The 56,864-nt window shown below is 70.5% G+C and carries 51 protein-coding genes (1 of these 51 running past the window's edge); 25 read left to right on the top strand and 26 right to left on the bottom strand.

Annotation, left to right across the window (positions count from 1 at the left end; genetic code table 11):
* Positions 1 to 639 carry the 3' portion of a TetR/AcrR family transcriptional regulator C-terminal domain-containing protein gene (locus ADL12_RS19440; RefSeq protein WP_062703936.1) on the top strand. Its footprint begins 12 nt before the window's first position, so only the last 639 of its 651 coding nucleotides appear in the window; the start codon falls outside the window, past its left edge; the stop codon is at positions 637 to 639.
* Positions 640 to 716: 77 nt separating this feature from the next.
* On the opposite strand, the gene ADL12_RS19435 is transcribed toward ADL12_RS19440, so the two are convergent.
* Together ADL12_RS19435 and ADL12_RS19430 are read right to left on the bottom strand one after the other, a co-directional pair.
* Positions 717 to 1,631, bottom strand: coding sequence for a class I SAM-dependent methyltransferase (locus ADL12_RS19435; RefSeq protein WP_062703935.1), 915 nt, complete (start codon positions 1,629 to 1,631; stop codon positions 717 to 719).
* 354 nt (positions 1,632 to 1,985) lie between these two features.
* A complete protein-coding gene (locus tag ADL12_RS19430) occupies positions 1,986 to 3,107 on the bottom strand; it encodes an acyltransferase family protein (protein WP_062703934.1) in 1,122 nt (373 codons plus the stop codon).
* A 263-nt stretch (positions 3,108 to 3,370) separates the two neighbouring features.
* Between ADL12_RS19430 and ADL12_RS19425 the strand changes: the two genes are divergently transcribed.
* From ADL12_RS19425 to ADL12_RS19415, 3 genes are all read left to right on the top strand, one after another.
* Positions 3,371 to 4,834: a tetratricopeptide repeat protein gene (locus tag ADL12_RS19425; protein WP_062703933.1), complete on the top strand. Its 1,464-nt coding sequence runs from the start codon at positions 3,371 to 3,373 to the stop codon at positions 4,832 to 4,834.
* On the top strand, positions 4,831 to 7,167 hold the full coding sequence (locus tag ADL12_RS19420; protein WP_062703932.1) for a glycosyltransferase: 2,337 nt from the start codon (positions 4,831 to 4,833) through the stop codon (positions 7,165 to 7,167). Before ADL12_RS19425 ends, ADL12_RS19420 begins: the two co-directional genes overlap by 4 nt.
* 196 nt (positions 7,168 to 7,363) lie before the next feature.
* Positions 7,364 to 8,482 carry a S1 family peptidase gene (locus ADL12_RS19415; protein WP_107119961.1) on the top strand — a complete coding sequence of 373 codons (1,119 nt, stop codon included), beginning with the start codon at positions 7,364 to 7,366 and terminating at the stop codon, positions 8,480 to 8,482.
* A gap of 59 nt (positions 8,483 to 8,541) precedes the next feature.
* Here the strand turns inward: ADL12_RS19415 and ADL12_RS19410 are convergent, their stop codons facing one another.
* From ADL12_RS19410 to ADL12_RS19400, 3 genes are all read right to left on the bottom strand, one after another.
* Complete coding sequence (locus ADL12_RS19410) at positions 8,542 to 9,525, bottom strand: O-methyltransferase (RefSeq protein ID WP_062703930.1); 984 nt, start codon at positions 9,523 to 9,525, stop codon at positions 8,542 to 8,544.
* Positions 9,526 to 9,662: 137 nt separating this feature from the next.
* Positions 9,663 to 10,994, bottom strand: coding sequence for a polysialyltransferase family glycosyltransferase (locus ADL12_RS19405; RefSeq protein ID WP_062703929.1), 1,332 nt, complete (start codon positions 10,992 to 10,994; stop codon positions 9,663 to 9,665).
* Positions 10,994 to 11,980 (bottom strand): glycosyltransferase family 2 protein, encoded by a 987-nt coding sequence (locus ADL12_RS19400; RefSeq protein WP_062703969.1) that lies wholly within the window; start codon positions 11,978 to 11,980, stop codon positions 10,994 to 10,996. Before ADL12_RS19400 ends, ADL12_RS19405 begins: the two co-directional genes overlap by 1 nt.
* A gap of 198 nt (positions 11,981 to 12,178) precedes the next feature.
* Here ADL12_RS19400 and ADL12_RS19395 point away from each other — a divergent pair, with 198 nt between their 5' ends.
* The 4 genes from ADL12_RS19395 (at position 12,179) to ADL12_RS19380 (ending at position 16,994) form a co-directional block, all read left to right on the top strand.
* A complete protein-coding gene (locus tag ADL12_RS19395) occupies positions 12,179 to 13,525 on the top strand; it encodes a DUF6716 putative glycosyltransferase (RefSeq protein WP_079052129.1) in 1,347 nt (448 codons plus the stop codon).
* A 32-nt stretch (positions 13,526 to 13,557) separates the two neighbouring features.
* The gene (locus ADL12_RS19390) at positions 13,558 to 14,817 is read left to right on the top strand and encodes an N-acylneuraminate cytidylyltransferase (RefSeq protein WP_062703927.1); all 1,260 of its coding nucleotides are present in this window, start codon (positions 13,558 to 13,560) and stop codon (positions 14,815 to 14,817) included.
* Positions 14,818 to 14,830: 13 nt separating this feature from the next.
* Positions 14,831 to 15,769 carry an N-acetylneuraminate synthase family protein gene (locus ADL12_RS19385; RefSeq protein WP_062703926.1) on the top strand — a complete coding sequence of 313 codons (939 nt, stop codon included), beginning with the start codon at positions 14,831 to 14,833 and terminating at the stop codon, positions 15,767 to 15,769.
* A 154-nt stretch (positions 15,770 to 15,923) separates the two neighbouring features.
* Entirely contained in the window at positions 15,924 to 16,994 is a 1,071-nt protein-coding gene (locus ADL12_RS19380; RefSeq protein WP_062703925.1) for a hypothetical protein, read from the top strand.
* A gap of 13 nt (positions 16,995 to 17,007) precedes the next feature.
* Here ADL12_RS19380 and ADL12_RS19375 read toward each other — a convergent pair whose 3' ends face one another.
* Positions 17,008 to 17,682, bottom strand: coding sequence for a class I SAM-dependent DNA methyltransferase (locus tag ADL12_RS19375; protein WP_062703924.1), 675 nt, complete (start codon positions 17,680 to 17,682; stop codon positions 17,008 to 17,010).
* A 242-nt stretch (positions 17,683 to 17,924) separates the two neighbouring features.
* On the opposite strand from ADL12_RS19375, the gene ADL12_RS19370 reads away from it, so the two are divergent.
* From ADL12_RS19370 to ADL12_RS19335, 8 genes are all read left to right on the top strand, one after another.
* The gene (locus ADL12_RS19370) at positions 17,925 to 19,151 is read left to right on the top strand and encodes a M20 family metallopeptidase (protein WP_062703923.1); all 1,227 of its coding nucleotides are present in this window, start codon (positions 17,925 to 17,927) and stop codon (positions 19,149 to 19,151) included.
* A 425-nt stretch (positions 19,152 to 19,576) separates the two neighbouring features.
* A complete protein-coding gene (locus ADL12_RS19365) occupies positions 19,577 to 20,632 on the top strand; it encodes a BMP family lipoprotein (RefSeq protein WP_062703922.1) in 1,056 nt (351 codons plus the stop codon).
* Between the two features lie 326 nt (positions 20,633 to 20,958).
* Positions 20,959 to 22,011 (top strand): BMP family lipoprotein, encoded by a 1,053-nt coding sequence (locus ADL12_RS19360; RefSeq protein ID WP_062703921.1) that lies wholly within the window; start codon positions 20,959 to 20,961, stop codon positions 22,009 to 22,011.
* 209 nt (positions 22,012 to 22,220) lie between these two features.
* Entirely contained in the window at positions 22,221 to 23,807 is a 1,587-nt protein-coding gene (locus tag ADL12_RS19355) for an ABC transporter ATP-binding protein (protein ID WP_062703920.1), read from the top strand.
* On the top strand, positions 23,807 to 24,931 hold the full coding sequence (locus ADL12_RS19350; RefSeq protein ID WP_062703919.1) for an ABC transporter permease: 1,125 nt from the start codon (positions 23,807 to 23,809) through the stop codon (positions 24,929 to 24,931). The genes ADL12_RS19355 and ADL12_RS19350 overlap by 1 nt, the downstream gene beginning before the upstream one ends.
* Positions 24,928 to 26,205, top strand: coding sequence for an ABC transporter permease (locus ADL12_RS19345; protein ID WP_062703918.1), 1,278 nt, complete (start codon positions 24,928 to 24,930; stop codon positions 26,203 to 26,205). The genes ADL12_RS19350 and ADL12_RS19345 overlap by 4 nt, the downstream gene beginning before the upstream one ends.
* Entirely contained in the window at positions 26,202 to 26,609 is a 408-nt protein-coding gene (locus ADL12_RS19340; protein WP_062703917.1) for a cytidine deaminase, read from the top strand. The genes ADL12_RS19345 and ADL12_RS19340 overlap by 4 nt, the downstream gene beginning before the upstream one ends.
* An 85-nt stretch (positions 26,610 to 26,694) precedes the next feature.
* Entirely contained in the window at positions 26,695 to 27,978 is a 1,284-nt protein-coding gene (locus tag ADL12_RS19335) for a thymidine phosphorylase (protein WP_062703916.1), read from the top strand.
* A gap of 385 nt (positions 27,979 to 28,363) precedes the next feature.
* Here ADL12_RS19335 and ADL12_RS19330 read toward each other — a convergent pair whose 3' ends face one another.
* Positions 28,364 to 29,284 carry an AEC family transporter gene (locus tag ADL12_RS19330; protein ID WP_062703915.1) on the bottom strand — a complete coding sequence of 307 codons (921 nt, stop codon included), beginning with the start codon at positions 29,282 to 29,284 and terminating at the stop codon, positions 28,364 to 28,366.
* Positions 29,285 to 29,454: 170 nt separating this feature from the next.
* Here ADL12_RS19330 and ADL12_RS50550 point away from each other — a divergent pair, with 170 nt between their 5' ends.
* Positions 29,455 to 29,841 (top strand): STAS domain-containing protein, encoded by a 387-nt coding sequence (locus tag ADL12_RS50550; RefSeq protein WP_159053205.1) that lies wholly within the window; start codon positions 29,455 to 29,457, stop codon positions 29,839 to 29,841.
* Here the strand turns inward: ADL12_RS50550 and ADL12_RS19325 are convergent.
* The 3 genes from ADL12_RS19325 to ADL12_RS19315 all read right to left on the bottom strand — a co-directional run bounded on the left by ADL12_RS19325 (position 29,725) and on the right by ADL12_RS19315 (position 33,453).
* Positions 29,725 to 30,744 carry a sigma-70 family RNA polymerase sigma factor gene (locus ADL12_RS19325; protein ID WP_062703914.1) on the bottom strand — a complete coding sequence of 340 codons (1,020 nt, stop codon included), beginning with the start codon at positions 30,742 to 30,744 and terminating at the stop codon, positions 29,725 to 29,727. The two genes, ADL12_RS50550 and ADL12_RS19325, sit on opposite strands and share 117 nt — an antisense overlap.
* A 122-nt stretch (positions 30,745 to 30,866) precedes the next feature.
* On the bottom strand, positions 30,867 to 32,078 hold the full coding sequence (gene dnaN, locus ADL12_RS19320) for a DNA polymerase III subunit beta (protein ID WP_062703913.1): 1,212 nt from the start codon (positions 32,076 to 32,078) through the stop codon (positions 30,867 to 30,869).
* A 100-nt stretch (positions 32,079 to 32,178) separates the two neighbouring features.
* Positions 32,179 to 33,453 carry an MFS transporter gene (locus ADL12_RS19315; protein ID WP_062703912.1) on the bottom strand — a complete coding sequence of 425 codons (1,275 nt, stop codon included), beginning with the start codon at positions 33,451 to 33,453 and terminating at the stop codon, positions 32,179 to 32,181.
* Between the two features lie 63 nt (positions 33,454 to 33,516).
* Here ADL12_RS19315 and ADL12_RS19310 point away from each other — a divergent pair, with 63 nt between their 5' ends.
* Complete coding sequence (locus tag ADL12_RS19310) at positions 33,517 to 34,467, top strand: LysR family transcriptional regulator (protein WP_062703911.1); 951 nt, start codon at positions 33,517 to 33,519, stop codon at positions 34,465 to 34,467.
* 94 nt (positions 34,468 to 34,561) lie between these two features.
* Here the strand turns inward: ADL12_RS19310 and ADL12_RS19305 are convergent, their stop codons facing one another.
* Positions 34,562 to 35,317, bottom strand: a complete 756-nt coding sequence (locus ADL12_RS19305; protein ID WP_062703910.1) for an alpha/beta hydrolase — start codon at positions 35,315 to 35,317, stop codon at positions 34,562 to 34,564.
* Positions 35,318 to 35,453: 136 nt separating this feature from the next.
* Between ADL12_RS19305 and ADL12_RS19300 the strand changes: the two genes are divergently transcribed.
* Positions 35,454 to 36,617 carry an adenosine deaminase gene (locus ADL12_RS19300; RefSeq protein WP_062703909.1) on the top strand — a complete coding sequence of 388 codons (1,164 nt, stop codon included), beginning with the start codon at positions 35,454 to 35,456 and terminating at the stop codon, positions 36,615 to 36,617.
* Positions 36,618 to 36,754: 137 nt separating this feature from the next.
* The gene (locus tag ADL12_RS19295) at positions 36,755 to 37,162 is read left to right on the top strand and encodes a hypothetical protein (protein ID WP_062703908.1); all 408 of its coding nucleotides are present in this window, start codon (positions 36,755 to 36,757) and stop codon (positions 37,160 to 37,162) included.
* Positions 37,163 to 37,262: 100 nt separating this feature from the next.
* On the opposite strand, the gene ADL12_RS19290 is transcribed toward ADL12_RS19295, so the two are convergent.
* From ADL12_RS19290 to afsQ1, 5 genes are all read right to left on the bottom strand, one after another.
* The gene (locus tag ADL12_RS19290) at positions 37,263 to 37,472 is read right to left on the bottom strand and encodes a PspC domain-containing protein (RefSeq protein ID WP_062703907.1); all 210 of its coding nucleotides are present in this window, start codon (positions 37,470 to 37,472) and stop codon (positions 37,263 to 37,265) included.
* 108 nt (positions 37,473 to 37,580) lie between these two features.
* On the bottom strand, positions 37,581 to 38,132 hold the full coding sequence (locus ADL12_RS19285; protein WP_062703906.1) for a VanZ family protein: 552 nt from the start codon (positions 38,130 to 38,132) through the stop codon (positions 37,581 to 37,583).
* 555 nt (positions 38,133 to 38,687) lie between these two features.
* The gene (locus ADL12_RS19280) at positions 38,688 to 39,290 is read right to left on the bottom strand and encodes a hypothetical protein (RefSeq protein WP_062703968.1); all 603 of its coding nucleotides are present in this window, start codon (positions 39,288 to 39,290) and stop codon (positions 38,688 to 38,690) included.
* A gap of 20 nt (positions 39,291 to 39,310) precedes the next feature.
* Positions 39,311 to 40,894, bottom strand: coding sequence for a sensor histidine kinase (locus ADL12_RS19275; RefSeq protein ID WP_062703905.1), 1,584 nt, complete (start codon positions 40,892 to 40,894; stop codon positions 39,311 to 39,313).
* A complete protein-coding gene (afsQ1, locus tag ADL12_RS19270; protein ID WP_031477770.1) occupies positions 40,891 to 41,568 on the bottom strand; it encodes a two-component system response regulator AfsQ1 in 678 nt (225 codons plus the stop codon). The genes ADL12_RS19275 and afsQ1 overlap by 4 nt, the downstream gene beginning before the upstream one ends.
* 251 nt (positions 41,569 to 41,819) lie before the next feature.
* Between afsQ1 and ADL12_RS19265 the strand changes: the two genes are divergently transcribed.
* Positions 41,820 to 42,590, top strand: coding sequence for a SigE family RNA polymerase sigma factor (locus ADL12_RS19265; protein WP_062703904.1), 771 nt, complete (start codon positions 41,820 to 41,822; stop codon positions 42,588 to 42,590).
* 180 nt (positions 42,591 to 42,770) lie between these two features.
* On the opposite strand, the gene ADL12_RS19260 is transcribed toward ADL12_RS19265, so the two are convergent.
* The 5 genes from ADL12_RS19260 to deoC all read right to left on the bottom strand — a co-directional run bounded on the left by ADL12_RS19260 (position 42,771) and on the right by deoC (position 47,323).
* Entirely contained in the window at positions 42,771 to 43,127 is a 357-nt protein-coding gene (locus ADL12_RS19260) for a DUF6281 family protein (protein WP_062703903.1), read from the bottom strand.
* Positions 43,128 to 43,187: 60 nt separating this feature from the next.
* Positions 43,188 to 43,823, bottom strand: coding sequence for a uridine kinase family protein (locus ADL12_RS19255; RefSeq protein WP_079052128.1), 636 nt, complete (start codon positions 43,821 to 43,823; stop codon positions 43,188 to 43,190).
* Positions 43,824 to 44,026: 203 nt separating this feature from the next.
* Positions 44,027 to 44,926: an aldehyde dehydrogenase family protein gene (locus ADL12_RS19250; protein WP_062703901.1), complete on the bottom strand. Its 900-nt coding sequence runs from the start codon at positions 44,924 to 44,926 to the stop codon at positions 44,027 to 44,029.
* Positions 44,919 to 46,355, bottom strand: a complete 1,437-nt coding sequence (locus ADL12_RS19245; protein WP_062703900.1) for an aldehyde dehydrogenase family protein — start codon at positions 46,353 to 46,355, stop codon at positions 44,919 to 44,921. The genes ADL12_RS19250 and ADL12_RS19245 overlap by 8 nt, the downstream gene beginning before the upstream one ends.
* 5 nt (positions 46,356 to 46,360) lie before the next feature.
* Positions 46,361 to 47,323 (bottom strand): deoxyribose-phosphate aldolase, encoded by a 963-nt coding sequence (gene deoC / locus ADL12_RS19240; protein WP_062703899.1) that lies wholly within the window; start codon positions 47,321 to 47,323, stop codon positions 46,361 to 46,363.
* Positions 47,324 to 47,436: 113 nt separating this feature from the next.
* On the opposite strand from deoC, the gene ADL12_RS19235 reads away from it, so the two are divergent.
* Both ADL12_RS19235 and ADL12_RS57720 read left to right on the top strand, forming a co-directional pair.
* On the top strand, positions 47,437 to 48,138 hold the full coding sequence (locus tag ADL12_RS19235) for a PH domain-containing protein (RefSeq protein ID WP_062703898.1): 702 nt from the start codon (positions 47,437 to 47,439) through the stop codon (positions 48,136 to 48,138).
* Between the two features lie 168 nt (positions 48,139 to 48,306).
* Positions 48,307 to 48,435, top strand: a complete 129-nt coding sequence (locus ADL12_RS57720; protein WP_279617150.1) for a hypothetical protein — start codon at positions 48,307 to 48,309, stop codon at positions 48,433 to 48,435.
* Positions 48,436 to 48,490: 55 nt separating this feature from the next.
* Here the strand turns inward: ADL12_RS57720 and ADL12_RS19230 are convergent, their stop codons facing one another.
* From ADL12_RS19230 to ADL12_RS19215, 4 genes are all read right to left on the bottom strand, one after another.
* A complete protein-coding gene (locus ADL12_RS19230) occupies positions 48,491 to 49,699 on the bottom strand; it encodes a hypothetical protein (protein ID WP_425265122.1) in 1,209 nt (402 codons plus the stop codon).
* A 196-nt stretch (positions 49,700 to 49,895) separates the two neighbouring features.
* Positions 49,896 to 51,542: a phospho-sugar mutase gene (locus tag ADL12_RS19225; protein ID WP_062703897.1), complete on the bottom strand. Its 1,647-nt coding sequence runs from the start codon at positions 51,540 to 51,542 to the stop codon at positions 49,896 to 49,898.
* 293 nt (positions 51,543 to 51,835) lie between these two features.
* Positions 51,836 to 52,660, bottom strand: coding sequence for a purine-nucleoside phosphorylase (locus tag ADL12_RS19220; protein ID WP_062703896.1), 825 nt, complete (start codon positions 52,658 to 52,660; stop codon positions 51,836 to 51,838).
* Positions 52,661 to 52,801: 141 nt separating this feature from the next.
* Positions 52,802 to 53,239, bottom strand: a complete 438-nt coding sequence (locus tag ADL12_RS19215; RefSeq protein ID WP_062703895.1) for a gamma-glutamylcyclotransferase family protein — start codon at positions 53,237 to 53,239, stop codon at positions 52,802 to 52,804.
* Positions 53,240 to 53,320: 81 nt separating this feature from the next.
* Between ADL12_RS19215 and ADL12_RS19210 the strand changes: the two genes are divergently transcribed.
* Positions 53,321 to 54,784, top strand: coding sequence for an NAD(P)H-quinone dehydrogenase (locus ADL12_RS19210; RefSeq protein WP_279617149.1), 1,464 nt, complete (start codon positions 53,321 to 53,323; stop codon positions 54,782 to 54,784).
* A gap of 166 nt (positions 54,785 to 54,950) precedes the next feature.
* Positions 54,951 to 55,907 carry a DeoR/GlpR family DNA-binding transcription regulator gene (locus ADL12_RS19205; protein WP_079052127.1) on the top strand — a complete coding sequence of 319 codons (957 nt, stop codon included), beginning with the start codon at positions 54,951 to 54,953 and terminating at the stop codon, positions 55,905 to 55,907.
* A gap of 145 nt (positions 55,908 to 56,052) precedes the next feature.
* Here ADL12_RS19205 and ADL12_RS19200 read toward each other — a convergent pair whose 3' ends face one another.
* The gene (locus ADL12_RS19200) at positions 56,053 to 56,601 is read right to left on the bottom strand and encodes a TetR/AcrR family transcriptional regulator (RefSeq protein ID WP_208614570.1); all 549 of its coding nucleotides are present in this window, start codon (positions 56,599 to 56,601) and stop codon (positions 56,053 to 56,055) included.
* Positions 56,602 to 56,864 lie beyond the last annotated feature (263 nt).

The raw sequence follows: 56,864 nt of genomic DNA, 5'->3' as shown, positions 1-56,864 counted from the left end.
CGCCGAGCACCCCTCGACCGCAAACGCGTCGCGGACACCGCCCTGAGGCTCCTGAACGAGGTCGGTCTGGACGGCCTGTCCCTGCGTGCCATCGCCAAGGAGCTGGAGGTCAAGGCGCCGGCCCTGTACTGGCACTTCAAGGACAAGCAGGCGCTGCTCGACGAGATGGCGACGGAGATGTACCGCCGGATGGTCGCCGGGACCTCCCTCGACCCCGGCGACACCTGGCAGGAGCGGTTGCTCAAGTCCAACCGCGGACTGCGTACGGCCCTGCTCGGCCACCGCGACGGAGCGAAGGTCTTCAGCGGCTCACGCTTCACCGGCGTCGAGCACGCCGAGCAGATGGAGGACAACCTGCGCCTGTTCACGACCGCCGGTTTCACCCTCGCCCAGGCGGTCCGCGCGATGACGACGACGTACCTGTACACCCTCGGCTTCGTCACCGAGGAGCAGGGCGTCCAGCCCATGCCGGACGAGCGCCGCGCGGGCTACGACGTCGAGGAACGCGCCGGCCTCATGGCCGACTTCCCCCTGTCGGCCCGGGCCGGCGCGGAGATCTTCGAGGACTACGACCGGCACTTCGAGGAGGGCCTGGCCCTGGTGATCGCGGGGATCGAGGCGCGATACGGGATCGGGTGAGGGCCGCCCGGTGCCCCCCATCGCGGCGGGCGCAGCCCCGGCCCTTCGGGCGGATGACGGGGCTTGTTCACAGGCTCTCAAGCGCGGCTCGTGCGCGCCCTGCGTATGGCGCGGGTGACGACCGGTGGCAGCAGATCGACGGCGAGGCGGCGGGCGTGGGAGCGGGGCCGGGCGGGGCGGGCGGTCCGGGGGCGGGATGCCGGGGGAGTCTGGGGAGCGGATGCCGGCGGCACGTAGTGACGCGAGCGCGGGAAGGGCGGTGGCTGCATGCCCTTGGACCGGGTGCGGACCAGGCGGTGTCCCGCGGCCCACTGCACGCTCAGCCCGCAGTCCGTGTGCTGCCGGAGCATGGTGAGCAGCTCCTCCTGGACGGGCTCGGGGTCGCCCCAGGTGCCGTACAGCTTCTGTGTACTGAGACAGATCGGGCGCAGACCCCGGTTGAGCACGGCCTCCCAGGCGGCGACCGAGACACCTGGCGTGTGCTCGGAGCGGAAGTCGTCGAGGACCACGACGCCCTCGGGCAGCAGGATCTCCCGGGCCGCACCGATGTCGCCGTACACGTGCTCGTACAGGTGCGAGGCGTCGATGTGGACGAAGCGGCAGGTGCCGGGGCCGACCTCCTTGGCGATCACGGAACTGGGCGCCTGGATCACCGTCGGCAGAGTGTCGTGGAAGGAGAGGTAGTTCCGCTCGAAGGCCTGCCGGGTGAGGGAGGCGTACGACTTGGTGGTCTCGGCCTGGTTGGGCCCGTCCGGGGCGTCGCTCTCGAACAGGTCGCACACGGTGAGCTTCTCGCCGCCCCGCAGATGGTGGCCCAGGAGGATCGCGCTCTTGCCCATATAGGCGCCCAGTTCCAGCAGGTCGCCCCCTGTTCCCTGCTGCTCCTGCCGGTCGAGGAACCAGGTGAACAGCACCTGGTCCAGGGGCGGGAACCAGCCCGGGACGTCCGCGAGCTCACCGGGGTGTTTGTCGGTTGCTTGTGCGTTGGCCATGACACGAGCCTGCTCCCCGGACACCGCCCGAACCGACGGCCGGTTGAACATCCCGTGAACAGCTAGAGCCTGTTGGCCCTAGGGCCTGTCTGACAATTCCCGCCTGCCCCGCGGCGTCTGGCACGCACTCCCCCAGAGGGGGGGACCCCCAGCCGCGTTGCCGAACCGCCCACGTGGCTCCTCCCCCACGCGCGAACCGGCTTCGCTCGGCTCGCGCGGGGGCACCCCCATCGAGGGCGACTCCGGCGCCTTGCGATCGCACGCTCCCCCACGCTCGAACAACCTCGCGCGGGGGGACCCCCATGACGCCGCGGCCCGCCCTCCGGGCGGACGACGGGAATTGTCAGACAGGCCCTAGCGAGCCTTCGCCAGCACCGCCCGCAGCCGCGGCGTCAGCGGCTTCTCGACGAACCGGTGCAGCAGCCACGCCAGCAGCAGCATCGACGCGACCGTCAGGGCGAAGGTCGCCGCCGACGCCAGGCCCAGGTCGCGGTGCAGGGCGTGGATCACCACCCAGCCGAGGTGCTCGTGGACCAGATAGAACGGATACGTCAGCGCCCCCGCCACCGTCAGCCAGCGCCAGTCGGCCCAGTTCAGCCAGCCCAGCGCGATCGCGCCGACCGCGACGAAGCCGAAGGCGACGACCAGGACGATGCCGAAGGACGTGCGGTGGGCGAAGGCGTTCGGGTCGGTGGCGTTCCACAGGCTCTGGACCGCGTAGTGCTGCCCGACCAGGAAGCTCACCGCCACGATGGCCCAGGCGTAGGCGTCCCGCCGGTCGCGGTGGACGAGGTAGAGGCCGATGCCGCCGATGAAGAACGGGGCGTACTCGGGCATCAGCACGACGTCCAGCAGCGGCTCCTGCGCGCTCTGCGCCATCGCCGCAGCCAGCGTCCAGACCGCACAGAAGAGGATCACGCGCCGCCGGTTCACCCCGGGCAGCACGACGCACAGCGCGAAGAGCGCGTAGAACCTGATCTCCACCCACAGCGTCCAGCACACTCCCAGCACCCGGTCCACGCCCAGGGGGTACTGGAGCAGCGTCATGTTCACCAGCGCGTCGCTCGGCGACACCGCCTTGTAGGCGACCATCGGCAGGGCGAACACCGCCGTCACCAGGATGACCGCCACCCAGTAGGCGGGCAGCAGCCGGGAGGCGCGGGAGGCGAAGAACGACCGCAGGGGCCGGCCCCAGCCGCTCATGCAGATCACGAACCCGCTGATGACGAAGAAGATGTGGACGCCGAGGGGACCGTAGGCGAAGTACGTGTGCAGCGTCGGGAACTGCTCCTTGGGCGAGCCGCCCCACGCCTGGGTGACGTCACCGCCGCGGCCGCCGTAGTGGTACGCCGCCACCATCAGCGCGGCGATCAGCCGCAGTCCGTCCAGGGCCCGCAACCGGGTCTGACGGGGTGGCCGTGCAGGCTCCGGTCGCCCGGTCGTCTCGGGGGCCGGGCGGACGGTCAAGCTGGTCACGAAAATCCCCTCGACGGGTGGTCCTGCGGTTCTGCTGTTGCTGTGGGTGCGTCATCACATGCCTGTGGGCGCGTCAGCACACTAGTCCGAATCGCAGAGAGGACCTCGTTGACCGTCAAACCATTCGCCGCCCGGTCCCGAGGCGTTCACCTGGACGTCGTTTTCGGTTTCTAGGTTTTCCCAACATCCCCCCACGTCGCGGTAATCGCGGTGAATGAAGCCGCAAATTCGGCATTGCTTTGGCAAAAGAAGACAGGAGTGCCATGACGCGGGTCCAGAACAGACGGGCACGTGCGCGTGGAGGGGAGCTGGACGACTGCGTGCGCGCCTGTGCGGTGCACAGCGGCAAACTCGTCGGCAGCCTCGACCGCCGTCGCACCGAACTCGCCGAACAGCTGCGCAAGCTGCTCGTCGTGTGCAGCACGGACCGGCCCGCCGCCCCCGCACCGGCCGCTGCCGGCGCCGGTGCCCTGCTCAAGCGGGCGGTCAAGGGCGCGGCGACGCCCGCCTCAGGGGTCTCGAACGAGCTGCTCGACGCGCTGCTCGCCGTCGCCAACAAGGCGCTGGAGTGCGGCTACGACGACGAGTTGAACCTCGCCCTCGTCATCAGCGACACCGTGCTGGCCCAGCGCAAGAACTCCCGCGCCGGCTGGCGGCTGCGCGCCCGTCTCCTGGAGACCCTCGGCGACGAGGACGGGGCAGTGGAGGCGTACGAGCGCTACCTCGCCCTCACCGACGACGACGGCTTCGGAGTCCGCCCCCGCATCGCCGGGCTGCGCACGGCGAGCGAGACGGAGCGGGAACTGCTCGCCCTGCTGCGGCGTCAGTGTCCGCGTGCCACGGACTTCGCCCGCGGCCTTGCCGCCGAGGTATGGGCCGAGGGCCTGGCCGCGCACGCGATCGGTGACTGGACTCAGGCCGAGCCGCGGCTCGTGGGAGCGCTCCTTCGGCTGGCCGAGGAGGACGCCCCGGCCGCCGACCGGCAGGAGCTGCTCAGCCAGTACCTCGACCTGCGCACCGCCGTCCCGGGCGTCGAACTCCCCGCGCTCACCGAGGCCCTCGCGCTCTACGCCGAGCAGCGCCGCAACCGGATGCGCGGCCCGGTCGCCGACCCGACCATCGGCGGCGTGCGGTGGATCAGCCTGGGCGAGTTCCGCAACCAGATCGCCGGCAAGTCCATCTGCCTGATCGCCAACTCCGGCCGCGTGGGCAGCAGTGCGATGGGCGCCGAGATCGACGCGTACGACCTCGTCGTGCGCTTCAACTCGTACAAGATCGACCCGAAGCACACAGGCACCCGCACCGACATCCACGCCACCATCCACAAGCACGGGTTCAACTGGGACAAGCAGGTCACCACACGGCTCGTCTTCGGCGGCATCTCCGGCGACTGGAAGTGGTCGCTGCGCAACCGCCTGGTGCCCGGCGCGCAGACCCACCTCGGCGACGAGTCGCTGCGCTGGCCCGTGCGCAACATCGGCAGGCTCGGCACCGACGCCTGGTCGGGGATTCCGACCACCGGCTTCAACATGCTGTGGCTGCTGGACTTCCTGGACGTCAGCCCGACCCTCGACCTGATCGGCTTCGACTTCTACGAGAGCGGCGCCTACCGCGTCCAGGAAGCGATGAAGCTGGCCATCACGTCCGTCCACGAATACACCAGCGAGAAGGAATGGGTCATGCAGCGGGCCCAGCGCGTGACCGACATGAGGATATCCCTGCGATGACCATGACCTCCCTGCCCCGGACCACCGGCCAGGCACCGGTGCCGTCCGCGCACGATCTCACCGGCAAGCGCCGCATGGCCTTCGCGAGCTATGTCGACGAGAACTACCTGCCCGGCTTCCTCACCCTGCTGCGCAGCCTCGCCCTGTCCAACCCGGGCGTGTGTGAGGACTTCGTCGTCCTGTACGACGACCTGCGCCCCGCCTCCATCGCCCGCATCCGCGCCCTGCACCCGCGCATCGTGCTGCGCCGTGTGAACGACGAGCACTACGACTCGTACAAGAAGGGCGACCAGGACAACTACCTCGTCCGCAAGGCGTACTTCATCCTCGACGTCTTCCGGATCCGCGAGTACGACACCATCATCACGCTCGACACCGACATGGTCGTCCTCGGCGACCTGAGCGAGCTGCTGAAGCTGCGCGAGGGCCTCGCGGCCGTGCCCCAGTTCTTCTACGGGCAGCACAAGCTCAACTCGGGCCTGCTGGTCATCCAGCGCGAGTACCTGTCGGACGCGTTCTGCGCCAGGCTCGACGCCTGCGGACGCAGCGGCGACTACGAACTCGACAAGCACGACCAGGGCATTCTCAACGCTGTCCTGGACGGCGACTTCGTCCACCTCGACGCGCGCTACAACTTCGTCAAGCGGCGGCTGTCCGGCGATCTGCCGGTACCCGAGGACACGGCGATCCTGCACTTCACCGGCCGCCACAAGCCGTGGCAGGGCGGCGAGGCCGGATACGGCCAGGCCGAGGAGCGCTGGCGCGAGTTCGAGCTCTCCGACGCCGACTTCCAGGCCGCCTACCTGGCCTCCTCCGGCGGGCTGCACCACGACCTGATCGTCCACTTCGGCACCCCGCACGTGCAGCGCACCGGGGACGTCGAGGCCGCCCGCAAGGTCGCCGCCGCGCACATCGGCGCCGGTGACTACCAGGACGCCGTCGACATCCTGAGCGGCGGCACCGTCAGGATCCCGCTCGACGAGGCCTGGCCGCACGAGGTGCTCGGCCACGCCCTGATGAGCGTCTCCCGCTACGACGAGGCCAGGGCCCAGTTGCTGCTGGCCACCGCCGCCCCCAACCGGGCCGCCACGGCCTATGCCCGCCTCGCCCAGATCGCCTGGGTGCACGGCGACAACGCCGAGGCGCTGCGGCACGCCACGGCCGGCCTCTCCGTCGACCCCACCCACCGCTCAAGCCGCCTGTGGGCGCAGCGCGCGTCCGCCGTGCCCGCCCAGGAGCAGGGCAGCGCCGAGGACCAACTCGCCCACGTCGCCTTCTACATGGACCGGCAGGGCAACGCGGGCGACAAGCTGCTGCCGGAGAGCGTCCGGCTCGCCTTCGGCTCCGACATCAGCTCCCGCCGCTGGCACTCCGTGCATGCCCACCGCCTGTTCGACGAGGCGGCCCTGGAGCGCGTGAACGCCCGCCGTGGCCTGGTCATCGGCGGCGGCGGCCTGTTCATCCCGGACACCATGCCCAACGGCAACAGCGCCTGGCAGTGGAACGTCCCCGACGCAACTCTGAACCGCATCGACGTGCCGATCGCGGTCTACGCCGTCGGCTTCAACGCCTTCGACGGACAGTCCTACCGCGCCGAGCGTTTCCGCTCCAGCCTCCGCCAACTCGTCGAGCGCGCCGCCTTCTTCGGGCTGCGCAACCACGGCTCGATCGAGAAGGTGCGCGCCATGCTCCCGGCCCACCTGCACGACAAGGTCCGCTTCCAGCCGTGCCCCACCACGGTCATGCGGCAGCTGGTGGCGGGCTGGCAGGACCCGGTACAGCGCGACGACACCATCCTGATCAACGCCGCCTACGACCGGGCCGGCCTGCGCTTCGGCCACGACTACGCCTACTTCCTGGCGCAGATGGCCCAGGCGGTCCGGGATCTCGGTGAGCTCGGCGAGGTGCGGTGCGTGGCGCACTCGCTCGACGACGAGAAGATCGCCTTCGACCTGCGTCGCGAGCACGGCATCTCGATGCCTGTCATCCCGATGTACGACTTCGACAACGACGGCATCCGCGACCTGTACGCCCGTACCAAGCTGGTGATCGGCATGCGCGGCCACGCCGGAATGATCCCGTTCGGCGTCGGCACGCCCATCATCAGCCTCATCTCGCACCCGAAGATGGCGTACTTCCTGAACGACATCGAGCGGCCCGAGTGGGGCGTCTCCGTGCACGACCGCCACCTCGCTGCCCGGCTCGTCGAGCGCGCCAGGGACCTGCTCGCCGACCACGGGGCGACCGTCGCCGACGTGCACGGCCGCCAGCAGGAACTCTGGAAGGTCACCGAGGCGAACGCGGCCGACCTGCGGATCATCCTGGGCGGCTAGGGCCGCGACGACTCGGCAGGCCGCAACCGACGGCAACTCTCCCAGAAATGGGTTGAGTTGAAAGGACTGGCGGTCTGCTGAGTCGTCGTCAGCTGTTCATCTCGCGGTAACTGCATGGGTTTTGCTCGCCTCCGTACATTTGTTCGAGCGCGGTGATCAAGCACGCCGTGCTTTCTGCTTTCCGGAGGTGCAACCCATGCGAAGACACCCGAGACTCCGCGCGTCGATGGCGGTGGCGATCTGCGGCCTGTTCGCCGTGCTGGCCTCGCCGACCGCGAACGCGGCTCCGACCCCGACCCCGACCCCGATCACCGATCCCGCCCGGGCGAGAGCGCTGGCCGCCGAGTTCGGTGCCGACCGCACCGGCGGCGTCTACTACGACAAGACAGGACGGCTCGTCGTCGCCGTCACCGACGAGGCCACCGCGCGGGCCGTCCGCGCCGAAGGCGGCGTCGCCGAGGTCGTGAAGCACAGCACGGCCACGCTGACCTCCGTCCGTGCCGGCCTCGACCGGCGGATCGCCGAGGCCGACCCGATCCCCAATACCTCCTGGGGCGTCGACTCGAGCAACAACCAGGTGACCGTCGAAATCTTCGACGGCGTCTCCGCCGCCGACGAGAAGCGGCTCATGAATGTCCTCGCCGGCTATGGCGACGCGGTGCGCGTCGAGAGGCTCCCCGGCACGATCAGGCCGAACGCCTACGAATCCGTCGGCGGCACCGGTATCTACTCGAAGGACGGCGGCTCGAACTGCACGCTCGGGTTCAACGCCCGCAACTCCTCCGGGCAGAAGTACTTCGTCACTGCCGGGCACTGCGCGGACACCGATCGCGACCTGTGGTGGCACCGGCAGGAGGGCGGCATCTACCTCGGCAAGCGGATGTGGTTCGACTACGGCGGCATCGACAAGGACTACGCCGTCATGGAGTACCGCGGCGAAGACCTCGCCGCCTACGGGTCCGTCAAGGCGTTCGGCACGTACTACGAGATCACCGACTCCCGCTACCCCAACGACGGTGATTCCGTCAAGCGTTCCGGTGCCACCAGCAGCGACCTCGTGGGCGAGGTGCTCTCGCCGAGTGAGACCGTCACGTACACCGATGGCACGGTCCTGAAGAACATGATCAAGACCTCGCTCTGCGGCCTCCCAGGGGACAGCGGCGGTCCGGTGTGGTCGGGGACCTATGCGCTCGGCATTCACTCCGGGAGCAACACTCCGGCCGACGCGACGTGCAACAGCACCGTGAGCCAGTACCGGTCCTGGGCGCAGCCGGTGCACTGGGTGCTCGGCAACCACGGGCTGAGCGCGTTCTGAGCTGAGCGCCGGCCACCGCGGGCCGTCCCCCCCGCGGTGGCTGGTGGCCACCGGGCGGGTCAGCCGCGTACGGCCTTCCGCACCAGCCTGGTGAGACGGGAGCCGCCGCCCGTCGCCCGGTCCGCCTCGTACGCCTTCCGCAGCTGCTCGAAGTGGTCGGCCCGGGTACGGCTCAGGTACTCGTCGCCGGTCAGCGGCTTGGCGATCGACCAGGCCCGCCGGTGCTCGCCGGCGTAGTGGGCGACGTAGGCCTTGGCCAGTTCCAGCACGGACTTGAAGGGGATGCCGCCGGTGTGGTCGCGGTCGACGCGCTCCTGGACGGCCGAGATCAGCGCCAGCTTCTCGTCCAGGGAGAAGGCGTCCTCGGAGATCCTCTTCAGCACGTCCTCGGAGATCGGCCGCGTCACCTCGAAGGCGAGCGTGGAGCGGATCGGCGGCCCGGCGATCTCGATGTACGGCAGCAGGGCGCCCGTGCTGTAGTGCAGCCAGGGCAGCCGGGGCCCCGCGAAGTCCTGGTGCAGGACGACCGAGCCGGGCCGCAGCCGAGTCAGGAAGCGCTCGGACACACAGCGGAAGACCCTGGCCGTCTTGGCGATGTCGATGTGCAGGAACTCGATGGGGGTCGTGTCGTCCGGGTCGGAGGTCTGCCAGATGTCTCCGGCGTGGATCTCCAGGAACGGCAGGAACGGCCCCAGCGTGGTGCGGAAGTCGTCCAGGAAGGAGTTCTCGCCGTCGGGCTTGGCACCCGCCGTGAAGAACTTCTCCGTGGCGAACGTCCCCTTGCCGACGCGGAAGAAATCGTACGCGTGCAGCCGTCCCGTCTGTTCGTCGAACACCGGGCTCTCGCGCAGCCCGAGTGCGAGGGCGTACGTCGATCCGCCCCCGCCGGAGCCGAGTTCGACGATGCGGTCCCGGCCCGCGAGGTGATGGCGCCCCACCAGGTACAGGAACCGCAACTCCCAGTCGCTCACCTGGGTGTAGGGCAGGTTGTCCGGCAACCCGACGCTGTCGAGCAGGGGATAGAGCCGACCGAGCTTCGTCATGAGAACCTCACGGGTTCGGTTGGGCGGTGTCCGTGATCCTAGGGGCACCGCCCCCGCCGCGCCGTGAAATCAACGGAGTAGTGCGATAGTTCCCCGCTGTTTCCTCAGTCGTGCGGCCGTGTTCACCCTGTATTGACTCAACGGCGAACGGCCTTCTTCAGCGCCCGTGCCCGCCGCACCACCCGGCGCGCCGTGGCGTTGCGGGGCAGGAAGGACAGCCGCTCCGGGATGCCGCCGGGTAGCCCGAGGGAGGTCAGCCGCTTGCGCTTGAAGTAGCGCTGGGTGCGCGGGCCGAAGTGCTCGGACAGATAGCGTTCCGCGGCCGGGCGCAGGCCGGCGTGCATCTGCGGCTGCATCGTGAAGCCGACGGCGGTGACGAGACCGTTCAGCGTGTCGGCGGGGACGGCGTCGTCCCCCTTCTTGCCCTCCAGGTCCGGCAGCAGCGCGTCGACCAGGACAGCGGGGACCCGGTTGCTGTTCTGGTAGGGCGTCAGACGGTCGAGAAGCGGCGCGGTGCCGACGCGGGCGACCGGGAGGTCGTAGAACGCCGACGCCGTGAACAGCGCGGTCGAGAAGCAGCCGACGACCAGCGCGGGCGGCGCCTTTTCGAACAGCACCTCGGCGAGGACGGGCGTGTCCAGGACGGTGAGGTCCACGCCGAGTCTCTTCGCCTCGGCCTCCAGAGCCCGGCTGAAGCGGGCCGGCGCGGTCGGGTGCGGCTTGAAGACGACCGAGCGGTGCCCGCGCTCGACCGCCCCCCGCATCATCCGCACATGCAGGTCCTCCTCCTCCTCGGCGGAGAGGATGTTCAGCGCGGACAGGTACTGGCCGAGCAGCAGTGCCGCGTCGGCGGGCAGGGCGGGCAGATCCGGCACGGCGTCCGTGAGGCCGCTCATCACCTTCCGGAACGCCGGCGTCGGCACGACCTGCGCGGGCACGTCGAACTCGGTCAGCAGCATCGGGGTCAGCCCCGGCACCAGGTCCAGGTGCAGCAGCCGCCGCACGCGCGTGCCGACCAGCGGATCCAGCTTGTTGCGCGTGGGGCCGTAGCTCATCAGCCCGTCGGCGTAGACGTGGATCGGGGCGCCGGTGAACAGCTGGGCCACGGTGAGGGCGGGGGTGACCTGGATGGACTCCAGGACCAGCTCCACGCGGTCGTCGCCCAGACCCCACAGCAGCCGCAGATAGCGCTCGAAGAGCGGGATGTCGTCGGAGCGCGGCGACCAGGCACCCGGGTGGAAGGGGTGGATGGCCTCGTTCCACGACAGGACGGCGTCGAAGTGGTCGCGCAGCGGCGCGAAGCCCGGCATCTCGTCGACGGCCGGAGTGGTCTCCGGGGTCGCGGAGTTGTTGAAGACCAGCAGCAGGCGGCGATCCGCCTCCGTGAAGCAGTCGGACTCGATGGCGGCGGCCAGGGTGGCGGCGCCGTACAGCGTCGAGGCGCAGAAGATCTGGGTCGTCCGGGACATCAGGCAGCCGCCTTCGCCGTGGTGAGCCTGCGCCGCAGGCGCCGCAGCTTCGAGGAACGGTGCAGGTCCATGGTCTCCAGTACGTCACGGAGCGCGTCCTGCGGCATACGCTTCATCGCCTCCGCGCTCATCGCCCGCAGCTGCTTGGCCACGGCCGGTTCCCACTTGGACTCGTCGGAGAGGTGGTGGGCGATGATCGCGCAGTATGTGCGCACCGCCTTGGGCAGCAGCCGGTCGGCGTCGCGGTCCGTCGCCGTCTCCTCGATGACCTGGTCGAAGGCGCGGATGAAGTCGAGCTGGCGTGCGTCGCCGATCTGAGTGAGGGAGGAAGCGACGCCGCGCCGGTAGAACACGCCGAGCAGGCTCACCACGGCGAACGACTCCGCCTCGCGGTGCAGCTTCCAGATCCACGGCCGGTCCTCGGCCGTGCGCAGTCCGTCCGTGAAGTGGAGCAGACCGCGGTCGAGGAGCCGGCGGTGATACGCGCCGGCCCAGGCGTAGGCGTAGTCCACCGAGGTCGTCCGGTCGGCGGGCAGGATCGCGTCCCGCGGGCTGAGCACCTCGCCGCGCAGCCCGACCGGGGCCCGGTGCACGGAGCGGGCGCGGGCGGTGGCCTGGACGTGGTCGGTGCGGACGAAGTCGCAGCCCAACCGCTCGATGGTGCCCACCAGTTCGGCCAGGTAGCCCGGGGCGAGCCAGTCGTCGCCGTCCAGGAAGGTCAGGTACTCGCCCCGCGCCGCGTCCAGGCCGGTGTTGCGTGCGGTGGCGAGACCGCCGTTCTTCTCGTGGCGGATGTACCGCACCTGGGCGACGTCCGAGAGTTCCTCGGCCGCCCGTTCGAGAATGGCTGGCGTCTCGTCTTTGGAATGGTCGTCTACCAGCACGAACTCGAAGTCGTTCCGAGCGTTTCTGCGCAGGCTGTTGAGGGTGTCCGGGGCGTATTGCCGCACGTTGTAGAACGGCACGATGACGGAAAGCTTTGGCACCTGCAAAAGGCTAGGAGACCGCCCGGCTCGGCAACTTTCCGGTGCGGGTACGGGGGGTGAACTCCATGTGTCGGAACGGTGCATCCCTTGTACTTCCAGGGAATCGGCGGGCCAGTTCGGCTCTCGGTGGGGTGTTGTTAACTTTTCGTTGATTCGCGGTTGGGCAGGAACTAGAAATTGCTTCCTAGCGTCGTCGTCGTGCCAGCAAGTACAACGAAGCCCTCGCGAATTGCCGTCCTTGCGGACTCCGACACCCGCTGGAAATGGGGTGCGCTGACCGCGGAACGCATCGCGCCGGGCCCGACCATGGAAGCCGGACCGCGCGGCGAGGCGCAAGTGAGCCCCGCCCTGGACGGATTCCTGCTGCGCGGCCGTGCCACACCCACGGCCCGTCAGCTGGCAGAGGTCGGTGTGCGCGCCGACTCCCTGAAGGAGGTCACGGCCGTCGAGTTCCTGCGCTCCATGGCGCGGGAGGACTACGACATCGTCGTCCTCGCTCTCGTCGGCGGTGGCGTCCAGGCGATGCTGCACGGCCTCAAGCGGGTCTGGGAAGGCAAGTCACGGCGACCCGTCGTCGTCACCGGCTATGTCGGCGTCGTCTACGAGAAGCTCGCCGACGGCCTGCTGCTGCGGCACGGCGCGGACCTCGTCCTCGCCAACTCCCGCCAGGACGCCGAGCGTTTCCGCGCGGTGTACGACGGGGTCGGCGCCGACTCCTCGGCGGTGACCGAGGTGGCGCTGCCGTTCCTCGGCGGCGAGCCCTACGCCGGCGAGCACGACCCGTACACGGTCGTCTTCGCCGCCCAGCCCTCCGTGCCGGACAGCCGCAAGGACCGTACGTACCTGCTGGACCGCCTGATCCAGCACGCCCGCAAGCACCCCGAACGCGAGGTGCTGCTCAAGCTGCGCTCCAAGCCGGGTGAACACACCACGCACATCGAGGAGTTGCCGTACCAGAAGCTGGTCCAGCGGCTCGATCCGCCGGCCAACTTCCGTCTGGTGTACGGGAACATGGGCGAGGTCCTCGACCGCACCGACCTGCTGGTCACGATCAGCTCCACGGCCGCCCTGGAGTCGCTGCACCGCCGTATCCCCACCGTCGTCCTCACCGACCTCGGCGTGCGCGAGGTGCTCGGCAACCACCACTTCGTCGGCTCCGGCTGCCTCGCCTCCTGGGACCAGCTGGACGACGGACACCGGCCGGCGCCCGACGAGGAGTGGGTGTCCCGGCAGGGCGTCTGCGCCGACGGCTCGTACGCCACCGCCTTCGACGCGGCCCGCGAGCGCATCGCCAAGCTGCTTCAGCGGCCCGGCGGCCTGCCCGCCCTCACGCCGTACTACACGCCGGCCACCGCGCCCGGCTATCTGCCCGGCATCCTCGCCCGCCACCACCTCGGCCCCGACGGCAGCCCGCTGCCCGGCGCCCCCGCCCACGACAAGGAGCCCGGCCCGGTCCGCCAGATAGTGCGCCGGGCGGCGCGCGGCGCCTACCGCCACGGCGTGCAGCGCGTGGCACCGGTCATCCGGCGGATGGGCGAGCTGTGAGCCGCCAGACCCCACGTCAAGGAGCAGAACCCATGTCCAAGTCGGAAGCAGCTCAAGGCACTTCGGTGCCACGGGTGCTCGCCGTGATTCCCGCGCGCGGCGGCTCCAAGGGCGTGCCCGCGAAGAACCTCATGCCCGTCGGCGGCGTGCCGCTGGTGGCGCGTGCGGTGCGCGAGTGCCGGGCCTCGAGACTCGTCACGGACGTCGTCGTCTCCACCGACGACCAGGGCATCGCGGCCGCCGCCCGCCAGGCCGGCGCCGAGGTGGTGCTGCGCCCCGCCGCCATCGCCGGCGACACCGCCACCTCCGAGGCGGCCGTGCTGCACGCCATGGACGCGCACGAGGCGCTGCACGGCTCGCCGGTGGACGTGGTCCTGCTCGTGCAGTGCACCAGCCCCTTCATCGTCCGCGAGGACATCGACGGCGTGGTCAAGGCGATCGTCGCCAACGGCGCCGACACCTCCCTGACCGTCGCGCCCTTTCACGGCTTCGTGTGGCGGCACGGCGACGACGAACCGGCCGCCGCGGAGACCGAGCGCGCCGCTGCCGGCGGCGGCTACGGCGTCAACCACGACAAGTCCTTCCGCCCGCGCCGCCAGGACCGCCCCCAGGACTTCCTGGAGACCGGCGCCGCCTACGCGATGGACGCCGCGGGCTTCCGCGAGCACAAGCACCGCTTCTTCGGCCGCACCGAGCTCGTGCGCACCGACCCCGCCCGGGTCCTGGAGATCGACGATCCCCACGACCTGGCCCGCGCCCGCGTGCTGGCGCCGCTGTTCGACGCGGACCGGCCCGGCGCCCTCCCGACCACGGACGACATCGACGCGGTCGTACTGGACTTCGACGGCACCCAGACCGACGACCGGGTGCTGATCGATGCCGATGGAAAGGAGTTCGTCTCCGTGCACCGCGGAGACGGACTCGGCATCGCCGCCCTGCGCAAGAGCGGGCTGAAGATGCTGATCCTGTCCACGGAGCAGAACCCGGTCGTCGCCGCCCGCGCACGGAAGCTGCAGATTCCCGTGCTGCACGGCATCGACCGGAAAGACCTCGCGCTGAAGCAGTGGTGCGAGGAGCAGGGCATCGCGCCTGAGCGCGTGCTCTACGTCGGCAACGACGTCAACGACCTCCCGTGCTTCGCCCTCGTCGGCTGGCCCGTGGCGGTCGCGAGCGCCCACGACGTCGTGCGCGGCGCCGCACGCGCGGTCACCGCCACCCCCGGTGGCGACGGCGCGATCCGAGAGATCGCCAGCTGGATCCTCGGCCCCTCTCTCGATTCCCTCACCAAGTAAGGACATCTCTGCCATGAGCACCAACTCCCGCCTCCGCTCCTTCGGCTCGCGCGAAGTCGGCCCGGGCAAGCCCGTCTACATCTGCGGCGAGATCGGCATCAACCACAACGGTGAGCTGGAGAACGCCTTCAAGCTCATCGACGCGGCCGCCGAGGCCGGCTGTGACGCCGTGAAGTTCCAGAAGCGCACCCCGGAGATCTGCACCCCGCGCGACCAGTGGGACATCGAGCGCGACACCCCCTGGGGCCGGATGACCTACATCGACTACCGCCACCGCGTGGAGTTCGGTGAGGACGAGTACCGCCAGATCGACGAGTACTGCAAGACCAAGAACATCGACTGGTTCGCCTCCCCGTGGGACACCGAGGCCGTCGCCTTCCTGGAGAAGTTCGACGTCCCCGCCCACAAGGTCGCCTCCGCGTCCCTCACCGACGACGAGCTGCTGCGCGCCCTGCGTGGCACCGGCCGCGCGGTCATCCTCTCCACCGGCATGTCGACGCCGAAGCAGATCCGCCACGCGGTCGAGGTCCTCGGCTCCGACAACATCGTCATGTGCCACGCCACCTCGACGTACCCGGCGAAGGCCGAGGAGCTCAACCTCCGCGCGATCAACACCCTGGAGAAGGAGTTCCCGAACGTCCCGATCGGCTACTCCGGCCACGAGACGGGCCTGCAGACCACGCTGGCCGCGGTCGCCCTCGGCGCCGTCTTCGTCGAGCGCCACATCACCCTCGACCGCGCGATGTGGGGCTCCGACCAGGCCGCCTCCGTCGAGCCGCAGGGCCTCACCCGCCTCGTCCGCGACATCCGCACCATCGAGGCCTCCCTCGGCGACGGCGTCAAGAAGGTCTACGACTCCGAGCTCGGCCCGATGAAGAAGCTGCGCCGCGTCGCCGGTGTGGTCGCCGAGGCGGAGATCGCCGCCGCGGCCGGCGAGCCGGTCCAGGTCTGAGCCGCAAGGCACCGAGTCCGAGTGCGCCGATCCCGAGTGCCCCGAGTGGGAGCGCTCGGGCTCGGCGCCCTTCGGGCTCGTGGCAGCACTAGCCGGAACACGAGCTGAAGACGAGCGCCGCATGAGCGCCTTACGACGGGACGGTCGTACGCCGATGAGCCACCGCGCCGGGAACACCGGCCCCCACACTCTCGCCTTCGTCGAGAGCCCGGTACAGCTCCTGAACGTGCTGGAGTGGGCGCACGCCCGCGAGCATGCCGTCGGCGCGGGACTCACCCTCGTCGTCCTGTCCCCGAACGACCCCATGACCCGCGGCCAGCTGCGCCGGATGGCCGAGCTGGCGCGGGACGACGGGCACCAGGTCCGCTGGGAGGAGGCGCGGGGCGGCGCGGCCGCTCCGTTCCAGACCATCGGCGGCCTCGCGGGCCTGCTCCGCCGGGCCGACCGCGTCGTCCTGGGCGACCCGTTCTCCCGCTACGTCCAGCTCCTGCTGACGATCACCAAGGCCCGCGACATCGTCGTCGTCGACGACGGCACGGCGACCATGGAGTTCGTCGCCCAGCTCGCCCGCGGCGAGCGCCTGGTGCGCTGGCACCGCAAGGGCGGCCGCCCCGGTCCCCGCGACCTGGTCTTCGCGCCGGTGTCGTCCGCGGCCCGCAAGCGTCTGACGCCGAGCGAGCGCCGGACGGTCGAGATCTTCTCGTCCATGCCGATGGAGGAGACACCGGACGGCGTGACGGTCACCGCCAACACCTTCGCCTGGACCCGCGACCGCTTCGGCCCGCCCCGCATCACCAAGGGCGCGGACATGGTGGGCACGTCGCTGGTCGAGACCGGCGTCGTGGACGGCGACCGCTACCTGGAGGCCGTCCGCTCCCTGGCCAAGACGCACGGCGCCACCCGCTACTTCGCCCACCGCCGCGAGAGCGCGGAGAAGCTGCACCGGCTGGCGGTGGAGACGGGCCTGGAGATCGTCCGCCCGGACCTCCCCCTGGAGCTGATCGCCCGCCGCGGCCCCATCGGCCGCACGATCCTGAGCTTCCCGTCGACGGTCGTGCACACCCTGCCGCTGGCCCTGACCGGCACGGACGTGCGGGTCGCGGTGTGCGACATCGACCCGGCGTGGCTCACGGAGAACGCCTCGCCGCGGGCGCAGGGGTTTTTGTCGGGGGTCACGGGGACGGCGCGGGACGTGCACCGGTTGTCGGCGGTGAGCGCGGTCTAGGTGAGCGCGGTCGTCAGCGCGGCCCGGCAGGGGGCTTCTCGGCGAGGAGGAAGGCGCGTGGGCGTTTCTCCTCGCCGTGCGGTTCCCGCACGATCCGGGCGTACAGCCGCAGGCCCGCCCCGGTGAGGTGGGCGATGACGGTGTCCGGGGTCCGCCAGTAGTAGTCGAGCGCGATCTCCTGGCCGAAGCGCTCGCTCATGTGCAGGTGGTCCTCGGAGTCGCCGGACTGGAACGCCAGCAGCACGGGGGCACCGGGCACGAGCACCCGGTGGAACTCGGCGAACGTCGTGAGCAGGTGATCGTCCGGGATGTGGATGATCGAGTACAGTGCGATGATCCCGCCCAGCGTCTCGTCCGGCAGGTCAAGCGAGGTCATCGAGCCGACGTGGAACCGGAGTTCGGGGTATGCGCGGCGGGCCAGGCCCACCATGCGGGGCGAGAGGTCGACGCCGAAAACCGGCAGGCCCAGGGTGTGCAGGTGGGCGGTGACGGAGCCGGGTCCGCTGCCGAGGTCGGCGACGGGGGCCGGGGCATGCTCGCGGGCCAGCTCGGCGAAGGCGGTGACCAGGGAGCGGTCCAGGGGCGCGCTGTCGGCCGGCCAGTCGGAGAAGCGGTCCGCGTAGGCGGCGGCGATGGCGTTGTACGAGGCTCGGGTGGCCTGCAGGAAGTCGGCGGTCACGGGCCGCACCCTAGTGCGGTGGGGGGACGGGCGTCCGGAGCTTCACCGGGGATACGCGATCCCGACAGGTGAACACAACCGACAGTTCTGTTCACAGCGTGGTATGCGTAGAGAAAAGAATTACCTACCCATCTCCACTCACACCCATGCGTCGAGCGGCCAGATTTTCTCCCTCCAACGGGTTGAACTTTTGTTGATCGAGGGCGAGTTGGCCACCCGGGCGTCCTACCCTTTAGAGGGTGAACCAACTGATGTCCCCAGAGTCCGAGGTCGAGGTCGATCACACCGGGGAAGCCGCGCTTCCCGGCACCCTGCCGGAGGCGCTCCGTGCGGAACTCGTCGAGTTCCGGCGGGACTTGCACATGCACCCGGAGCTCGGCAACCAGGAGTTCCGTACGACCGCCGCGATCAAGGCCCGTCTGGAGAAGGCCGGCCTCCAGCCCCGCGTGCTCGCCATCGGAACCGGGCTCATCTGTGACATCGGGGAGTGGGACGGCGAGCAGCCCATGCTCGCCCTGCGCGCCGACATCGACGCGCTGCCCATCCCGGACACGAAGAGTGAGTGCCCCTACCGCTCGACCGTCCCCGACCGGGCGCACGCCTGCGGCCATGACGTGCACACCGCCGTGGTGCTCGGCGCGGGGCTGGTGCTGGCCGAACTGCACAAGCGCGGGCAGCTGCCCCGCCCCGTCCGGCTGATCTTCCAGCCCGCCGAGGAAGTGCTCCCCGGAGGCGCCGCCGACGTCATCGAGTGCGGGGTGCTCGAAGGGGTTGGCCGGATCCTCGCCGTGCACTGCGACCCCAAGGTGGACGCCGGGAAGATCGGACTGCGGCAGGGTGCCATCACGTCCGCCTGCGACCGGCTCGAAATCGCCCTCGACGGGCCGGGTGGGCACACTGCTCGCCCCCACCTCACGACCGACCTCGTCACCGCCGCCGCCCGGGTCGTCACCGACGTACCCGCTCTCGTCGCCCGCCGCACCGACGCCCGCAGCGGCCTCGCCGTGACCTGGGGCCGCATCGAGTCCGGCCACGCGCCCAACGTCATCCCGCAGCACGCCGAGCTCTCCGGGACCGTGCGCTGCCTGGACCTCGACGCGTGGCGGCAGGCGCCGGACCTCGTCGTCGCCGCCATCGACGAGGTCGCCAATCTCCACCGCGCCAAGTCGGAGATCAACTACGTCCGAGGCGTCCCGCCCGTCGTCAACGACCCGGCCGCCACCGAGCTGCTGCGTGCCGCCATGACCGCCCGGCTCGGCGCCGACTCCGTCGAGGGCACCGAGCAGAGCCTCGGGGGTGAGGACTTCTCCTGGTACCTGGAGCACGTCCCCGGCGCGATGGCCCGCCTGGGCGTACGCACGCCCGGTGACCGGATCGGCCGTGACCTGCACCAGGGCGACTTCGACGTCGACGAGTCGGCCATCACGGTGGGCGTGGAACTCTTCACGGCGGCGGCGCTGCTCGACGGCGCGGTTTAGCCGGATCGCCGTGGGGGGCGGGCGGTGCTGCGGCGGCTGCGGGCTCATTGCGGCTGGTCGCGCCCACGCGGCGGAGCCGCATGTCGGTACAGTCCCGCGCCCCTTGGGGGCTTGCCGCACACGGCGTTGAACCCGAACCTCCACTCCGCTTGCGGTCCCCACGAAGCGGAGGGAGCCTGGGCGCATGGCGGGTGGTCCTGGGCGCCATCACGGTGAAGGCATCCCTGGTGCACGGAGTGTGCGGTGCGCGACGGGTGAAGTCGCCCCATGCGTGGCTTTCGATCCGGTGGTTCACAAGGACGTAACCGGCCATCGGCACGAATGGATAACGGCACGACGAAACCCCGTTCCCAGGAGTGTCTACGCGCGTTAATGTGCGCCGAACTCAGCACCCACTGCGGGGCTTGGAGAATGGGGACTTCACGATGCGTCGGACATCCAAACTGACCCGTGTCGCGGTGGGGGTCGCGTCGATCGCGCTCGCTGCCACGGCGTGCGGTGGTACCAGCAGCGACAGCGGCGGCGACAGCGACAGCGGTGGCGACACCAAGGGTCTCGCCATCGCGTACGACATCGGCGGCAAGGGCGACCAGTCCTTCAACGACGCCGCGTACGCCGGTCTGGAGAAGGCCCAGAAGGAGTTCGGCTACAAGACCGCCGACATCGAGCCCACCGAGGGCGAGACCAATGCCGACAAGGAGCAGCGTCTGGCCTCGCTGGCCAGGCAGGGCTACAACCCGGTGATCGGTATCGGCTTCGTCTACGGCCCCCCGATGGAGGCTGTGGCCAAGAAGTACCCGAAGACCACCTTCGGCATCGTCGACTCCGTGGTCGAGGCCGAGAACGTCGCCTCCCTCGTCTTCGCCGAGGAGCAGGCCTCGTACCTGGCCGGCGTCGCTGCCGCCAAGGCCACCAAGACCAACACGGTCGGCTTCGTGGGTGGCGTGGACATCCCGCTGATCCACAAGTTCGAGGCCGGTTACAAGCAGGGCGTCCAGGACACCAGCGGTGGCAAGGTCAAGGTCATCTCGCAGTACCTGACGCAGACCGCCGAGGAAGGTGGATTCGCCAGCCCCGACAAGGGCAAGGCCGCCGCCGAGGGCCAGATCGAGAAGAAGGCCGACGTCGTCTACCAGGCGGCCGGTCTCTCCGGTCAGGGCGTCATCGAGGCCGCCGCGAAGGCCAAGGTCTGGGCGATCGGCGTCGACTCCGACCAGTACAAGCAGGCGGCGCTCGCCAACTACAAGCAGTACATCCTTACCTCTGCCCTGAAGGACGTCGGCGGTGCGGTCTACGCGCTGGCCAAGTCCGTCCAGGACGACAAGCCGCTGACCGGCACCCAGACCTTCGACCTGAAGGTCAACGGCGTCGGCCTGGCCGAGTCCAACCCGGAGTTCGCGAAGATCGCGGGTCTCTCCGAGGCCGTGGCGAAGGCCAAGGCGGGCATCATCGACGGCTCCATCAAGGTCAAGACCGAGTAGTACCGCGGTAGTCACCGTCGTACACCGGTGAAGCGGGCGGGCATCTCAGGGTGCCCGCCCGCTTCGTTGTGTACGGACCTCGTTGTGTACGGACCTCGTTGTGTACGGACCTCGTTGTGCACGGACCGCCGCGTCACCCACCGCCACTCTCTGTTTGCTGTCGGCAAGCCCTTGGTCAAGGCCTGACGTGGTGTTGGCCACGGGCGGATAACAAGGTGGACAGAAGGGGTTTTCAGGCAGGTCTACGCGCGTTAATCTGCGGCGAAAGCCAGCGCCGTAGCTGTGAAAGCTGACCGTCCGGCGCTTGTACTAAGGAGCACCCACACATGCGCCGGATTTCCCGGATCACGGTCGCAGGCGCAGCGACCGCCTCTCTGGCCCTCGCGCTCTCCGCCTGTGGCGGCACCTCGACCTCGGCCTCGTCGTCGTCGGACTCGAAGGGTGCCAAGGGCCTCGCCATCGCGTACGACGTCGGCGGCAAGGGCGACCAGTCCTTCAACGACGCCGCGTACGCGGGCCTCGAGCAGGCGAAGAAGGAGTTCCAGTACGACACCGCCGACCTCGAGCCCACCGAGGGTGAGACGGACGCCGACAAGGAGCAGCGACTGGTGTCGCTGGCCAAGCAGGGCTACAACCCGGTCGTCGGTGTCGGCTACGCGTACGCCACCGCCGTGAAGGCCGCCGCGGAGAAGTTCCCCGACACCACCTTCGGCATCGTCGACGACTCCACGGTCGAGGCGAAGAACGTGGCCGACCTGGTCTTCTCCGAGGAGGAGGCCTCGTACCTGGCCGGCGTCGCCGCCGCCAAGACCACCAAGACGAACACGGTCGGCTTCGTGGGCGGCGTGGACATCCCGCTGATCCACAAGTTCCAGGCCGGCTTCGCGCAGGGCGTCAAGGACACCAACCCGAAGGTCAAGGTCCTCTCCCAGTACCTGACGCAGACCGCGCAGGAAGGCGGCTTCTCCAGCCCGGACAAGGGCAAGTCGGCCGCCGAGGGCCAGATCGAGAAGAAGGCCGACGTCGTCTACGCGGCCGCCGGTCTCTCCGGCCAGGGTGTCATCGAGGCCGCCGCCGCCAACAAGGTGTGGGCCATCGGCGTCGACTCCGACCAGTACAAGCAGGAAGCTCTCGCCAAGTACAAGGACTCCATCCTGACCTCGGCGATGAAGGACGTCGCCAAGGCGGTGTACAACCTGGCGAAGTCGGTCGAGGACGGTAAGCCCGCGACCGGTATCGTTCGTGGCGATCTGAAGACCGGCCAGGTGGGCCTGTCGAACTCCAACCCGAAGTTCGCGGACGACACCAAGGTCCAGGAAGCTATCAAGACGGCCAAGGAGAAGATCATGAGCGGCGAGATCAAGGTCAAGTCCAGCTGACTGACAGCTACACCCTGAGCAGCGGTAACCCCGGGGTTACGTCCGCTCAACGGGGTACGGGGAGGATCTCCCCGTACCCCGTTGTCGCGGTGCGTCGGCCCCCTTTCAGGCCATAGGGGCGCTACGCGCGTAGACGACCCCCGTCCCCAGGAGAGTGCGCCATCAACGCGTCCAGCAGCCCTCCGGCCGGCGCGGCGGTCAACGGTCAGGTGACCGCCGTCGAACTCGCCGGGATCACTAAGCGTTTCCCGGGCGTCGTGGCCAACCACGACATCCACCTCAGCGTCCGCAAGGGCACCGTCCACGCCCTCGTCGGTGAGAACGGCGCCGGCAAGTCGACGCTGATGAAGATCCTCTATGGCATGCAGAAGCCGGACGAGGGCACCATCGCCGTCGACGGCGAGCAGGTCAGCTTCTCGTCGCCGGCCGACGCCATCGCCCGCGGCATCGGCATGGTGCACCAGCACTTCATGCTCGCCGACAACCTCACCGTCCTCGAGAACGTCGTGCTGGGCAGCGAGAAGCTGTACGGCATCGGTGCCAAGGCCCGCCGGAAGATCAAGGAGCTCTCCGAGCGCTACGGCCTCGGCGTGGAGCCCGACCGGCTGGTCGAGGAGCTCGGCGTCGCCGCCCGCCAGCGCGTGGAGATCCTCAAGGTCCTCTACCGCGGCGCCACCACGCTGATCCTCGACGAGCCGACGGCCGTCCTGGTGCCGCAGGAGGTGGACGCGCTCTTCGAGAACCTCCGCGAGCTGAAGGCCGAGGGCCTGTCGGTCATCTTCATCTCCCACAAGCTGGGCGAGGTCCTCTCCGTCGCCGACGAGATCACCGTCATCCGCCGCGGTACGACGGTCGGTACGGCCGTCCCCTCCGAGACCACCCCGCGCCAGCTCGCCGAGATGATGGTGGGCAGCGAGCTGCCGACGCCGGAGACGGCGGAGTCGACGGTCACCGACCGTCCCGTCATCACAGTGGACAAGCTGCGCCTGGAGACGGTCGGCGGCAAGGCCCTGCTGGACGACATCTCCTTCACCATCCACGCGGGCGAGATCCTGGGCATCGCCGGCGTCGAGGGCAACGGCCAGACCGAGCTGGTCGACGCGCTCATCGGCCTCAAGCACGCGGACTCCGGCACGATCACGCTGATCGACGAGGAGATCACCGGCTGGGCCACCCGCAAGCGCCGCGAGCAGGGCATCGGCTACATCCCCGAGGACCGCCACCGCCACGGCCTGCTCCTGGAGGCCCCCCTCTGGGAGAACCGCATCCTCGGTCACGTCACCGAGAAGCCCAACGCCAAGGGCGTATGGCTGGACCCGAAGGCCGCGCAGGCGGACACGCGCCGCATCGTCGAGGCGTACGACGTCCGCACCCCCGGCATCGACGTCACCGCCGCCTCCCTGTCCGGCGGCAACCAGCAGAAGCTGATCGTCGGCCGCGAGATGAGCCACAAGCCGCGCTTCCTGATCGCCGCGCACCCCACCCGTGGTGTGGACGTCGGCGCGCAGGCCGCCATCTGGGACCACATCCGCGAGGCCCGCCGTGAGGGCCTGGCGGTGCTGCTGATCTCCGCCGACCTGGACGAGCTGATCGGCCTGTCCGACACCCTCCGCGTGATCTACAACGGCAAGCTGGTCGCGGACGCCGACCCGGCCACCATCACGCCGGAGGAGCTCGGTTCGGCGATGACCGGTGCCGCGACCGGTCACCTGGAACACGAAGAGACCCCCGAGACCCCGGCAGACACCCCCGAGATCCGCAAGTCTCCCGAGGCTCCGGAAGACGAGGCCCGCTGATGAAGAAGTTCGACAAGGAGCGCGTGCTCCTCGCGGTGGCCGGACCGGTCATCGCGCTCGCCGTGGCCTTCGTGCTCAGCGCGATCGTGCTGCTCGCCTCGGGCAAGAGCCCGGTCGAGCCGTACACCCTGATGTTCGAGCAGGCCTCGTTCTCCGACATCCAGGTCCTGATCATCAACCAGGCCTCGATGTACTACATCGCGGCCCTCGCGGTGGCCATCGGCTTCCGGATGAACCTGTTCAACATCGGTGTCGACGGCCAGTACCAGCTCGCCGCCATGATGGCCGCGATCGTCGGCGCCCACGCGAACCTGCCGGCCGCCCTCCAGGTCCCGCTGCTGCTCCTCACCGCGGTCTGCACCGGCGCCTTCTGGTCCGGCATCGCCGGTGTCCTCAAGGTCACCCGCGGCGTCAGCGAGGTCGTCGCGACGATCATGCTGAACGCGATCGCCACGTCGGTCATCGCCTACCTGTGGCTGCCGAGCGTCTTCGGCGTCAAGGTCGGCAACAACAACACCACCGGTGAGATGCACGAGTCCGGCTGGGTCCCCGGCATCGACATGGGCGACGCCGGCGAGATCTACGGCCTGGTCTTCCTCGCCGTGCTGCTCGGCATCGGCTACTGGGTCGTCCTCAACCGCACCCGCTTCGGCTTCGACCTGCGCGCCTCCGGCGCCTCGGAGTCGGCCGCGGCGGCCAGCGGCGTCGACCCCAAGCGCATGGTGCTCACCGCCATGCTGATCTCCGGCGGCATCGCGGGCCTCGCCGGCCTGCCGATCCTGCTCGGCGACACCCACACCTACAGCCTGAACTTCCCCACCGGCATCGGCTTCCTCGGCATCGGCATCGCCCTGCTCGGCCGCAACAGCCCCGTCGGCATCGCGTTCGCCGCCCTGCTGTGGGCCTGGCTCGACAAGGCATCGCCCGAGCTGGACTTCCACGACTACGACAAGGAGATCGCGGTCATCATGCAGGGCCTGATCGTGCTCTCGGTCGTCGTCTCCTACGAGGCCGTACGCGAGTGGGGCCTGCGTCGCCAGCAGCGCCGGGTCGGCGCGGAACTGGCCGCCGGTCACGTGCTCGGCGCCGACAACAACACCACGAAGGAGGTGGCAGGCCGATGACCACCCCGCAGACTTCAGCGGTCGATGTCAACCAGCCCACGCTGCAGCCCGCGGCTCCGACGGGCCGCCGCCTGTCGTGGCCCGTCCTGCTGCTGGTCATCGCCGGAGCCCTGGCGCTGACCTCGATCGTCCGCATCATCACCGGCGCCGACGGCATCACCAACGTCAGCCAGATGTCCACCGCGCTCCAGCTCGCCGTGCCGATCGGCCTCGCCGGTCTCGGCGGTCTGTGGGCCGAGCGGGCGGGTGTCGTCAACATCGGCCTAGAGGGCATGATGATCCTCGGCACCTGGTTCGGCGCCTGGGCAGGCTTCCAGTGGGGCCCGTGGACCGGTGTCCTCGTCGGCATCCTCGGCGGCGCGATCGGCGGCCTGCTGCACGCCTTCGTCACCGTCACCTTCAACGTCAACCACATCGTCTCCGGTGTGGCCATCAACATCCTCGCCCTCGGCGCCACCCGCTACCTCGCGCCCCTCGCCTTCGAGGGCCACGCGGGCGGCTCCGCCAAGCAGTCCCCGGCGGTCGGCTCCCTCGGCAATTTCACCGTGCCGGGTCTGTCCGACGGGCTGCGGGACCTCAACAACCAGGGCTGGTTCTTCATCTCGGACGTCGCGGGTCTGCTCGGCGGCCTCGTCACCAACGTGTCCTGGCTGACCGTGATCGCCGTGGCGCTGATCCCCGGCACCTGGTGGATCCTGTGGCGCACGGCCTTCGGTCTGCGCCTGCGCTCCTGCGGTGAGAACCCGGTCGCGGCCGAGTCCCTCGGCGTCAACGTCTACAAGTACAAGTACATCGCCGTGGTCATCTCCGGCGGTCTGGCCGGCCTCGGCGGCGTCTTCCTCTCCATCGTCGCCAACCCCTTCTACCTGGAGGGCCAGGTCAGCGGCCGCGGCTACATCGGTCTCGCCGCGATGATCTTCGGCAACTGGATGCCGGGCGGCCTCGCCCTCGGGGCCGGCCTGTTCGGCTACACCGACAGCCTCAACCTGCGCGGCGGCTCCACGAACGTCCACGCTCTGCTGCTGCTCGGCGCGCTTTTGCTGATCATCGGCGCCATCTGGCTGGTCATCACGAAGAGGTACGCCCCCTCGATGATCACCGCGGTCGTCGGCGCCCTGGTGTTCGCCTGGTACGCGAGCACCGACGAGGTCCCGAACCAGGTCGTCTCCGCCACGCCGTACGTCATCACGCTCATCGTCCTCACGCTGTCCGCGCAACGCCTGCGCATGCCGAAGGCGGACGGCCTGCCCTACCGGAAGGGCCAGGGCAAGTGACCTCGGCCGCCTCCCACGACGTCGACTGGGACAAGCTGCGTGCGGCGGCCCGGGACGCCATGTCCCGCGCCTACGCGCCGTACTCCGGTTACCCGGTCGGCGTCGCGGCCCTGGTCGACGACGGCCGCACGGTGACCGGCTGCAACGTCGAGAACGCGTCGTACGGTCTCGGCCTGTGCGCCGAGTGCGGACTGGTCTCGGAGCTGCAGAACACCGGGGGCGGCCGCCTGACGCACTTCACCTGCGTGGACGGCAACGGTGACCCCCTGGTCCCGTGCGGCCGTTGCCGGCAGCTGCTGTACGAGTTCGGCGGCCCGGATCTGCTGCTGGAGACCCCGGCGGGAATCCTGCCGCTGTCGCAGATGCTGCCCCAGGCCTTCGGGCCGGACCACCTCACCAAGTAACTCCCGTGCGGCCCTTCTGAGTTGATCGAGCGAGCCACTCAGAGGGGCCGTGCCGTTCTCTGAATGTTCGGCCGGAAGGAAAGCCATGGCCATGGACGCAATCTCTGTCATCCGCACCAAGCGGGACCGCGGCGAGCTCAGCGACGAGCAGATCGACTGGGTCATCGACGCATACACCCGCGGCGAGGTCGCCGACTACCAGATGGCCGCCCTCAACATGGCGATCCTCCTCAACGGCATGAACCGCCGGGAGATCGCCCGCTGGACGGCCGCGATGATCGCCTCCGGCGAGCGCATGGACTTCTCGTCCCTGTCCCGCCCGACCGCCGACAAGCACTCCACGGGTGGCGTCGGTGACAAGATCACCCTCCCGCTCGCCCCCCTGGTGGCGGCCTGCGGTGCCGCCGTCCCCCAGCTCTCGGGCCGGGGCCTCGGCCACACGGGCGGCACGCTGGACAAGCTGGAGTCGATTCCCGGCTGGCGCGCCCTCCTCTCGAACGAGGAGATGCTGCACGTCCTGGACACGACGGGCGCGGTGATCTGCGCGGCCGGCGACGGCCTGGCCCCCGCCGACAAGAAGCTGTACGCACTGCGCGACGTCACCGGCACGGTCGAGGCGATCCCCCTGATCGCCTCGTCGATCATGTCGAAGAAGATCGCGGAGGGCACGGGCTCCCTGGTCCTGGACGTGAAGGTCGGCACGGGCGCCTTCATGAAGACGATCGAGGACGCGCGCGAGCTGGCGTCCACGATGGTGGGCCTGGGCACGGACCACGGCGTGAAGACGGTCGCCCTGCTGACCGACATGTCCACCCCGCTGGGCCTGACGGCGGGCAACGCCCTCGAAGTCCGCGAGTCGGTCGAGGTCCTGGCGGGCGGCGGACCTGCTGACGTGGTCGAGCTGACGATCGCCCTGGCCCGCGAAATGCTGGATGCCGCCGGGGTGAAGGACGCCGCCCCGGCCAAGGCCCTGGCCGACGGCTCGGCGATGGACGTCTGGCGCCGCATGATCGCGGCCCAGGGCGGGGACCCGGACGCGGAGCTGCCGGTCGCGCGCGAGCAGCACGTGATCAAGGCCCCGACCTCCGGTGTCCTGACCCGCCTCGACGCCTACGACATCGGCATCGCCGCCTGGCGCCTGGGCGCCGGGCGCGCCCGCAAGGAGGACCCGGTGCAGGCGGGCGCGGGCGTGGAGATGCACGCCAAGCCGGGCGACACGGTGACCGAGGGCCAGCCCCTGCTGACCCTGCACACGGACACGCCGGAACGCTTCGAGTACGCGCTCCAGGCGGTGGAGGGTTCGTACGACATCGCCGCGCCGGGAACGGACTTCACGGCTTCGCCGGTGGTGCTGGAGCGTATTGCCTGACCTGGGGTTTCCTCTTTGGGGTGAACGGGATCGGTGGATCGGCGCCGGTCCCGTTCGGCGTGTTGGCTGTCACCCAAGGTGGAGATCATCGAGGGGCTGATCGCTGTCACGCCCTACTCCGCATGTGCTCACCACCGCATCGCCGAGCACATGCAGCGGCGCCTCTACGACGTGATGCCGGAGGACTGGGGCATCTACCAGAGGCCGGCGACAGCCGTGCCGTCACGGCTCGAGGTCTACATCCCCGACCTCCAAGCTGTACGGCGAACCGAAGGACGGCGTCTATCGCGTCCTGCGCGCGGGCGAGTTCGGTGATCCAGTGATCTTGCCCGCGCCCTTCCACATCACGCTCGACACCGGTGAGTTCCGCGGGGGCTGACACCCCTCAGCCCAGCAGCGCCGCCACCACCACCAGCACCGGCACCGACAACACCGTCGACACCAGAATCGAGTCCCGCGCCAACCGCTCGCCCACCCCGTAACTCGACGCGTACGTGAACAGGTTCTGCGCGGCAGGCAGCGCCGACGTCACCACCACGTCCAGCAGCGGAGCGCCCCGCAGCCCGAACACCCCCGCCGCCAGCGCCCAGGCCGCCGCGGGCTGCCCCACCGACTTCAGGGCGACCGAGAGCAGCACCGGATGCCGGTCAGGGCCCCGGCCGGGCATCGTGCTGCCGCACAGGGAGATGCCGAAGGCCAGCAGGACCGCCGGGACCGACATGCCGCCGATCAGGGTCAGCGGGTCCAGGACGGGCGCCGGGACCTTCAACCCCGCAGCCGAGACCGCCACCCCCGCCAGCGAGCCCACGGCGATCGGGTTGCGCAACGGCGTCAGCAGCCGCCGCCACAGCGGCCCCTTCTCGCCCTCGCCGGAGAGGTCGAGGACCGTCAGCGCGATGGGTGTGACGCCGATGAGCTGGAACAGCAGCACCGGCGCCACCAGCGAGGCGTCGCCCAGGACGTACACCGCGATGGGGATGCCGAGATTGCCGGAGTTGACGTAGCTGGAGCACAGCGCGCCGATCGTCGTACGGCCCACGCCCCAGCGCCGTACGACCCCGACCGCGACGAAGACTCCGGCCGCCGCGGCCGTGCTCAGAGCCGTGACCAGCAGGCGGCTGGAGAAGATCACCGAGAGGTCGGTCTGCGCCAGCGTGGTGAACAGCAGGGCCGGGGACGCCACATGGAAGGCCAGCTTGGTCAGCACCTCGCGGCCATTGCTGCCGAGGTAACCGCGCCGGCCGATCACATAGCCCACCCCGATGACGACCGCGATCACCGCGAACCCGGTCAACACCCCCTGCACAGGACCTCCTTGTCGGGGAGGGAGCCGCAGGGTATTCGGGGATGCGCTGATGCGTGGGGCATACAGCCAACCATCCGGGGAAGGAGGGGAGCGGGTCAACGTGATCTCGGTCGGCGGACACCCGCGCACGGGCCGTGAGCAGCGGGAATCGGCGACCGGCACCTGGCCCGATGAGTTACACCCGCCCGCCCGGTCTACCGATCGTGGACGCGACGACACCCGCTGTACTCGTGCTGGCCGGCCCCGTCACCCGGGAAGAGGTGCCGGGGCTGTGCGACGACGTGCGGGCGCTGCTGGAGGCTTCCGGGGCCGGAGTCCTGGTGTGCGACGTCGGTGGGCTCGGGCCGCCGGGACTCGGCGCCGTCGACCTGCTGGCACGGCTGCAGCTCGCCGCCCGGCGGGCCGGGGGCCGTATACGGCTGCGCGACCCCGACCCCGCCCTACACGCCCTCCTCGACCTGGTCGGCCTCCGCTTCGAGACGGAGGGGAAGCCCGAACAGCGGGAACCAGCGCTGAGTGTCGAGGAAGCAGTGGAACCCGGTGATCCGGCCCTCTGATATCTCCAGGACCTGGACCGCCCAGGGGCTGAAGCCGCCCTTGTCCGGGTCCGGCTTGTACTGGGCGAAGCCCGGCAGGCCGTTGACCTGGACCGGGACCAGACGCGAGCCCGCGCAGGGGGCGCCGAGGGTCGTCATGAAGCCGGTGATGTCCTCGACGCCGGTCAGCCACAGGTCGAACGGCGGCATCGTCATGATGGCGTCCTCGTGCAGCAGGGCCGTCAGCGCCGTCATGTCATAGCCCTCGAAGGCCGCGACATACCGCTCCAGGAGCTTTTGCTGCTCGTCGTCCAGCGGGTCGGAGGCGGCGGCGTCGCTGCCCGGCTGCTGCTGCTCGGCGAGGGTCGCGCGGGCCCGCTGCAGCGCGCTGTTCACCGACGCGACCGTCGTGCCGAGCAGCTCGGCGACCTCGCTCGCCTTCCAGGCCAGCACCTCGCGCAGGATCAGCACCGCCCGCTGCTTGGGCGGCAGTTGCTGCAGGGCGGCCATGAAGGCGAGCCGCACCGTCTCCTTGGCGACGGCCGCCTCCGCCGGATCCTCGACCGTCGGCAGCACCCGGCTGTCCGGCATCGGCTCCAGCCAGGTGTGGTCCGGACGGGGCGAGAGCGCCGCCTGGGCCAGCGGCGTCGACTCCGTCAGGTCCATGGGCCTGGCCCGCTTGTTGCCGGCGGTCAGCATGTCCAGGCACACGTTCGTCGCGATGCGGTACAGCCACGACCGGAGGCTGGAGCGCCCCTCGAACTTCTCGTAGCTCCGCCAGGCGCGGACCATCGTGTCCTGCACCGCGTCCTCGGCCTCGAAGGACGAGCCGAGCATGCGGTAGCAGTACCCGGTCAGTTCGACGCGGTGTTTCTCCAGCCTGACGTCGAGGTCCGTTGTCGTAGTCGCCGTGCCGTCGCTCATCGTCCACCCACCCCTGTGGCCCTGTCTCGAAGAGCGCCTCATCGCGCCCCACACTTCGGAAGCTACCGCAGGCCACTGACAATGGCCCCCGCAGCGCACAAACGCGCAGGTCAGAGCATTTATCAGACCAGTTGCTTCACGGACATGAGCAGATGCCGATGAGAAGCGGACCCTGCCTCGGCACCCCCGTCCCCGCTTCCGTCCCCGCTTCCGACCTCGCTTCCGTCCTCGCTTCCGTCCTTGCTTCCGTCCTCACCCGCCACCGCGCTGAGCAGCGTCCGCTGCCCCGCCCCCAGCAGCTCCATCCGCAGCCGGGGCGCCTCGAAGGAGTTCAGCGCGTCCAGCAGATACGCCGGATTGAAGGCCACGGTCACCTCCTGCGCGCCGCTCAGCACGGCCGGCAGCCGCTGCGTCGCCACGTCGTCCCCGAACCCGGCCCGCAGCAGCACGCAGCCGTCGCCCGAGAAGTCCATCCGCACCGGACTGCTTGCCTCGGCCACCACGGCAACCCGCCGGACCGCCTCCGTCAGCGCCCCGCACTCCACCTCGGCGACCGCCGCCCCCGCCATGTCGAACAGCGACCCGTACTTCGGCAGCCGCCCGTCCAAAAGCCGTACGACGGACCGCATACCTCCGCCCTCGAACCCGGCCAGCCCCCCACCTGCCGCGCGATCCAGCCCCACCCGAACGACCCCGCAGCGCGCCAGCGACCGCGCGGCATCGAGCAGCCGCCGTGCAGGGACCAGGGCGTCCACGGCACCGTCGGAGGCCGTCGCGTCACTCTCCGGCTTCCACCCCACCCGCCGTACGGCGTACCGATACCGGTCCGACGCCGACAGCGTCATCGAGTCGCCGTCCAGGCGCAGCTGTACGCCGGTCAGCACCGGCAGCGTCTCGTCCCGGCCGGCCGCCACGGCGACCTGGCCGACGGCCGTCGCGAATGCGGCGGCGTCCACACTGCCGTACGCCGACGGCTGGGACGGCAGGGCCGGGTACTCCTCGCGCGGCAGCGTCGACATCCCGAACTCGGTGCCGTCCGCCTCCACCGTGAACCGCGTCCCCGACAGGGCGCAGCTCACCGGCCCGTCCGGCAGTACCCGGCAGATGTCCAGCAGCCGTCGGCCGGGCACGAGCACCTGCCCGGCCGACGCCGTCTCCGCGTCCACGTCGATGCGCGCGGCGGCCTCGAAGTCGAAGCCGGAGACGGTGAGCCGCCCCGCGCCCGCCGCCAGCAGCAGGCCGCCCAGCACCGGCACCGGAGTGCGCGAGGGCAGCGCTCGCGCCGCCCACCCCACGGCCTCGGCGAAGGCGGTGCGTTCGATCCGGAACTCCATCAGAAATCCCCCTGGTCAAGGCCGGCCGTCAGTGATCGCGGAGGCTATCCGCGGCCACTGACAACCGGCCCCCACCAGGGGGAACGTGGTCCGCTCAGGCTCAGGCCGCCGTCGTCAGCTGCTGCCGCTGCAGTCGCGCCGCCCGCGTCCCGAACACCGTGATCGTCACGACGCCGAGCACCGCCAGCAGGCCGACCCCGACCGTCCCGGCCCAGCCGCCCGCGTGGAAGGCCACCGCGCCGACCGTGCTGCCCGCGCTGGAGCCGATGTAGTAGGCGGACTGGTACAGCGCCGAGGCCTGGGCGCGGCCCTGCGTGGCCGTCTTGCTGACCGCCGAGGACGCCACCGCGTGCCCCGCGAAGAAGCCGCCGGTGATCAGGACCAGACCCAGCAGGACCAGGGGGAGCGAGCCCGCCAGAGACAGCAGCAGACCCGCCGTCGTCGTCGCGCCCGCCGCGTACAGGGCGCCTCGGCGGCCCAGGCGGCCCACCAGCCGTCCCGCCGTCGACGCCGACACCGTACCGACCAGGTACACCAGGAAGATCGAGCCGATGATGCCCTGGGGGAGGCCGAACGGCGCCTCCGTCAGGCGGTAGCCGATCACCGTGTACACGCCGCCGAAGACCGTCATGAACAGGGCGCCGATCGCGTACAGGCGGCACAGCAGCGGGTTGGCGAGGTGGTCACGGACCGTGCGGGCGAGCACCCGCGGACGCAGTGAGCCCGGCTTGAAGTGGCGGGGGGCCGGGAGCAGCAGCCGGAAGGCCACCGCGCACGCCACCGCGACCGCGCCGATGACGCCGACCGCGACCCGCCAGCCCCACTCCTGCGCGACCCAGCCGGTGATCACCCGGCCGCTCATCCCGCCGACGCTGTTGCCCGCGACGAACAGCCCGATCGCCGTGACCAGTGCCTTCGGGCGGACCTCCTCGGCCAGATACGCCGTCGCGGACGCAGGCAGACCCGCCAGCGCCGCGCCCTGGACCGCTCGCAGCACGACCAGGGCGGTCAGGTTCGGCGCGAAGGGGACCAGCAGCCCCACCGTCACCGCGACTGCCAGCGACGCCGTCATGACCGTACGGCGTCCGAACCGCTCCGACAGCGCGCTCATCGGCAGCACGAACAGGGCCAGACCGCCCGTCGCCGCCGCCACCGTCCAGCTTGCCTCGCTCGCCGCCACCCCGAACTCACCGGAGATCAGCGGCAGAAGGGCCTGCGTGGAGTAGAGAAGCGCGAAGGTCGCGACACCGGCGAGGAAGAGGGCGAAGCTCATCCGGCGGTAGCCGGGGCCGCCCGGGGCCATACGGGAGTCGACGACGGGGACAACGGGTGCGGCGCCCACGGTGGTGGACGCCCCGGTACTGGCGGGAGACATGCTTCGAAGCTACGTACGATCCCGCTGATCCGTCCAATGCATGGATCGGCCATAATCGTTCCCATGGAGCATCAGCGGAGGTCACAGGCTCGTCTGTCACCATCCAGTGACACAGAAGACATGGTGATGTTGCTGGCGCCCCGCCTCGCGTACTTCGCCGGCGTCGCCCGCACCGAGCACGTCACCCGGGCCGCGCAGGAGATGCAGGTCCCGCAGTCCACGCTCTCCCGTGCCATGGTCCGTCTCGAGCAGGACCTGGGCGTCGACCTGTTCGCCCGCCACGGCCGTACGGTCTCGCTGACCCCCGCCGGCCGCACCTTCCTCGCCTCCGTCGAACGCGCCCTCGCCGAGATCGAGCGCGCCGCCGACGAGGTCCGCGCCGACGCCGACCCGGCCACCGGCAAGGTCGCCTTCGGCTTCCTGCACACCATGGGCGCGGAAACGGTCCCGGGCCTCCTGCACACCTTCCGTGCCGACCACCCCCGGGTCCGCTTCAGCCTCGTCCAGAACTACGGCGAGGCGATGATCGAGCGCCTGCGGTCCGGCGAGCTCGACCTGTGCCTGACCTCCCCGGTACCGGACGCCCCCGACCTGGTGGCCCGCCGCCTGGACGAACAGAAACTCCGCCTGGTCGTCCCGGCCGACCACCGCCTGGCCTCGCGCAAGCGCATCCGCCTGGCAGAGGCGGCCGACGAAACCTTCGTGACCCTGGAGCCCGGCTACGGCCTTCGCCGCATCACCGACGACCTGTGCCAGGAGGCGGGCTTCAAGCCGCGCATCGCCTTCGAGGGCGAGGAGGCGGAGACGCTGCGGGGGCTGGTGGCGGCGGGTCTGGGAGTCGCCCTGCTGCCGCCACCGGCGGTGCCCCGCCCAGGTGTAGCAGAACTGACGGTCACGGCTCCGCGCGCGGCCCGCGAAATCGGCGTGGCATGGCTGGCGGACCGCCCGGACACGCCGCCGGTGGCCGCCTTCAAGAAGTTCCTGCTTTCAAGAAGGGGAAACCTGTTGCCCTGAGGGCGCGGGGCTGTGTCGATATGCGGCTCCGCCGCGTGGGCGCGGCCAGCTCCGGACAACCCGCAGTCCGAAACCCATCCCCACCCCTACGGCGCTACCGTCTCTGCCCGAAGCCGGAGGCCAACGGCATCCGCAACCCCAGCGGCGGCGGAGCCGCGAACGCGTCGGCGACCGGCCGGGAGAACGCCCTCCCGAACAGCACCCCCATGACGAAGTCCTCGGCCAGCGCAAGGACTTCATTCCGATGCTGATGCAACCCATGCCGATCGGAGTGCACTTCGAACCGGCACACATCCCGATTCGCCTTCTTCGCCCGAGCCGCCAACCGAAAAGACAGCTCGGGGTCGGAGACCTCGTCATTCGTGCCGTGCACCACCAGCACCCGCCGCCCCCCGAGCTGCTTCACCGGTTCGGGCGAGGCCGCCAGGTCCTCCTCCGGCAGCCAAGGGGCGATGGCCAGCACGGAGTTGACGGCCTCATGACCGCCCGCGTGCAGGGCCGCCCGCCCGCCCATGCCGATCCCGGCGAGGCACACGGGGACGTCCCCATAGCGCCGTACGACCTCGTCCGCGGCCCATGACGCGTCGCTCGCGAGGTTCGCGTCATTGCCGTTCCACCCGCGAAAGCGGTAGTGGACGACGTGCGCGGCCAGCCCCTCCCCGCGTCCCGCCCGCACCAGGCGGCGCCCCAGCGTCCGCACGTACGAGGTCGCCAACAACGTCGTCGGCTTGCGATGTGAGACCTCGTCACCGCCGGGAAGCAGGAGGACCACGCCGCTCACCGCTGTCGGCTCCGGCCCGATCGCTCTGCCCAGCCGGGCCCTGCGAACGGGCGTCGCTTGGTGTGCCATGACAGAACAGTGTCAGAAGCGCGGCTGTACGCCACCCTTCCGTGGGGTCACCGTTACGTATCGACGGATTCGTACAGTGAGAGAAACGGTCGCCGATCAGCGCGCCGTCTACGCGCGTAGGCGTTACAGTGCGAAAATGACGAGCCAGACTGCCCAGAAGGCGACCATCCCGAGCTCGGACCAGATCCGCCGGGCGCCGAAGGTTCTGCTGCACGATCACCTCGACGGCGGGCTGCGTCCCGGCACCATCGTCGAGCTCGCCCGCGAGACGGGCTACACCCAGCTCCCCGAGACCGACCCCGACAAGCTCGGCGTGTGGTTCCGCGAGGCGGCCGACTCCGGCTCCCTGGAGCGGTACCTGGAGACCTTCTCCCACACCGTCGCCGTGATGCAGACCCGCGAGGCCCTCGTCCGGGTCGCCGCCGAGTGCGCCGAGGACCTCGCCGAGGACGGGGTCGTCTACGCCGAGGTGCGGTACGCGCCCGAACAGCACCTCGAAGGGGGGCTCAGCCTCACCGAGGTCGTCGAGGCCGCGAACGAGGGCTTCCGGGAGGGCGAGCGGATCGCGCGGGAGAACGGCCACCGCATCCGCGTGGGGGCCCTGCTCACCGCCATGCGGCACGCCGCCCGCTCCCTGGAGATCGCCGAACTCGCCAACCGCTACCGCGACTTGGGCGTCGTCGGCTTCGACATCGCGGGCGCCGAGGCCGGTCACCCGCCCACCCGTCATCTCGATGCCTTCGAGTACCTCAAGCGCGAGAACAACCACTTCACCATCCACGCGGGCGAGGCCTTCGGGCTGCCGTCCATCTGGCAGGCCCTGCAGTGGTGCGGCGCCGACCGGCTCGGGCACGGGGTGCGCATCATCGACGACATCCAGGTGCACTCCGACGGCTCGGTGAAGCTCGGCCGGCTCGCCTCGTACGTACGGGACAAGCGCATCCCGTTGGAACTGTGCCCCAGCTCCAACCTCCAGACGGGCGCCGCCGACTCCTACGCCGCCCACCCCATCGGTCTGCTGCGCCGGCTGCACTTCCGGGCCACCGTGAACACCGACAACCGGCTCATGTCCCACACCACCATGAGCCGGGAATTCGAGCACCTTGTCGAGGCTTTCGGTTACACGCTCGACGACATGCAGTGGTTCTCCGTCAATGCGATGAAATCATCGTTCATTCCTTTCGATGAACGGCTCGCGATGATCAATGACGTCATCAAGCCCGGATATGCCGAACTGAAGTCCGAGTGGCTTTTCCGACAGGCGACATCTACCAGCGACTCTGCAGCTGAGGAGGGGTGACCGGGGGCTCTGTGCCTACAGGGAATGCAGGCGTCATTCACAATCCGTCCTCATTTCGATGTTTGCGGCGGCGTGCCGGGCGTGTTTACGGTCGAGGACCGCTCACAACCCAGTAACGAATTTCGAGGACGCATTTCATGAAGCAGTCTGCTGCCAAGACCCTCGGTGTCGCCGCGCTCGGTGCCGCCTTCGCTGCCGCCGGTGCGGGTGCCGCGAACGCCGCGCCGGTCGCCCCGGACGCCGCCGGTGCGGCGCTGGGCGCCGTCCAGACCCTCCCGGCCGGGGACCTCGCCCAGGCGGCGCCGGGTGCCGGTGCGGGGCTGGCCCACGGGCCCGAGGCGGTCACCACCGGGCTGGCCGCCGCGCAGACCGGCGTGACGTCCGGTGTGCAGCCGGCTGCCGAGAAGGCGCTGGCCGGTGGTCCGACCGACTTGGTCTCCGGGCTGCTCGGCGGTATGCCGGTACAGGGCGTGTCCCCCGAGGGCCTGCCCATTCAGGCTCTGCCCACCACGGGTCTGCCCGTGAACGGTGTTCCGCTCGGCTGAGTCCGTTCACCCGAAGCGCGCCGCGGGGGCGCACCCTTGGACACCGGGTGCGTCCCCGCGGCGTATCTGTTTACGCCGGTACGCCGGTACGTCGAGCGGCTCACCAGGCCGTGCGCGTCTTGTTCGCCTTGTCCTCCGAGGGGAGCAGGAGCCACAGGGCTATGTAGAGCAGGAACTGCGGGCCCGGGAGCAGGGAGGAGATCAGGAAGATCACGCGCATCGTCGTCGCTGAGGTGCCGAAGCGCCGGGCGAGCGCGGCGCACACTCCGCCGATCATGCGGCCGTGGGTGGGTCGGGCAAGCGCGGTCATGGTGCGGCTCCTTCGCGAGCGTCGGTCGAAGGCCCCCCTGTGGGGTCTCCCGAGGCGTTGCCTCATGTGACATCAACGCTAGGGCGACGAAGCGGGCAAAGCGTCGCTCTACGGAGCTATCCCGACCCTGGGAATCGTCGGGGTCCGACCCTGAGAAGGCTCCTCCTGGGGGACCGTTGCCCGGTGTGCGCGCTTGGACCTGCGGCGGAGCCAGACGCGGGCCGCGGGGACCACCGTCATGTGCGCCAACGCCACGCCCACCGTGTTCAGCAGCAGTGAGTCGACGTCGACGACCTGGCCGGGTACGCCGGTCTGCAGCAACTCGATGCCCAGCGAGATCAGGGCGCCGGCGGCGACCGTACGGACCAGGGAGCCGAGGGGAGAGGCGCTGATTCTGCCGTGCGCCATCGGGATCAGCACTCCCAGCGGTGCGAGCAGCGCGAGCCCCTCAGTGATGCGCCGGGCGCCCTCCTGCCAGCCCAGCGCCAGATCCGCTCTGATCCCGGCGAACGGCCGCAGGTTGGGCGGCATCACCCAAGGGACGTCCAGGGGGCGCAGCGTGAGCCAGGCGACGAACGCCAGGTGCGCGACCAGGAGGACACCCCCCGTCGCACGGATGCTGATCGCGGCGCTGCCGCCGATGGAGCCTTGACGCTGCACGCCCCCCTAGACGCGCCCCCCGGCGGGATCGGTTCCGGAGCGCGGCGGACCGGTGTTGAGGCGTCCGCCACACGTGCCTCCGGCGGTTGGGCCGGGATGCTTGCGGCGGCCTGGCGTGGCTGGGCGGGGGACGGCGGCGCACCGTGGGCCTGTGCGGGTGGGTGGGGGTGCGCGTGGATGCCTGCGGCGGCCTGTGCGGGCTGGGTGGGGGTTTGCGCAGCGCCTTGGGTGCGTTGTGGGTCGGGGCCGTGCCGGGGGTGTCCGTCCTCGGTCGGGCGGTTGCCGTATGTCAGTGGGGTGCCCTGTGTTGACGCCCGCCGCTGCGGGCGGACACCCCCCCGGCACGTCCCCTTGCCGCCGTACGCGACTGCGGCGCCGCAGGGGTACGCGCCCTCCCGACGCCGGTCGGCATCATTCAGCCCGTCCGGCGATTGAGGACGAGGCCCGTTCAGGGCCGAAGCGGGGGTCTGGGGGCCGCAGGCCCCCAGCAGGGCCCGCGCCCGCGCCGAGCACTGGAAAGCGGCGGCGCGTGGAGATCCGGCCCAGCCGACGGAGTCACTCCGTGACTTCGGTCGACGGGGGTTCGTTGCTGCCGGGGCGGGTGCGGACCTCGTCCGTGCACTCGTAGCGGCGCAGTGGCTGGTCGTCGGGGCCGCCCAGGATCACCGAGCCGTCGCCCTCGGCCGCCGTCGAGTCCGAGAACGTACAGACGATCTGGGCGAGTGCGTACGAGGTGAGGTCGTTGGGGGGAACGCTCAGGCGCAGTGCCTCGTCGGGGTCGTCGGCGCGAGGGCTGTTCACGCTCATGGCGCCGCGGACGTCCGTGGTGTAGCCGGCCTCCTTCTCGTCGGCCGACGGCGTCGCCTCCAGCTCGTCGAGCAGGCCCTGGGCCACGAGGACACGTCGCTCCGAGTCCGCCGTGCCGTCCGGTACGCGCACCGTGCGGTCGACGGCCACCAGTTGCGACCCGCACAGCAGGAACACCTGCACCGGGAGTCCGCGCTCGGCCCGCGTCGACGCGTCCGGTTCGGAGAGTGAGCAGTGCACGCGCGAAGGGGCGGGGCCGAAGTCGGTCGGCACCTCCGTGGACCGTATGCCGCAGCCGGTCAGCAGGACGGCGGTCAGCGTGGAGAGTGCCAGCAGGCGGCCTACGTTCATCGGGCGTCCCCCGGCCGACATCACGCGTCCCCCTCCTTCGCACCGTCGGCACTCTTGCCGTTGCCCTCGTTCCCGTCCTGTTCCGCCAGCGTCGACGCGTCCCGTGGCAGGCGCAGGGTGAACACCGCGCCGCCCTCGGGGGAGTTGGCGGCGGTGATCTCGCCGCCGTGGATGTGGGCGTTCTCCAGGGCGATCGACAGGCCGAGGCCGCTGCCCTCGGAGCGCGGGCGGGAGGCGCTGGCCTTGTAGAAGCGGTCGAAGACGTGCGGGAGTACGTCCTCGGGGATGCCGGGGCCGTGGTCCCGTACCTCGATCATGACCGAGTCGTCCGCCTCACGGACCGAGACGCGGACCGGCGAGCCGCCGTGCTTGAGCGCGTTGCCGATGAGGTTGGCCAGGATGACGTCGAGGCGGCGGGGGTCCAGGCGGGCCACGATGCCGCGCTCGGCGTCCAGGTCCACCGCGTCCAGCCAGGCCCGGGCGTCGATGCACGCCGTGATCTGGTCGGCGACGTCCACGTCGTCCAGGACCAGGCGAGCCGTGCCCGCGTCGAAGCGGGTGACCTCCATCAGGTTCTCGACCAGGTCGTTCAGGCGGCGCGTCTCGCTGACGACGAGCCGTACGGCGGGTTCGATCATGGGGTCCATGGACCCGGTCTCCGCCTCCAGCTCCTCCTCCAGCACCTCCGTCACGGCGGTGATCGCGGTGAGGGGGGTGCGCAGCTCGTGCGACATGTCGGCCACGAAGCGCCGGGACGCCTCGTCCCGCCCGGCCATGTCCGCGACCCGCTTCTCCAGAGCCTCGGCGGCGTTGTTGAACGTCCGGGAGAGATCGGCCAGTTCGTCGGTCCCGGACACCCTCAGGCGGGTGTCCAGCTTGCCCTCGCCGAGCCGGCGCGCGGCGGCGCCGAGCCGTTGCACCGGCTTCAGTACGGTCGTGGCGGCGGCCTGCGCGAGCAGCGCGGAGCCGATCAGCGCGAGGGCCGTGGCGATGCCGAGCGACCAGGCGAGGGAGTTGAGGTCCTTGGCCTCCTGGTCCAGGGACTTGAGCATGTAGCCGGTTGGCCCACCGCCGATCACCTTCGTGCCGGCGATCAGATACGGCTGGCCGTCCTCCACGATCCGCTGCCAGTACAGGTGGTACTCCGACTTGTTGGTGGAGTTGACCGGTTGCTTCTCGTTCACCGCCTTGCGCAGCGACGCGGGCACGTCCGCGAGCGTGAAGCCGTCCAGGCCGCCGGAGGAGCCGTACGCGGGTGTGCCGTCGGCGTCGTCGGCGACCAGCAGGACGGAGAAGCGCTGGCTGCTGTTGGCCATCTGGCCTGCGGTGTGCTGCAGTTCGTCCTGTGTCGGCGTCTCGGGCAGCAGGCCCGCGCGGGTCTGCATCTCCTGCTCGAAGTCGCGCAGCACCGCGTCCTGGGTGCGCTTGAGTACCGCCTCGCGGTTGAGCCAGTAGGCGATCCCGGAGGCCGATACGGCGGCTGTGAGCGCCACCAGGCCGAAGACGACCACCAGGCGCAGTCGAAGACTGGTGAAGCGCAGCCGCGACCACACTCCCTTACGAGCCGCGACCCAGCCGCGGAAACCCCCCTGCGCCTTTGTCACTGAGGCGCGTCCAGGCGGTAGCCGACACCACGGACGGTACGGATCAGGGTGGGGGACGACGGGACGTCCTCGACCTTGGCGCGCAGTCGCTGGACGCAGGCGTCGACGAGGCGCGAGTCGCCGAGATAGTCGTGCTCCCAGACGAGGCGCAGGAGTTGCTGGCGGGACAGGGCCTGCCCCGGGCGGCGGCTCAGTTCGAGCAGCAGGCGCAGCTCGGTCGGGGTCAGCTGGAGGTCCTCGCCGTTCTTCGTCACGGTCATCGCGGCACGGTCGATGACCAGGCTGCCGTAGGTCGCCGCGTCGTTCGACTCGCGCTCCCCCCGCCGCAGCACGGCCCGGATCCGGGCGTCGAGGACCCGCCCCTGGACGGGTTTGACGACATAGTCGTCGGCGCCGGACTCCAGTCCGACCACGACGTCGATGTCGTCGCTGCGCGCGGTCAGCAGGATGATCGGCAGCTGGTCGGTGCGCCGGATGCGCCGGCACACCTCGAAGCCGTCGATGCCGGGCAGCATCACGTCCAGCACGATCAGGTCCGGCCGCTGCTCACGCAGCAGTTTCAGGCCGTCCTCGCCGGTGGCAGCCGTGGCCACACGGTGTCCCTGGCGCGTCAGTGAGAGCTCCAGGGCCGTGCGGATGGCGTCGTCGTCCTCGATCAGCAACAGGGAAGGCACGGGGGTCATTCTGGCCCATGCGAGGCGGTCTTTCGACACCTGTACGAGCTGTACGGCTACGCGCACGTAGCGCTTATGTCTGTGGCTGTGCTGTCGGGCGCCTGGGGGCGACCTCTGACACGGGCCCCTGTGACAGGTCTGTGACAGTCGGCGGACACGTCCATGAAGGTGCCCGGGCAAGCTTTTCGGCACAGGCAAGACAGCAAGCCGCACCAAGCAGAACACCGGAAGTCCACGACGGGGGGCGCGAGATGAACACGCTGCACGGCACCAGCACCAGCGCAGTGATCACGCGTCTGCACGACGTGAACGGGGGCCGGGGTTCCGAGAAGTCCGGTGCCGTGAGCGGGCGGGGGTGCGCTCGCGGCACCGGGCGTCAGCACACCACGTACATGACGGTGGTGGACGGTTTCACGGGGGAGCCCGCGGCGGTAGCCGCTATGGGCACGGTCGGGGGAGCCGCGTACAGGGAGGACTCGGGGGAGCGGCGTCGCTCGCTGTCGGAGGCGGAGTTCACCGCCTACGTCCAGGAGCGCCGCGCCTCCCTGTACGCAACCGCCTACCACCTGACCGGTGACCGCTTCGAGGCCGAGGACCTCCTGCAGAGCGCCCTCTTCTCGACATACCGGGCCTGGGACCGGATCAGCGACAAGGCCGCGGTCGGCGGATACCTCCGCCGCACCATGACCAACCTGCACATCAGCGCGTGGCGCCGCCGCAAGCTGAACGAATACCCGACCGAGGAACTGCCGGAGACGCCCGGCGACACGGACGCGATGCGCGGCACCGAGCTGCGCGCGGTCCTGTGGCAGGCGCTGGCTCGGCTCCCCGAACTCCAGCGCACGATGCTGGTCCTTCGTTACTACGAGGGCCGCACCGACCCGGAGATCGCGGAGATCCTCGACATCAGTGTCGGCACGGTGAAGTCCAGCATCTGGCGGTCGCTCCGCCGGCTGCGCGAGGACGAGGTCCTCAGCTTCGGCCGTGACGAGGAGGACGCCTTCGGGGAGCTCGTCGCCTGAAGGTCCGGGGGGACCGAAGGGGAGCGGTAACAAGTGGGGGGACCCACGGGGGCTGGGGGGCCCACGGGGGACCTACGGGGGAAACACGGGGGATGCTCCACCACGGGGGACAGCGGTGGGGCACAACGTGAGCGGGGCTGGAGGGCCGGGGGGTCCGTCCAGTCCCGCTTCGCTGTGCGGTCAGCGAACCTTCATCAGGCGCGCTTCGGCGGCCGAGTCGCCGACGGCGATGGCGTCGGCCGGATCGCTTCCCCTGACCGTGTACGCGCCGGTCCTGCTCTCCGGAATGCCGACCCCGGGGTCGTTCGGGGTGTCGTCGCACTCCACGATCGTCGCGGTGCCGAGCCGCTCGCCCACGGTGAAGTCCGTGTCCGTGGTGGGCAGATAGCCGCGGTTGTCGTACGTCACCAACCCTGAGCAGGAGGCCGCGGCCTCACCGCCCGACATGCCGCCCCCCGACCCCGCGCAGCCGACGGCCCCCGCGAGGAGCAGGGCTGACAGGAGCAACCGTCGGCCGGTACGCAGGTGGGTGATCATCGGCTTCCTTTCCACGGGGACCGTTTTCCGGTCCTACGACGGAGAAGGCGCCGTGTTCGTTCAGGTGGCCGGAGTCGCCGCCGGGCAGCGCCCCGCCGCGGCCGCGGTGAGGCGGCCGAGGGCCTCGTCCCGGTCGCAGGTGTGGGCGCCGAGCGCGGTCTGGTGGGCGATGATCGAGCGCTCCAGACGCATCAGGCGCCAGCCGCGGCGCAGGAGGAACGGGACCGACTTGCGGCCCTCCTTCAGGTCGCGCACGAAGCGGCGGCGGAAGGTCTTCACCGGGCCGCGGCTCAGGCACAGCGCGTCGGCCAGCACGCCGAGTTCCCGGCAGCGGCTCACGATCTCGGCCGCGAAGATGCCCTCCGCGATGAACAGCGGGGTACGGCCGACCTCGACGGACTCCTCGCCGGTGCGCGCGCTGAGCGAGATGTCGTACAGCGGAACGTTCGTACGGCCCGTGCGGCACAGCTCCGTGATCGCCGCCACGGCCGTGTCGGCGTCCCACGAGTCGGGGTGGTCCCAGTCGATGTCGGAGCTCCCGGGGACCTGCGGCAGGGTCGGGTCGTCGCCCTCTTTGTAGAAGTCGTCGAGCCGTAGCACCGGAAGACCGGAACGGGCCGCGAGGAGGGACTTGCCGGAGCCGGAGGGGCCGCAGAGCAGCACGACTCGCGTCGGTATGGGCGATTGGGAACTCACGGGACACCAGTGTGAGGCATCGCCGGGTCAGGGGACGACCCCGCGTACCGCCTTTGAAGCGCGCGTCACATCCCCGCTGCCCTTCGTGTCGGAGTGATCACCCTGTGCATCGGAAGGGCGGCGTGGCAGAGAGCCGCGTTTCCCCTGGACGGAGGGGAAACGCGGCTCTCCGGTCTCGGTGCCCGCCGGGTGCCCGTCGGACCTCAGTACGACGAGCCCGACGCGCCCAGCGACCCCGTGGGGTGCCAGACGGTCTTCGTCTCCAGGAACGCCGTCATACGGTCGATGCCCGGCGTGGCCGCGTAATCCACAGGCTGTGGACGCAGGACGCGCTTCAGGTTGTCCGCCGCGGCGATCTCCAGCTCCTTCGCCAGTACCTCGTCGGCGCCCGCGAGGTCGATCGCGTTGACGTCCTGGTGCGCGGCCAGCGGCGCCGCGATCTCCGCCGTACGGCCGGAGAGGACGTTGACGACACCGCCGGGGAGGTCGGAAGTGGCCAGGACCTCGCCGAGGGAGAGGGCCGGGAGCGGGGACTTCTCGGACGCCACCACGATCGCCGTGTTGCCGGTGGCGATCACCGGGGCGACGACCGAGACCAGGCCCAGGAAGGACGACTCCTGCGGGGCCAGGACGGCCACCACGCCCGTCGGCTCCGGGGAGGAGAGGTTGAAGAACGGGCCCGCGACCGGGTTTCCGCCGCCGACCACCTGGGCGATCTTGTCGGTCCAGCCCGCGTACCAGACCCAGCGGTCGATCGCCGCGTCCACGACGGAGCCCGCCTTCGACTTCGACAGGCCCTCCGCGTCGGCCACTTCACGGACGTACTGGTCGCGGCGGCCCTCCAGCATCTCGGCGATGCGGTAGAGGATCTGGCCCCGGTTGTAGGCCGTGGCCCCCGACCAGGCGCCGAACGCCTTGCGGGCGGCGACCACCGCGTCACGGGCGTCCTTGCGTGACGACAGCGGCGCGTTGGCCAGCCACTTGCCCTTCGAGTCCGTCACCTCGTACACCCGGCCGCTCTCGGAACGCGGGAACTTCCCGCCGACGTACAGCTTGTAGGTCTTGAAGACACCAAGTCGCTGCTGCTCGGACTTCTCAGACATCGAGGTACGCCTCCAGGCCGTGGCGGCCGCCCTCGCGGCCGAAGCCCGACTCCTTGTAGCCGCCGAACGGCGAGGTCGGGTCGAACTTGTTGAACGTGTTGGACCAGACGACGCCTGCGCGGAGCTTGCCCGCCACGGCCAGGATCCGCGACCCCTTCTCCGTCCAGATGCCCGCCGACAGGCCGTACTGCGTGTTGTTGGCCTTGGCGACGGCCTCGTCCGGGGTGCGGAAGGTGAGGACCGACAGGACCGGGCCGAAGATCTCGTCGCGGGCGATCCGGTGCGCCTGGGTGACGTTCGTGAAGAGCGTCGGGGCGAACCAGTAGCCGGAGGACGGGATCTCGCACGCCGGGGACCAGCGCTCGGCGCCCTCCGCCTCGCCCTGCTCGACGAGCGAGGTGATGCGGGAGAGCTGCTCCGCGGAGTTGATCGCGCCGATGTCGGTGTTCTTGTCCAGGGGGTCGCCGAGGCGGAGGGTCGACAGGCGGCGCTTGAGGGACTCCAGCAGCTCGTCCTGGATCGACTCCTGGACCAGGAGGCGGCTGCCCGCGCAGCAGACCTGGCCCTGGTTGAAGAAGATGCCGTTCACGATGCCTTCGACGGCCTGGTCGAGGGGGGCGTCGTCGAAGACGATGTTGGCGCCCTTGCCGCCCAGTTCCAGGGTGAGCTTCTTGCGGCTGCCTGCGACCGTGCGGGCGATCTCCTTGCCGACGGCCGTGGAGCCGGTGAAGGCGACCTTGTTCACGTCCGGGTGCGCGACGAGCGCGGCGCCCGTGTCGCCGTATCCGGGAAGGATGTTGACGACGCCCTTGGGCAGGCCCGCCTGGCGGCAGATGTCCGCGAAGAACAGGGCCGAGAGGGGGGTCGTCTCGGCGGGCTTGAGCACCACCGTGTTGCCGGTGGCCAGCGCCGGGGCGATCTTCCACGCCAGCATCAGCAGCGGGAAGTTCCAGGGGATGACCTGGCCGGCGACGCCCAGCGGCTTGGGGTTCGCACCGAAGCCGGCGTGCTCCAGCTTGTCGGCCCAGCCCGCGTAGTAGAAGAAGTGCGCGGCGACCAGGGGGAGGTCGGCGTCGCGGGTCTCCTTGATGGGCTTGCCGTTGTCCAGCGTCTCCAGGACGGCCAGCTCGCGGCTGCGCTCCTGGATGATCCGGGCGATGCGGAACAGGTACTTCGCGCGCTCGGAGCCGGGCAGCGCCGACCACTTCGCGAAGGCCTTGCGGGCGGCCTGCACGGCGCGCTCCACGTCCGCCTCGCCGGCCTGGGCTACCTCGGAGAGAACCTCCTCGGTGGACGGGGAGACGGTCTTGAAGACCTTGCCGTCGGCCGCTTCCACGAACTCGCCGTCGATGAACAGGCCGTACGAGGGCGCGATGTCGACGATTCCGCGGGACTCGGGGGCCGGTGCGTATGTGAATACCGATGCCATGGTGATCAGTCCACCGTCACGTAGTCGGGGCCGGAGTAGCGGCCGGTGGCCAGCTTCTGACGCTGCATCAGCAGGTCGTTCAGGAGCGAGGAGGCGCCGAAGCGGAACCAGTGGTTGTCCAGCCAGTCCTCGCCCGCGGTCTCGTTGACCAGGACGAGGAACTTGATGGCGTCCTTGGTCGTCCTGATCCCGCCGGCCGGCTTCACACCCACCTGGATGCCGGTCTGGGTGCGGAAGTCGCGTACCGCTTCCAGCATAAGGAGCGTGTTGGCGGGGGTGGCGTTGACGGCGACCTTGCCGGTGGACGTCTTGATGAAGTCCGCCCCGGCCAGCATGCCGAGCCAGCTCGCGCGGCGGATGTTGTCGTACGTCGACAGCTCGCCGGTCTCGAAGATGACCTTGAGGCGGGCGCTGGTCCCGCAGGCCTCCTTCACGGCGACGATCTCGTCGTACACCTTCATGTAGTTCCCCGCGAGGAACGCCCCGCGGTCGATGACCATGTCGATCTCGTCGGCACCGGCGGCGACGGCCTCGCGGACGTCCGCCAGCTTCACGGTGAGCGGGGCGCGGCCCGCCGGGAAGGCGGTGGCGACGGAGGCGACCTTCACGGTCGAGCCGGCGACGGCCTCCTTGGCGGTGGCCACCATGTCGGGATAGACGCAGACGGCCGCCGTCGCGGGGGTCGTCCGGTCGGTCGGGTCGGGGTGGACCGCCTTGGCGCCGAGCGCCCGGACCTTGCCCGGGGTGTCCGCGCCTTCCAGCGTCGTCAGGTCGACCATCGAGATGGCGAGGTCGATGGCGTACGCCTTGGCGGTCGTCTTGATGGAACGGGTACCGAGGGACGCGGCCCGCCCCTCCAGGCCGACCGCGTCGACGCCGGGCAGCCCGTGAAGGAAGCGGCGCAGCGTGCTGTCGGACGCGGTGACGTCCGTGAGGGCGTGAGCTGCGGCAGATGCATTGGTGGGCATGGTCACCAGACGAGCATATCTACGCGCGTAGCGGCTGTACAGGCCCGGATGCTCATCTTGTGCGGGGGTGGTGCGTATGAGCGCCGTCCGAGGCGTCGGGCACAATCGGGGCCATGACGACCCCGGAGCACCAGCCCCCCACCCCGGACCCCGCCTCGAAGGACCGGGTCTTCCGCTCGCCCATGGGCATCGTCGGCGGCGTCGCCCTGCTGGCCATCGTGCTCTGGCTGGGCGTCGACGCGCTGGTACGGGGCGAGGGGCGCACCCAGTGGCTGGCGCTCGCGGCGCTGATCCTGATCGTGCCGCTGGTCTCCGCGTTCACCCTGCGCCCCGCCGTCTACGCCAACGAGGACCGGCTGCGCATCCGCAACCCGCTCCGCGTGATCGTGCTGCCCTGGGGGCAGATCGCCTCACTCCGGTCCGGATACTCGAACGAGGCCGTCACCAAGTCCGGCACCAAGTTCCAGCTCTGGGCGGTCCCGGTCTCGTTGCGGGCCCGCAAGAAGGCGGCGCGCCGGTCGGCCCGGGCGGCCGCGGAGCGGAGCGCTGCCGCGCGGGGTGAGCGGGGTGGCCGCGCGGGCGGGGGCATGGGGCTCGGAGGGCTCGGGTTCGGGGCACCGCGAGGGGATGCCGACGCGGATGGGCCGATGCGGGCCGAGACCGACAAGGTCATGGACGACCTGCGCGAACTGCTGGAGAACCGGGAGACAGCCGAGTCCGCGCAGGGTGAGGTGACCGTGCGGTGGGCCTACGAGGTGGTCGGGCCGGCGGTTGCGGGGGCTGTGTTGCTGGTGATTCTGCTGGCGATGTCCTGAGGGGCGTGCGGGCGAGGGGCTTGCCGGTCCGAGCGGTCTGGGAAGCGACGAGTACGCCCCACGTCAGCCGCTGCCGCCGGTGCGGTTGCGGGCGTCCGTTGTCCTGGCCGCCCTGCCGGCGGCCGATGCGCCGGCCGGTGGGCCGGCGCTGTTCGGCGGGCTTCGAGGGTGGCCATGTGGCAGGACCCCGCCGCACGGCCGATCGGCGTGAGCGACGAGCGGCAGCGCCGACGCCCGCTGTGGCCACTCGCGGTGCTCGTTGCGCTGGAGTGGACGGCGCTGCTGCTGTGGGCGTGAGCGCACGGATCGATGTCCGCGAGCACGCGGCTCGACAGCAGATCGACGATCGGCGTCAAGGTGCGCCCGGATACACCAGTGCCATGTACGCGCCGCAGTACGCCGAGCCGGTGACCGCCGCCGTGAGGGCGAGGGTGCGGTAGCGGGGGGAGGCGTGGGACAGGTGCAGGGCGACGGGGAGCAGGAGCGGGAAGGCGGGGAGGAGGAAGCGGGCGCGGGGGAAGTAGACGCCGCCGCTGCCCAGGACGATCGCCAGCAGTACGGCCGTGAAGACCAGCAGCGGCACGGGCTGCCGGTCCCACACGGACAGCCCGAACAGCACCACCGACGCGATCAGCGTGAGCGTCACCATCACCAGGAACAACCCGGGGTTGGCTTCGTACACCAGCAGCCGCCGCATCAGGCGCAGGGTCTCGCGGCCGCCGTCCAGCTCGTTGCGCCACAGCCGCTGTACGGCGAAGTAGCCGTCCCAGCGGCCCACCCGCAGGCCCACCCAGCCGACGTATCCGCACCAGCCGAGCGGCGCGAGCGCGGCGGCCGCGAGGGTACGGAGGCGGAAGCGGCGGCGTAGCGCGAGCAGGGCCGCCACCGTGACCGCTGCCGCCACCGCGATGCCGGTCGGGCGGGTCAGGCCCGCGAGCGCCGCGAGCCAGGCCGCGGTGAGGAGGCGGCCGGTGAGCACGGCGTACAGCGACCAGGCCGCCAGCGCCGTGAACAGGGACTCGGTGTAGCCCATCCACTGCACGAGGCCGACCGGGAGCGCGGCCCACAGGACCGTGAGGAGCGTGCCGACCCGGCGTCCGTGCAGCCGGTCGCCGACGGCGAAGACGCCCCACGCGGCGACGAAGGAGGCGATGACGGCGAGGGCGAGGCCGGTGCTGGCGAGCGTGCCCGGGGTGACCGCCGCGACCGCCTTGACCAGGACCGGGTAGAGCGGGAAGAAGGCGAGGTTGTTGGCGCTGTACGCGGTGCCGAGTTCGCGCGCGTAGCCGTGGTCGGCGATGCCGAGATACCAGTCGGCGTCCCACTGCGTCGCCAGGATCGGCCAGACGCCGTGCTGTTGGCGGTGCGCCCACACGGTGAGCAGCAGCAGGCTCGTGCCGCGTACGGCGAGGTAGGCGAGGAGGGCGGGGGCCGCGTCGCGCAGGGCGTGCAGTGGAGCGGCGAGGACGCGTGGGGGTGGCGAGGGGCGGAAGCCGGGGTGGATGTGGTTCCCGGGGGTGGGGGTCGCTCGGGGTGTCGGCCGGGATGCGGTCGTGGACACGGCGCGGCTCCAGGCGGCTCGGTGGTGCGCTTTCCCGTCCACCGTTGCCCGGGGGGCGGGGCGGGGCGTGGAGCGCGGGTCAACCGCCGGGAGGAAATCGCCCGAAAGGGCGCCTCCGGATGGGGGCACCCTTTCGGGAACGACTGCGAACGAACGAGGACGACCGGGGACGAACGACCGGGGAGTCGCGTACGGCTCAGATGCCGGCCGCCGCGGACAGGTCCCGCTTGATCGTCTCGAGCAGGTCGGTCGCCTTGGCACGGGCGGCCGGGAGGTCGGCGTGGGCCGGGACCGGGACGACGACCTCCAGGTAGCACTTCAGCTTGGGCTCCGTGCCGCTGGGGCGGACGATGACGCGGGCGCCCTCGAGGGTGTAGCGCAGGCCGTCGGTGGGCGGGAGGGTGTCCGTGCCCTGGGTGAGGTCCTCGGCGCGGGTGATGGCCAGGCCGGCCAGCTCGGTCGGCGGCTGCTCGCGCAGCCGGCGCATGGCGTCGGCGATGACCGACAGGTCCTGGACGCGGACCGAGAGCTGGTCGGTGGCGTGCAGGCCGTGCTCCACGGCGAGGTCGTCGAGCAGGTCGAGGAGCGTGCGGCCCTCGGCCTTGAGGACGGAGGCGAGCTCGGTGATCAGCAGGGCGGCGGTGATGCCGTCCTTGTCGCGTACGCCCTCGGGGTCGACGCAGTAGCCGAGGGCTTCCTCGTAGCCGTAGCGCAGGCCGTCGACGCGGGCGATCCACTTGAAGCCGGTGAGGGTCTCTTCGTAGGGGAGGTTCGCCTTCTCGGCGATACGGCCGAGGAGGGAGGAGGAGACGATCGACTCGGCGAAGGTGCCCTGTACTCCGCGGTTGACGAGGTGTGCGGCGAGCAGGGCCCCGACCTCGTCGCCGCGCAGCATCCGCCAGTCCTCGCCGTCCTTGACGGCCGCGGCGCAGCGGTCGGCGTCGGGGTCGTTGGCGATGACGAGGTCGGGGTCGGTCTCGCGGGCCTTGGCGAAGGCCAGGTCCATCGCGCCGGGCTCCTCCGGGTTGGGGAAGGAGACGGTGGGGAAGTCCGGGTCGGGTTCGGCCTGCTCGGCGACGAGGGCCGGGGCGGGGAAGCCGGCGCGCGCGAAGGCGGCGAGCAGCACGTCCTTGCCGACGCCGTGCATCGCCGTGTAGACGGTGCGGGCGGTGCGCGGGGAGCCGGGGGCCAGGACCGCGTCCGTGCGGGCGAGGTAGGCGTCAAGGACGCTGTCGTCGAGCGTCTCCCAGCCCTCGGTGGGGCGGGGGACGACGGTGAGGGACGGGACGGCGGCGATCTCCTCCGCGATGTCGATGTCCGCGGGCGGGACGATCTGGGAGCCGTCGCCGAGGTAGACCTTGTAGCCGTTGTCGCGGGGCGGGTTGTGGCTGGCGGTGACCTCGACTCCGGCGACCGCGCCCAGGTGCCTTATGGCGTAGGCCAGGACGGGGGTGGGGAGGGGGCGGGGGAGTACGGCGGCCCGCAGCCCTGCGCCGGTCATCACGGCGGCCGTGTCGCGGGCGAAGTCCTCCGACTTGTGGCGGGCGTCGTAGCCGATGACGACCAGGCCGTCACCCTTTTCCCCGTGGGGGGGACCCTGCTTCTTGAGGTACGCGGCGAGGCCGGCGGCTGCGCGGATGACGACGGTGCGGTTCATGCGCATGGGGCCGGCGCCGAGTTCTCCGCGCAGGCCGGCGGTGCCGAACTGGAGGGTGCCGCTGAAGCGCGCGGCGAGCTCTTCGAGGTCCGCGGCGTCGATGAGCTTGGCGAGCTCGTCGCGGGTCTCCGGGTCCGGGTCCTCGGCGAGCCATGCCTGGGCCCGGGCGATGAGATCGTCGTGCACGTCGGTCAGCCTCTCGTTCGTGTCGTGCGGTGCGGGTCGGGGTGGGGGGCTTTCTTCGCCCCCGCCGCCCCTACCCGTCCCATCCTGAAGGGGCTCCGCCCCTTCGACCCCGGCCAGGGGGCTCTGCCCCCTGGACCCCCGCTCCTCAAACGCCGGAGGGGCTGAGTTTTTCAGCCCGTCCGGCGTTCCCGTCCGGCGTTTGAGGACGAGGCCCGTTCAGGGCCGAAGCGGGGGTCTGGGGGCGGCAGCCCCCAGGGACGGGACGGGTAGGGGCGGCGGGGGCGAGGAAACGCCTACAGCCGCCCCAGCACCTGCGCCAGCAGCGAGCCCATCTGCGTAGCCGAGTCGCGCCCAGCCTGCAGGACCTCCTCGTGGTTGAGGGGCTCACCCGTCATACCGGCGGCGAGGTTGGTCACCAGGGAGATGCCGAGCACCTCGGCGCCCGCCTCACGCGCCGCGATGGCTTCCAGCACCGTCGACATGCCCACCAGGTCCGCGCCGATGACACGGGCCATGCGGATCTCGGCCGGAGTCTCGTAGTGCGGGCCGGGGAACTGGGCGTAGACGCCCTCCTCCAGCGTGGGGTCGATCTCCTTGCACAGCGCACGCAGGCGCGGCGAGTACAGGTCCGTGAGGTCGACGAAGTTCGCGCCGACGATCGGCGACGTCGCCGTGAGGTTGATGTGGTCGCTGATCAGCACCGGCTGCCCGGGGCGCATGCCCTCGCGCAGGCCGCCGCAGCCGTTGGTGAGGACGAGCGTCTTGCAGCCGGCGGCCACGGCCGTGCGGACGCCGTGGGCGACGGCGGCCACCCCGCGGCCCTCGTAGTAGTGGGTGCGGCCCAGGAAGACGAGGACGCGCTTGTTGCCGATCCGGTAGGAGCGGATCTTGCCGCCGTGCCCTTCCACCGCCGGCGGGGGGAACCCGGGCAGCTCGGTGACCTGGAACTCGGCCTCGGGGGCGCCGAGGGCGTCCACGGCCGGTGCCCAGCCGGAGCCCATCACGAGGGCGACGTCGTGGGTCTCGGCGCCGGTGAGTTCGCGCAGGCGCGCGGCGGCGGCGTCGGCGGCGGCGTGGGGGTCGCCCTGGATGTCGTCCGGAAGAAGAGATGCGTTCACGCGACTGAGGGTAGCCGGTTTGGGCCTACGCGCGTAGATGACGGAGCTCACGGGATGGCGATCGTTGTCTTGTCGTTTCCAACGAAAACCTGTGGCCGGTGGGGCCAGTGGGGCCGGAGGGGGTGGTGAGGTCGGCGATGCTCAGCAGGGGCGCTTCCGCAGTTCCATCACGTAGTCGTGCGGTGCGCCCGCCGACTCCGCCGCGTCCGCGAGCTCGCCCAGATAGCGGGCCGACGGCAGGCCGCCCTCGTAGGCGTTCAGCACGTAGACCCACGCCGGCTCCTCGCCCTCCAGCGTGTCCACCCGGACCCGGAGCCGCCGGTAGATGCCCAGGCCGACGCCCTCCCAACGGTCCAGGGACTCCTCGTCCATCGGGGCGATCTCGTACAGCGCGACGAAGACCTGCTCCTTCGGCTCCTCGACGAGCGTCGCCAGCGCGCCGTCCCAGCCCAGCTGCTCGCCCCCGAACGTCAGCCGCCACCCGTTCAGCCAGCCGGTGGCGCGCAGCGGCGAGTGCGGGGCGCGGCGGGTCATCAGCCGCGCGTCGAGATTGCCGGCGTACGCGGCGTAGAGCGACATGCAGAGAGGGTACGGCAGGGGAATCGTCCGCTCCTCCCGTAACAGTGGTGTCTCGGGCGGGCCCCCAGGCAGTGGCACGGTGTGGCGTGCGGGACAATGGAGTACGTGACTCGGATCGTGATCATCGGTGGCGGACCCGGCGGATACGAGGCGGCCCTGGTGGCCGCCCAGCTCGGCGCGGAGGTGACCGTCGTCGACTGCGACGGTCTGGGCGGGGCGTCGGTGCTCACCGACTGCGTGCCGTCGAAGACCCTTATCGCTACGGCCGAGGTGATGACCACCTTCGATTCCTCGTACGAGGAGCTGGGGATCATCGTCGCCGACGACACGCCGCACATCGACACGCCTGCACGGGTCGTGGGCGTCGATCTGGGCAAGGTCAACCGGCGTGTGAAGCGGCTCGCTCTCGCCCAGTCCCACGACATCACCGCGTCCGTCACCCGGGCCGGTGCGCGTGTGCTGCGCGGGCGCGGCCGGCTGGAGGGCATGCAGGGCCTCGACGGGTCGCGGAAGGTCGTGGTGCGGGCCGCGGACGGCACCGAGGAGACGCTCGTCGCCGACGCCGTCCTCATCGCCACCGGCGGTCACCCGCGCGAGCTGCCCGACGCCCAGCCCGACGGCGAGCGCATCCTCAACTGGACCCAGGTCTACGACCTCACCGAGCTGCCCGAGGAGCTCATCGTGGTCGGCTCCGGTGTCACCGGTGCCGAGTTCGCCGGCGCCTACCAGGCGCTCGGGTCGCGGGTCACCCTCGTGTCGTCCCGGGACCGCGTGCTGCCGGGCGAGGACCCGGACGCCGCCGCCGTCCTCGAAGACGTCTTCCGGCGCCGCGGCATGAACGTCATGGCGCGCTCGCGTGCCGCCGCCGCCAAGCGCGTCGGCGACCGGGTGGAGGTCACCCTCGCCGACGGGCGTGTCATCAGCGGCACCCACTGCCTCATGGCCGTCGGCGCCATCCCGAACTCCGCGGGCATGGGCCTGGAGGAGGCCGGCGTCAAGCTGCGCGAGTCCGGTCACATCTGGACCGACAAGGTGTCCAGGACGACCGCGCCGGGTGTGTACGCCGCCGGTGACGTCACCGGTGTCTTCGCCCTCGCGTCCGTCGCGGCGATGCAGGGACGTATCGCCATGTACCACTTCCTCGGCGACGCGGTGGCCCCGCTGAACCTGAAGACCGTGTCCTCCAACGTCTTCACCGACCCCGAGATCGCCACCGTCGGCTACACCCAGGCGGACGTGGACGCGGACAAGATCGACGCCCGGGTCGTCAAGTTGCCGCTGCTGCGCAACCCGCGCGCCAAGATGCAGGGCATCCGGGACGGCTTCGTCAAGATCTTCTGCCGTCCGGGTACGGGCATCGTGGTCGGCGGCGTGGTCGTGTCGCCGCGCGCCTCGGAACTGATCCATCCGATCTCGATCGCGGTCGACAACAATCTGACGGTCGAACAGATCGCGAACGCCTTCACCGTGTACCCCTCCCTTTCGGGGTCGATCGCCGAGGTGGCACGGCAGCTGCACACGCGGAAGTCCGGCGGCGAACTCTGACGGTCAGAACCAACTCCCCGCTGGTCACGGGGAGTTGTCGAGCATGCGTGCGGCATAGGCGGCGGGACTAGGCTCTATACCACTTCTCGTCCTCGCGTGCGAACAACTTCTGTTATTCGGCGCAAACTGCTGAAACCAGACGGTCGTTGGGGTTACTGTCAGTTTCGTGTTCGCTGCAGAACGTCGCCAATTGATCCTCGAAATGGTGCGAGCGAACGGGGCCGTGTCGCTCCGTGAGCTCGCCCGCGTCGTCCAGACCTCCGAAGTGACCGTACGGCGGGACGTGCGCGCACTGGAGGCAGAAGGACTCCTCGACCGCCGGCATGGCGGTGCGGTATTGCCGGGCGGGTTCACGCGGGAGTCCGGCTTTCCGCAGAAATCACATCTCGCGACCGCCGAGAAGACGGCCATCGCCGACCTCGCCGCGAACTTCGTGGAGGAGGGCGAGGCGATCGTGGTCGGGGCGGGGACCACCACGCAGGAGCTGGCCCGCCGGCTCGCTCGCGTCCCCGGACTGACCGTCGTCACCAACTCCCTTCTGGTGGCACAGGCGTTGGCCCATGCCAACCGGGTCGAGGTCGTGATGACCGGCGGTACGCTCCGCGGTTCGAACTACGCGCTGGTGGGCAGTGGCGCCGAGCAGTCCCTGCAAGGGCTTCGGGTGTCTCGGGCCTTCATCTCCGGGAGCGGGCTCACCGCCGAGCGCGGGCTGTCGACGTCCAACATGCTCTCGGCGTCCGTCGACCGGGCGCTGGTGCAGGCGGCCGCGGAGGTCGTCGTCCTCGCCGACCATACGAAGCTCGGTACGGACACGATGTTCCAGACGGTGCCTACGGAGGTCATCACGCGGCTCGTCACCGATGATCCGCCGGCTCACGACGATCGCGCCCACACCGAGCTGCAGGCCCTGGCCGACCAGGGGGTGCAGATCGCCGTGGCCGGGGCGACCGGGAGCCCGGGGGGTGACGAGGTCCCGGCGCGGCGGCGTGCGGGTTCCCTGCCGGGACCTCGGCGGGGTCAAGTGCCGGGCGGGTCGGGGTTGCGGCCTGCTGCAGCGGTGCTCGGGGAGCAGGGGCCGACGGAGCGGGAGCGGGCCCGGGTTGCGGATTTGCGGCGGCGTTGACGGTACGTTTGGGCGCCGCTTCGCCGTAGGGGTCTGTGTTGTTGCGCGGGTGCGGGTGGTTTGTGGCTGGTCGCGCCCACGCGGCGGAGCCGCATGTTGATTCAGCCCCGCGCCCCTGGGTTGGCTGCCCCTAGGTCGGTTGACTTCAACCGCTTTTCAAACCCCGCAGAGTCAGGCGTAGCAATCTGTCCGCCAGCTCTGGGTCCCCCGGTGTCTCCTCCGCCGCCAATGCGATTGCGTGTGTGAGTTGGAGGAGGTCGGCGATGGCCACGTCCTCCCGGACCGTGCCCGCCTCCTGGGCGCGTGCCAGCAGGGCGCCGCCTGCTTCTCTGATCGGGCCGCTGCATCGCGCCAGGGCCGAGGTGGTGTCGCACGAGACGGACATCAGGGACCTGGCCAGGCCCCGGTACTCGCCCGCGTGGCTGACCATCTCGCGCAGCCACGTCACCAGTGCCGTGCAGGGCTCCGGGGCGTGCAGGAGTTCGTGGGAGCGGGCCAGCAGGTCGTTGACGGCGTCCTCGAAGACGGCGCTCAACAGGGCGTCGCGGTTGGGGAAGTGACGGTAGAGGGTGCCGATGCCGACGCCCGCCCGACGGGCCACGTCCTCCAGGGACGCGTCCGTGCCGTGCTCGGCGAAGGCGGAGCGGGCCTCGGTGAGCAGGCGCTCGTAGTTGCGGCGGGCGTCGGCGCGCATGCCTGCCGGCGGCTGAGCCATGGAGTTCACCTGCCCTTCCTTCACTTGTTCCGTATTTGTTCCGTGGGTTCAGCATGCCATCGGCCAGTCGCCGTGCACGCCGAGAAAGAAGCGCCCGGTGGGCTGATTGCTCAGTCCGCCGGGCGCCTCGGGGCGTTGTACGACTCAGTCCTTGATTTCGCAGATGGGTGCGCCGGAGGTGAGGGAGGCGCCGACCTCGGCGGACAGGCCCTTGACGGTGCCGGACTTGTGCGCGTTGAGGG

Source organism: Streptomyces regalis (genome assembly GCF_001509475.1).
In the GTDB taxonomy this organism is placed as follows: Bacteria; Actinomycetota; Actinomycetes; order Streptomycetales; family Streptomycetaceae; genus Streptomyces; species Streptomyces regalis.
The sequence above is the reverse complement of the archived record's forward strand: the minus strand, read 5'-3'. Positions and strand labels throughout refer to the sequence as shown.

Coding starts and splice junctions, on each gene's coding strand:
- ADL12_RS19390 (WP_062703927.1), top strand. CDS start 13,558: ATGTCCAAGTCGGAAGCAGCTCAAGGCACTTCGGTGCCACGGGTGCTC.
- ADL12_RS19280 (WP_062703968.1), bottom strand. CDS start 39,290: ATGAACGTAGGCCGCCTGCTGGCACTCTCCACGCTGACCGCCGTCCTG.
- ADL12_RS19405 (WP_062703929.1), bottom strand. CDS start 10,994: ATGTCCCGGACGACCCAGATCTTCTGCGCCTCGACGCTGTACGGCGCC.
- ADL12_RS50550 (WP_159053205.1), top strand. CDS start 29,455: ATGAGTTACACCCGCCCGCCCGGTCTACCGATCGTGGACGCGACGACA.
- ADL12_RS19335 (WP_062703916.1), top strand. CDS start 26,695: ATGGCCATGGACGCAATCTCTGTCATCCGCACCAAGCGGGACCGCGGC.
- ADL12_RS19200 (WP_208614570.1), bottom strand. CDS start 56,601: ATGCGCGCCGACGCCCGCCGCAACTACGAGCGCCTGCTCACCGAGGCC.
- ADL12_RS19245 (WP_062703900.1), bottom strand. CDS start 46,355: ATGGCATCGGTATTCACATACGCACCGGCCCCCGAGTCCCGCGGAATC.
- ADL12_RS19380 (WP_062703925.1), top strand. CDS start 15,924: ATGAGCCACCGCGCCGGGAACACCGGCCCCCACACTCTCGCCTTCGTC.
- ADL12_RS19235 (WP_062703898.1), top strand. CDS start 47,437: ATGACGACCCCGGAGCACCAGCCCCCCACCCCGGACCCCGCCTCGAAG.
- ADL12_RS19260 (WP_062703903.1), bottom strand. CDS start 43,127: ATGATCACCCACCTGCGTACCGGCCGACGGTTGCTCCTGTCAGCCCTG.
- ADL12_RS19365 (WP_062703922.1), top strand. CDS start 19,577: ATGCGTCGGACATCCAAACTGACCCGTGTCGCGGTGGGGGTCGCGTCG.
- ADL12_RS19385 (WP_062703926.1), top strand. CDS start 14,831: ATGAGCACCAACTCCCGCCTCCGCTCCTTCGGCTCGCGCGAAGTCGGC.
- ADL12_RS19290 (WP_062703907.1), bottom strand. CDS start 37,472: ATGACCGCGCTTGCCCGACCCACCCACGGCCGCATGATCGGCGGAGTG.
- ADL12_RS19435 (WP_062703935.1), bottom strand. CDS start 1,631: ATGGCCAACGCACAAGCAACCGACAAACACCCCGGTGAGCTCGCGGAC.
- ADL12_RS19305 (WP_062703910.1), bottom strand. CDS start 35,317: ATGGCACACCAAGCGACGCCCGTTCGCAGGGCCCGGCTGGGCAGAGCG.
- ADL12_RS19300 (WP_062703909.1), top strand. CDS start 35,454: ATGACGAGCCAGACTGCCCAGAAGGCGACCATCCCGAGCTCGGACCAG.
- ADL12_RS19415 (WP_107119961.1), top strand. CDS start 7,364: ATGCGAAGACACCCGAGACTCCGCGCGTCGATGGCGGTGGCGATCTGC.
- dnaN (WP_062703913.1), bottom strand. CDS start 32,078: ATGGAGTTCCGGATCGAACGCACCGCCTTCGCCGAGGCCGTGGGGTGG.
- ADL12_RS19265 (WP_062703904.1), top strand. CDS start 41,820: ATGAACACGCTGCACGGCACCAGCACCAGCGCAGTGATCACGCGTCTG.
- ADL12_RS19425 (WP_062703933.1), top strand. CDS start 3,371: ATGACGCGGGTCCAGAACAGACGGGCACGTGCGCGTGGAGGGGAGCTG.
- ADL12_RS19215 (WP_062703895.1), bottom strand. CDS start 53,239: ATGTCGCTCTACGCCGCGTACGCCGGCAATCTCGACGCGCGGCTGATG.
- ADL12_RS19370 (WP_062703923.1), top strand. CDS start 17,925: ATGTCCCCAGAGTCCGAGGTCGAGGTCGATCACACCGGGGAAGCCGCG.
- ADL12_RS19345 (WP_062703918.1), top strand. CDS start 24,928: ATGACCACCCCGCAGACTTCAGCGGTCGATGTCAACCAGCCCACGCTG.
- ADL12_RS19420 (WP_062703932.1), top strand. CDS start 4,831: ATGACCATGACCTCCCTGCCCCGGACCACCGGCCAGGCACCGGTGCCG.
- ADL12_RS19250 (WP_062703901.1), bottom strand. CDS start 44,926: ATGTCTGAGAAGTCCGAGCAGCAGCGACTTGGTGTCTTCAAGACCTAC.
- ADL12_RS19315 (WP_062703912.1), bottom strand. CDS start 33,453: ATGTCTCCCGCCAGTACCGGGGCGTCCACCACCGTGGGCGCCGCACCC.
- ADL12_RS19310 (WP_062703911.1), top strand. CDS start 33,517: ATGGAGCATCAGCGGAGGTCACAGGCTCGTCTGTCACCATCCAGTGAC.
- deoC (WP_062703899.1), bottom strand. CDS start 47,323: ATGCCCACCAATGCATCTGCCGCAGCTCACGCCCTCACGGACGTCACC.
- ADL12_RS19325 (WP_062703914.1), bottom strand. CDS start 30,744: ATGAGCGACGGCACGGCGACTACGACAACGGACCTCGACGTCAGGCTG.
- ADL12_RS19360 (WP_062703921.1), top strand. CDS start 20,959: ATGCGCCGGATTTCCCGGATCACGGTCGCAGGCGCAGCGACCGCCTCT.
- ADL12_RS19350 (WP_062703919.1), top strand. CDS start 23,807: ATGAAGAAGTTCGACAAGGAGCGCGTGCTCCTCGCGGTGGCCGGACCG.
- ADL12_RS19295 (WP_062703908.1), top strand. CDS start 36,755: ATGAAGCAGTCTGCTGCCAAGACCCTCGGTGTCGCCGCGCTCGGTGCC.
- ADL12_RS19410 (WP_062703930.1), bottom strand. CDS start 9,525: ATGACGAAGCTCGGTCGGCTCTATCCCCTGCTCGACAGCGTCGGGTTG.